Here is a 57,671-nt window from a genome sequence, read left to right on the forward strand (position 1 = left end):
CTGGATGCCTACAAACAGTCGGAGCCCGCAAGGGTGACGGCGTACCTTTTGTATAATGGGTCAACGACTTAGTGTAACAAGCAAGCTTAAGCCGGTAGGTGTAGGCGAAGCGAAAGCGAGTCTGAATAGGGCGATATAGTTTGTTGCATTAGACCCGAAACCGAGTGATCTAGCCATGAGCAGGTTGAAGGTTGGGTAACACCAACTGGAGGACCGAACCCGCATCTGTTGCAATAGATTGGGATGACTTGTGGCTAGGGGTGAAAGGCCAATCAAACTCGGAAATAGCTGGTTCTCCGCGAAATCTATTTAGGTAGAGCGTCTGACGAATACCCCCGGGGGTAGAGCACTGGATGGGCTATGGGGACTCACCGTCTTACTGATCCTAACCAAACTCCGAATACCGGGGAGTACTATCAGGCAGACACACGGCGGGTGCTAACGTCCGTCGTGAAAAGGGCAACAACCCTAACCTCCAGCTAAGGTCCCCAAGTCATGGCTAAGTGGGAAAGGATGTGAGGATCCCAAAACAACCAGGATGTTGGCTTAGAAGCAGCCATCATTTAAAGAAAGCGTAACAGCTCACTGGTCTAGTCAAGGGTCTTTGCGCCGAAAATGTAACGGGGCTGAAGCCATGCACCGAAGCTGAGGATTTGCAGCAATGCAAGTGGTAGCGGAGCGTTCCGTAAGCCTGTGAAGGGGTACCTGTGAGGGGCCCTGGAGGTATCGGAAGTGCGAATGTTGACATGAGTAACGATAAAGAGGGTGAGAGACCCTCTCGCCGAAAGACCAAGGGTTCCTGCTTAAAGTTAATCTGAGCAGGGTTAGCCGGCCCCTAAGACGAGGCGGACACGCGTAGTCGATGGGAACCACGTTAATATTCGTGGGCCTGGTGGTAGTGACGGATTGCTTAACTTGTTCACACTTATTGGATTGTGTGGGCGGGGACGCGGTTCCAGGAAATAGCTCCACCGTATAGACCGTACCCGAAACCGACACAGGTGGTCAGGTAGAGTATACCAAGGCGCTTGAGAGAACTATGTTGAAGGAACTCGGCAAATTGCACGCGTAACTTCGGAAGAAGCGTGACCCTTATGTACGCAAGTATGTGAGGGTGGCACAGACCAGGGGGTAGCGACTGTTTACCAAAAACACAGGGCTCTGCGAAGTCGCAAGACGACGTATAGGGTCTGACGCCTGCCCGGTGCTGGAAGGTTAAGAGGAGGGGTGCAAGCTCTGAATCGAAGCCCCAGTAAACGGCGGCCGTAACTATAACGGTCCTAAGGTAGCGAAATTCCTTGTCGGGTAAGTTCCGACCTGCACGAATGGCGTAACGACTTCCCCGCTGTCTCCAACATAGACTCAGTGAAATTGAATTCCCCGTGAAGATGCGGGGTTCCTGCGGTCAGACGGAAAGACCCCGTGCACCTTTACTATAGCTTTACACTGGCATTCGTGTCGGCATGTGTAGGATAGGTGGTAGGCTTTGAAGCAGGGACGCCAGTTCTTGTGGAGCCATCCTTGAAATACCACCCTTATCGTCATGGATGTCTAACCGCGGTCCGTCATCCGGATCCGGGACAGTGTATGGTGGGTAGTTTGACTGGGGCGGTCGCCTCCGAAAGAGTAACGGAGGCGCGCGATGGTGGGCTCAGACCGGTCGGAAATCGGTCGTCGAGTGCAATGGCATAAGCCCGCCTGACTGCGAGACTGACAAGTCGAGCAGAGACGAAAGTCGGTCATAGTGATCCGGTGGTCCCGCGTGGAAGGGCCATCGCTCAACGGATAAAAGGTACGCCGGGGATAACAGGCTGATGACCCCCAAGAGTCCATATCGACGGGGTTGTTTGGCACCTCGATGTCGGCTCATCGCATCCTGGGGCTGGAGCAGGTCCCAAGGGTTTGGCTGTTCGCCAATTAAAGCGGTACGTGAGCTGGGTTCAGAACGTCGTGAGACAGTTCGGTCCCTATCTGCCGTGGGTGTAGGAATATTGACAGGATCTGTCCCTAGTACGAGAGGACCGGGATGGACATATCTCTGGTGGACCTGTTGTCCTGCCAAGGGCATAGCAGGGTAGCTACATATGGAATGGATAACCGCTGAAGGCATCTAAGCGGGAAACCAACCTGAAAACGAGTGTTCCCTATCAGAGCCGTGGAAGACGACCACGTTGATAGGCCGGGTGTGGAAGTGCGGCAACGCATGAAGCTTACCGGTACTAATAGCTCGATTGGCTTGATCGTTCCCATTGCCAGTGCTCATCAGACGAACGTAAACGTTCATCTGCATTGAGTTTTGTCCTCACGCTGTCGCGATCTTCGATCGCTACGCTGCGGACGGCGCGCCGGACGTCCGGCGACGCGCTTTGCGCTTGCGGACTTTGTCCGGAAACGCACCAAAGACGTGTTCAAATAGACAAACGAAGTGAAAACTTCACCAGCTTCTCATCGCGCTAAACCCGCAAGGTTTAGCGTGCAGGGCATAAACCGCTGGCGCGGTTTAGCCCGAAGTTGCGCTTTGCCGACCTGGTGGTTATGGCGGGGTGGCCGCACCCGTTCCCTTTCCGAACACGGCCGTGAAACGCCCCTGCGCCCATGGTACTTCGTCTTAAGACGCGGGAGAGTAGGTCGCTGCCAGGTCTGCCAAACGCAACTTCACGCTAAACCGCATCGGCGGTTTATGCGTCGCTAAATTGCATAAGCAATTTATGCCTCACACAATCTTCTCATCACAAACGCGATAAACCCAAAAGGGTTACGCTGAAACGGCCTAGCCGTGTTACAATAGGCCGCTTCAAGCGGCCTTTGTCGCTTCTGAAAAGCAAGACATTACCCCTTACACACCTGAAATACGGTGCCACGGGCGCGACAAATCCTCCGGATTTGCGCTGAGAATACACGATAAACGGCTGAAGCGGTTTACGTGGATAAAGCATGAACCGCTTTGCGGTTCACGCAAGCGCGATAAACCCTTCGGGTTTACGCTGACGCGACAAACCGCAAAGCGGTTTGCGCTGGTGACGCGGGGTGGAGCAGCCCGGTAGCTCGTCAGGCTCATAACCTGAAGGCCGCAGGTTCAAATCCTGCCCCCGCAACCAAATACACGAGAGCCCGCCATCGCGCGGGCGTTCGTGTATTTGCTAACGGGTCGAGCATTTAACGCCTCATCACAAGCCCGTAAGCAGCCAGAGCCAACGCCGCGGCTTTTGCCGATATCGGATACGGCACGATCCGCCAGCACACCCTCCGAAACTTCAATAGTTTGTGAGCTGGGCAATCTGATATCGCGCTTCAGTTTCGTCTATAGAGGAACGAGGGCAGGAAAAATGGTGCCCGCAGGAGGGCGACGAACTGCTCGCGCAACTACGTCATCTGCGAGATCGAGGATGCGCTCCCGACTTCTATGTCGTGGCTCCGTTCGTCGTGGTGCAGGATCGCATGCGGGACGTATTGCGTTCCAGCGGCTTGCTCGATGGATGGGTCGAGAACCCGTATCAGTGGGGCAGGGACCGGATCGCGACGGTCCATACCGTTCAGGGCCGCGAGGCGGAGGCCGTCTTTTTCATTCTGGGTGCTCCGGACGCCCAGCAGCGGGGCGCGCGCGGTTGGGCTGGCGGTCGTCTCAATTTGCTGAACGTCACGGCGACAAGGGCGAAGGAAGCTCTTTACGTGGTGGGCCAACCGGAGCCTCTGGAAAACAGCAGGCGTTTTCCAGTCGCTTGATGATTTCCTCGGATGACCAGGATCGCATTCGGAAACAGTCGCTGATCGCAGAATTTATGAAACTCGTATCAAGAAGACCATGAGGTTCATCACGCTTCGGCCAGGCGAAATTGTTATCCTCCTACAAGCGGCGTTTCCATTTCGAGAGACTTCGCTCGCTCTATTACTTCCTAAAGCGCCGTTTGATTCTGAATGGATTTCTCAAGACGTCCGGCCGCCGAAATGACCACGGCGGTCAGCCATGCTCAAGGCTGCGGAGGATGGATCATATCGCGCGCGTATGAAAGTCCGATGCCATAGCCACCAGCGTGGGCTTCAACAATCCCTCTGGCTCCGGCATAGGTTTCGTGCCTTGTCCAGTCTCTTTGAAGTTCAAGGAGAACTTGAATCCACGATGTCATCGTCGCCCCTGCCGCCTCCATTCGCCGTAAGGCAAGAAAATGACTGTCAGGGGTCAAACCCCCACAGGCGTCGGCAACGACAGAGACGTCGTAACCCTCCTCAATGGCAGATAGGACCGGAAACGATACGCACGCCTCGGTCAGGAGGCCTGAAACAAGGAGGCGCTTACGGCCGGTTGCGACAACGGCCGCACGCGCCGTCTCGTCCTCCCAAAGATTCATGTTCCGGCGCTCGACCGCCTTTATGTCGCCGATCACAGCCTGGATCGCCGGCATAACGGGTCCGCTATAAACAATCGAGGCGGATGTGGAGGCGATGATCGGCAGTTCGAACAGCTTGGCTGTCTTTGCAAGCGCCACGACGTTTCCGAGGAGTGTTTGACGAGCGATGGATTCGACCCCGAAGGCCAGACCGGCCTGCTGGTCGATCAGAAGAAGTGCGCAATCGTGCGGCGTAATCAAGGGCAACTCAGCCATGTGGGTTCCAATTCTCCATTTTGAGACGGCGAGAGACTAGCTAATGCTTCATCCGGCTTCTTGGACCCCGCTATCGCTATTTGGAATATCTTCCTCCTCCATTCTCGTAAAATCATAATCGCGCCGAGCGTAGCCTGTCAGTAATTCATCCAATGTCGCCTGGCCGGACGCGAAAGCGGATGAATAGCTATCTTTGACGGATTGGAATGATCATGGGTCTTTTGCCCGATAGCAGTATTATCGTCCAATTCAATTGGCGACGTTTTCGGTAAACAGTGCCATTGCGCTGCACTCGCGGCCAAGCTCGTTTCGTTCTAATTCCGGCGCAACGCATAACCAGAGACAAGGTAAGAACCGAACCAAATGTCAGTGGAATCGACATACGAATTTCTCGTCCTTCTGCTGATGGCGACGATCGTGCTCGAGCTTGTTGCGCGGCGTTTGCATCTACCGCCGGCCGCGGCTCTCATCATCGGCGGGATCGTTCTTGCGCTGATGCCCGGCGTTCCGGCGATCAAGATCGATCCGGAAATTGTCATGCTGATCTTTCTGCCGCCGCTCCTGATGAGCGGTGCATATTTCACCGTATGGTACGAATTTAAGAAGCACTTTGCCGAGATAGCCTCTCTCGCGCTTGGCGCCGTGATATTTACGACATTGACCGTTGGAATCGTGTTTCACTTCCTCTTGCCTGGATTGCCATGGGCCGTGGGTTTCGCATTGGGCGCGATTGTCTCGCCACCGGATGCTGTCGCCGCCGGAGCGGTGCTCGAAAGGCTTCATCTTCCGAGCCGAGTTTCGGCTCTTCTGGAAGGCGAGAGCTTGGTCAACGACGCCAGCGGACTTGTGTTGTTACGCTTCGCCGTGGCAGCGACCTTGACCGGCACCTTCAGTATCCCCGAGGCTCTCGTATCTTTCTCATGGGTGACGTCCGGAGGCGTGCTCGTCGGTCTCGTCGTCGGTTGGACCGGTGTTTGGGTGATCCGTCGGTTGCGCGACAGCGAGCTGATCATCACAGCAACGCTCCTGCTCGCCGCGATTTCCTACATCAGCGCCGAACGTCTTAACAGCTCGGGAGTCCTGTCGACGGTCGCAACCGGGCTTATCCTCGGATTCCATCAGCACGAAACCTTTTCAGCTTCGACCCGCGTGCGAGCTCAAGCGTTTTGGAAGGCATTGGTTTTTCTACTGGAGTCCCTTGTTTTCATACTGGTCGGACTCTCGCTTCGAGGCGTTCTCGATCGGATCTCTGGAGCCGGACAGGGCATCGGCGATCTTGCTATCCCGGTCTCAGCCGTTGTTTTCACGGTGATCATGGCACGGTTTGTCTGGTTGTTTGGGACAGGAGCGTTAAAACGCGTCCTGCCGCGTCCCAAGCGCAGAGAGCCTTCGTCACTCGCAACCACAACAATCATAAGCTGGGCGGGTATGCGCGGCGTGGTGACATTGACTGGCGCGTTGTCGCTTCCGGAACAGATACCGGGAAGGGACATAATCCTCATTGCCGCGTTCGTTGTGATCATCGTCACAGTTTTGGTCCAAGGCTCAACTTTAGGCCCGCTTGCCGCTCTCCTCAAATTGGCCAGCCCCGCCGAAGAACAGTGCTTACGCGAAAATGAAGCTTCCGCGTGGAGGCGCGTGGCGGAAGCACAGTATCGCGCGATCCTGAAGTGCTCGCAGAACGAGGATGGCAGTGAAAAGCATCCCCGCCTCCTTGAACAGTACAGGCATCGGGCGGAGGTCGCCGCACAATACGAAGCTGACCGGGACGCGCATGAGAGCATCAAGGTTGATCACTTCAGGGCGGTTCTCGACGCGCTTCAGGCGGGTCGTGCCGAAATCCTGCGGATGCATAGGGCTGGCGAAATCCATGATCGCGTCATGCGGGATCTCGAACATGAGCTTGACCTTCAGGAGATCGCCGCGGAGAACAGACTTTGATCTGCTGGGCCTCCGGATAGAATCGGCGCCCCTTATCCCTACGTCGGCTCATTACGCAAATATCGTACTGAGAATAGAAAATTAGCCATATTCAGTCCAATTTTGCGGATTCGTGGCCTTTTCGGCTGAGGCCGTAAGATTGTACAAGATAGTTGTGGTCGTTATCGTAACGCTTGTTCTTGCTGCGGTTGAAACCTGATTTTCCGCGAGAATGAGCATTGCGCGGGTATTCAGCAGAATTAATATTGTCTGCTGCAACCGAAATGTTCTCACGGATGCCACAGGCGCGGAGGCGTCTTGGAGGAGAGGGATTGAGCCTGGACTATCAACTGAAAACGCTCGGCCCGTATTTCGGCCTTCCCGAGGCTGCCGCGCTGCACACGGTGCCTGTCAGAGCTTCATCGATTTGCGTTACGAGAATAGCCAAGGATGTCTCGGGTGGTGAGAGGCCGATTGTCTCCCTTCCCGTGTGCGACGCCTATTTCCTGATGGTCTACACCAAGGAGGCGCATCATTGCGATATCCTGCCCGATGGGACCAGGACGCTGCCGCGAAAGTTCGGGCGGGGATCGGTCTGCCTTGTCGATCTTTCCGACGGGGCGTCAATCGTCTTATACGCCGGCCTTCATTCAGTTACTTTTTTGCTGCCAAAGACGCTTATAGAGGAGGTCGGGGAGTTATCCAGCGCAAGTCCGAAAATCGAGCTGCGGTGTCGAAGAGGCGAGAGAGATCCGGTTCTAAGCAATCTCACCGACGTCGTCCTTTCCCTCTTTGATCGAGAGACCGGTTCGCGGGAAGCGCTCCTGAAACACCTGGCAATCGCGATCTGTTCTCATCTGATCGAGGACCCCCTCGGTGAGACGACGGCTGGCGCGGACGACGCGATCCTTCCCTACAATCGCGAGGCTGCGGCAAAAGAGTTCATGAGAAAAAACCTTGCCCGTGAATTGTCCGTCGCGGAAATTGCCGCGGCGGCTGGCCTCTCCGCTAATCATTTCTCACAGGGATTTAAGAAAGTAACCGGTATCACGCCCCATCAGTGGCTGATGCATGCGCGCGTGGGCGCTGCAAAGGAGCTACTACGCGGAAGCGAGTCATCGCTGAAAGCGATCGCGAACGCGTGCGGATTCGTGGATCAAAGTCATTTTACGAAGGTTTTCTCCCGTGAAACCGGTATGACACCGGCAGTCTGGCGTGCCGGGTGCCTTAACTAATTTAAGTCGAGCGAAAGGAGCGTTTCGTAAAAAAGTCGTTGGAATTTACCAGTGAAATGCTCTACCGTTATAGTTGATATGGGGTGGCTGGCCGGAGTGGACATTGGAAAGAGAATCGGAGGGTGGTAACCCGCCCAGAACGCCTGTTCCCAGTCAATGGATGATGAAGGCGTCGGCTATCACGGTCACGCGCCTGTGCTACGACAAGGATGATCTTCCGATCGCTCCGTCGAGCAAACGCGACGAGGCGGTCTCTGTCATCACTCAGTTGACCGATTTCAGAATGCACCGACTTTGGAAGAACAACGAGCTCATTTTCGAAGGCGGGCATCCCAAAGGCGCGATCGCTATTACCGATCTCAGAAATGAATGGCAGTGCCATCATCTCTCGCCGTTCGATAATTTGAGGTTCAATATCCCGCTGTCCTTTGTGCGCTCTTTCCTGGAGGATATCGGCCGCCCGCAATTCGACGGATTCGACTGTCGGCCCGGCACCAGGGACGACGTCATTCTTGGCCTTGCTCAGGCCGTCTTGCCTTATCTCGTCAACCGGCACGAGGCCAATCAGTTATTTTTTGAGCAAATCAGTTTGGTTCTTTTGACGCATCTGACGCATACCTACGCCAGCCAGTATTTTCCGACGAGCAGGAATGGCGTCCTGGCGCCATGGCAGGAAAAAAGAGTGCTGGAGTTCTTGACGGCCAACGCCTTCAGGCAGGTCTCGATCACGGAACTCGCCGAACTCTGCAACCTGTCGCGCAGTTATTTTAACAGGGCATTCAAGGAGACATTCGGCCGGACACCATACCGCTGGGTCATGGAGTATCGGATTTCAAAGGCTAAAGATCTTCTGCTTGCCGATTTTTCGATTCAAGAAGTCGCCACAACGTGCGGCTTCGCCGATCAGAGCCATCTCACGCGGGTGTTTTCGGATATTGCTGGAGAGCCCCCTGGCAACTGGCGCCGGCAGAACCGTTTGAAACTCGGCGATAAGACCCCGTAAGATCGCAGCCGGCCAGACGCTTGCGCTTTGGCGAAAATCTTGCTGTCAGATCCCGTCTCGAGCAGGGGCTCGTCTCCTTTCGGCGCCGTTTGGTATCCGACGGCCGAAACAGTCCGAACATACAAACCATCCTTCTAAGCGACAAGAAGATTGCTGCCGTAGCGGGCATGATCCGCTCCGTCAACGCAATTTAGCTGAATGACGACGCAGTTCAGCTCCACGCTTTTGAGGAAAAAACAGTGACCGTAAACGCGACACCGACGCCGGGCTCGAAGCTTCTTACTCCGAAGGACCATACGCTCATCATGATCGACTTTCAGTCGCAGATGTCTTTTGCGACGAAGAGCATCGATGCTGTCAATCTCCGGAACAATGCAGCTCTCGTCGCCAATGGCGCCAAGGGTTTCGGCGTTTCCACCATTCTGACCACGGTTGCGGAAAAGAGCTTCTCCGGTCCGATGTTCTCCGAAATCACCGACGCGTTTCCCGGCCAGAAGCTGTTCGACCGCACCTCGATGAACACCTGGGAAGACGCTCCTGTTATCGAAGAGATCAATCGCATCGGCAAAAAGCGCATCGTGCTCTCCGGCCTGTGGACGGGCGTCTGCATCGTCGGCCCGGCGCTGTCGGCGATCGAGCAGGGCTTTGAAGTCTTCGTACTGGCCGACGCTTGCGGCGACGTCTCCGACGAAGCCCACAACCGGGCAATGGATCGCATGGTTCAAGCCGGCGCTCAGCCGATGACCTCGCTCCAGTATCTGCTCGAGCTTCAGCGCGATTGGGCGCGGACCGAGACCTACGACATGACCACGGGCATCGCCAAGAAGTTCGGTGGCTCTTACGGCCTCGGCATCATCTACGCAAAGACGATGTTCGGCGCGTCCGAAGGTCATTGAGGCGCGAATGGCCGCTCGTATTCATGCGATGCAGCGGCCTGCTCTTCGATCTTTCCCGTGGTGCACTCGCCTATGCGCCACGGCATCCCCCATTTCCTTTCTGTCATGTGCACGGAGCTCATCATGGCCGCTTCACCATCGAATAGCGCGACTGTCGTTCTTGTGCATGGGGCATGGGGAGATGCATCGAGCTGGAGATCCGTTATTTCCCTTTTGCAGAAGCAGGGCGTTGCAGTTGCAGCCGTGCAGAATCCGACCTCATCTTTGTCGGCGGATGTCGAGGCAACCCGCCACGCGCTGAACGAGATCGATGGGCCTGTCGTTCTCGCCGGTCATAGCTGGGGAGGAACCGTGATTACGGAAGCTGGCGACGACCCGAAGGTCAAGGCTTTGGTCTTTGTGGCAGCCTTCGCACCGGATGTCGGCCAATCCACGGGAGATCAGGTCGCCGCCCACGCAGCACCTCCGGGTCTGGCGGAGGTGAGCTCCGACCGCAGCGGCAGCTACATGATGAGCGTGAACGGCTGGATCAACGCTGTCGCGCAGGATCTTCCGGAACAGGATGTACGGGTTCTCGCTGCCACCCAGCCGCCGCTCGGCGCAGGCGCTTTCTCCGACAAGGTGAGCAAGACTGCCTGGGCGAGCCGCAAGAACTGGTACGTGATTTCCACCGAAGACCGAGCGGTCAGCGTAGAGCTCCAGCGGGAATTGGCAAGGAAGCTGAACGCCCGCACGACCGAACTCAAGGCCAGCCACATGTCACTGCTTTCGCAACCGGAGGCCGTTGCCTCCGTCATCCTCGAAGCAGTTGCCGACGCAACCGCCGCCTAGTTGTCGAGAAGAATTGAAAAGGACAACACCCATGAAAATCTATCTGTATTCCCTGGCAGCCGGCTTGCTTGTCGGCATCGTCTACAGCCTGCTGAATGTCCGTTCGCCGGCGCCGCCGGTCATTGCTCTTGTCGGTCTTCTGGGCATCCTCGTTGGCGAGCAGATCGTTCCCTTCGCCAAGACACTCATCAGCAAAGAACCGGCTGCCGTGTCGTGGATCCACCAGATCAAGCCGCATGTGTTCGGTCACCTGCCAAAGGGCGGCAATCCAGCGGATGTTGCCCGACAAGCTCAAGCGAATGTGGAGGAGCGGAGCTGATGACCACACGTCGTACCTTCCTCGGCGGAGCATCGAGCCTGGCATTCTCGAACCTCTTCTCATCAGCCGTTGCCGCCGATTCTCTCAAGACCGGAGTAGACACCGTGCACGCTGACCTCGTCTTTCACCATGGCCTGATCACGACCCTCGACCGTTCCAACCCGACCGCTACCGCCGTTGCGATCAAGGACGGCAAGTTCCTCGCCGTCGGCCACGACGCCGAGATCATGACGCTTGCCGGGCCTGACACGAAGGTCATCGACCTCAAGGGCAAGCGCGCGCTGCCAGGCCTGATCGATAACCACACCCACGTCGTCCGCGGCGGCCTGAACTTCAACATGGAGCTGCGCTGGGACGGCGTGCGCTCGCTCGCCGACGCTATGGACATGCTGAAGCGGCAGGTCGCGATCACCCCGCCGCCGCAATGGGTGCGTGTCGTCGGCGGCTTCACCGAGCACCAGTTCGTTGAAAAGCGCCTGCCGACCATCGACGAAATCAATGCAATCGCCCCGGATACGCCGGTCTTCCTGCTGCATCTCTATGACCGTGCGCTTCTGAACGCTGCGGCACTGCGCGCGATTGGTTATACCAAGGATACGCCGAACCCGCCCGGCGGCGAGATCACCCGCGACGGATCAGGCAATCCGACCGGCCTGCTGCTCGCCAAACCGAATGCCGGTATCCTCTATTCGACGCTCGCCAAAGGCCCGAAGCTGCCCTTCGACTACCAGGTCAATTCCACCCGTCATTTCATGCGGGAATTGAACCGTCTCGGCGTCACCGGTGTCATCGATGCCGGCGGCGGCTTCCAGAACTATCCCGACGACTACGCCGTCATCCAGAAGCTTGCCGATGAAGACCAGCTCACCGTTCGGCTGGCGTACAATCTCTTCACCCAGAAGCCAAAACAGGAGAAAGAGGATTTCCTCAACTGGACGTCCTCGGTCAAGTACAAGCAGGGCAACGACTATTTCCGCCACAATGGCGCCGGCGAGATGCTGGTCTTTTCCGCCGCCGACTTCGAGGATTTCCGCCAGCCGCGCCCGGACATGCCGCCGGAGATGGAGGGGGAGCTGGAAGAGGTCGTGCGCGTTCTCGCCGAGAACTGCTGGCCCTGGCGTCTGCATGCCACCTATGACGAGACGATCAGCCGAGCCCTCGACGTCTTCGAGAAGGTCAACCAGGACATTTCGCTCGAAGGGCTGAACTGGTTCTTCGACCACGCCGAGACCATCTCCGAACGATCGATCGACCGCATCGCAGCCCTTGGCGGCGGCATCGCCACCCAGCACCGCATGGCCTATCAGGGCGAATATTTCGTCGAACGCTACGGCCATGGCGTAGCGGAAGCGACGCCGCCGATCAGGCGCATGCTCGACAAGGGCGTCAACGTTTCCGCCGGCACGGACGCCACCCGCGTCGCCTCCTACAATCCGTGGGTCTCGCTTTCGTGGATGGTGACCGGCAAGACGGTCGGCGGCATGCAGCTTTATCCACGCGCCAACTGCCTCGACCGCGAGACGGCACTGCGCATGTGGACGGAAAAGGTCACGTGGTTTTCCAACGAAGAAGGCAAGAAGGGCCGCATCGAGAAGGGCCAGTTCGCCGATCTCATCGTGCCCGACAAAGACTTCTTCGCCTGCGCCGAGGACGAGATCTCCTTCCTCACCTCCGAACTCACCATGGTCGGCGGCAAGATCGTCTACGGCGCCGGCGCGTTTGCCGAACTCGATGAAGATGAAGTCCCTCCCGCCATGCCCGACTGGTCGCCGGTGCGCAGCTTCAAGGGTTATGCCGCCTGGGGTGAGCCGGAGGGCGCGGGTAAGAATTCGCTACATCGCCGCCTGATCGCCTCCTGCGGCTGCGCCAACAACTGCAATGTCCACGGCCACGCCCATGCCAATGCCTGGACCTCGAAGCTGCCGATCGCCGACCTCAAGGGCTTCTTCGGTGCGCTCGGTTGCGCCTGCTGGGCGGTATGAGGAGAAGCGGAATGCATTCCATTGAAACGAAACTCGCATCGCTTGCGCGCCCTCTCTTCGGGGCGCCCTGGATGCGCTTTCTCGCCTATCTCGGCCTCTGCGCCGCCTATCTCCAGGGCGGTCTCAACAAGCTTACGGATTTTCCGGGCGCGATCGGCGAGATGACGCATTTTGGCTTGTCGCCGGCGCCGCCCTTCGCCGTGCTTGTGATCGTCCTGGAGCTTGCAGCCTCCGTGATGATCCTTGTCGGCTTCTTCCGCTGGCTCGGCGCGCTCGGGCTCGGAGCCTTCACCCTGCTTGCCACCGTCCTGGCATTGCGCTTCTGGGAATTGCCGCTCGGCATGGAACGTTTCATGGCCGCCAATTCCTTCTTCGAGCATCTCGGCCTCGTCGGCGGTTTCTTGCTTGTCGCCTGGCTCGATCTTAAAGAGCGGCAGACCGGTCCAACCTGAGGAGGGCCGGTATTTAACACGACGCCGGCAGAGATCAGAGGCGCATGCCGATCGCTAATTGATTGCACCTTTTCCCATAGAAGCGACATGGCCTGCCTCTGCCTTGCCGCCATAACCACCAAGGAAAGCCCTGATGATCTGCCGTTCCCTCACATTCGCCGCCCTGATTGCGCTTTGCTGCACCCCGGCGCTAGCTACCCCCCAGTTCGCCGTCGCGCCTCAATACGATACCACCCACGTCTATGTCGCGCCCACTGATGTGGACGCTTTCGTCAAGGGCTTCCTTGCTACCTTCGGCGGCACCAGCACCAAGCAGGTCGTGGCAAACGTTACGCCGACGCCGAGTAGCACGACCTCGCAACTCCTGCAGACGCCTGCCGGAACTGTTTCGCTCTTCGGCTTCAAGACCCCAATTCCCTATCCCTTCGGCGCCGAGCGCACCGGCTATCTCGTCACCGATCTCGACAAGGCCGTCAACGCGGCGAGGAAAGCCGGTGCCACCGTTATTGTTGCGCCTTTCCCGGACCCGATCGGCCGCGATGCCGTCATCCAGTGGCCAGGCGGTGTCAACATGCAGCTTTATTGGCACAATACGAAGCCAGCCTACGCGGCGTTCGAGACCATCCCTGAAAATCGTGTCTACGTATCGCCTGACGCGGTGGCTGCCTTCGTGCGGGACTTCACCACATTCGCCCATGGCAAGATCGTATCCAACGATAAAAAGGCTCCCGGAGTCGAAATCGGCCGCGCCGATAGCAGCTTCCATCGGATCCGCATCGAATCTGATTTCGGCAAAATGACGGTCCTTGCCACCGACGGACATTTGCCCTTCCCCTACGGCTACGAAATGGCCGGCTATCAAGTCGTCGACCTCGATGCCACTTTGCAAAAAGCCAAGGACGCAGGCGTCAAGATCCTCGTCGAACCCTCTCAGTCAGGCGATCGTCGGGCTGCCATGGTGGAATTTCCGGGCGGCTACGTCGCGGAAATCCACTCCGTTGCCAAGCCCTGACGACAGCGCTGCGGCCGCGTTCAGCGCGGCCGCTCGATCTTGGAGAGCGTAGATGACGATCGAACGATACCTGGTTTCAACCGCCGTATTGCTGGCCCTCTCGGCGACGGCGGTATACGCTGCCGATCCATCCGCACCAGCCAAACGGCCAGCAATCAAGAGCAATCGTTGGCAGGAAGATTGGTCCGTGCTGGCGGTCCCTGCGCTTCGGACGGAGCCGCTCGACAGCCTGAAATATCTGCCGCTTTCGTCTGGTGATCCGGGAACCTACGTATCGTTCGGTGTGAATTTAAGAGACCGATTCGAGACAAACAACGCCCCAAGCTTCGGAATCGGCGGGATCGCGCGCGACAACTATGTGATCCAGCGGGCGCAATTTCATATCGATCTGCATCTGTTTGATGATTGGCAAATATTCACCCAGTTCGAAGACGACCGCGCATTTGGGAAAGAGTCTGTTGGTCCTGCCGACGCCGACAAAATGGACCTAAGGCTGGCGTTTGTTTCCTACTCGCACGATTTCGATGCCGGCACCTTCAAGGCTCGAGTTGGCCGGCAGGATTTCGCATTCGACCTCCAGCGCTTTGTCTCCTCGCGCGACGGGCCGAATGTGCGTCAATCTTTCGATGCCGTCTGGGCGGATTGGGAAACAGGGCCTTGGCGATTCATCGGTTTCGTCAGCCAGCCAGTCCAATATCGAAACGACGAGGCATTCGACGATACGTCAAATGGTGACTTTCGCTTCAGCACGTTGCGCGTGGAACGGCAGGTCCTGGGAACCAACGAACTCTCCGCTTACTACTCGCTCTATCAGAAGCGCAACGCACATTACCTGGACGGATCCGGAGATGAAGACCGGCATATATTCGACACCCGGTTCGCCGGCAGTTCGAACGGTCTCGATTGGGATCTCGAGGGAATGGGGCAGGTGGGTTCCGTCGGCGACAAGGATATTCGAGCCTGGGCGATCGGCGCGCGGGGTGGGTACACCTTCGAGGATGCATCCTGGACTCCGAGGCTGGGCCTCCAGTTCGATATGGCCTCGGGAGACCACAATCCCGGCGACGGCACTGTCGGGACCTTCAATCCTCTCTTTCCCAACGGCTACTATTTTACGCTCGCCGGCTACACCGGCTACGCGAATCTCATACATCTCAAACCTTCGATCACGGTGAAGCCAACCGACAAGATGACGCTGATGGCGGCGGTCGGCCTCCAGTGGCGGCAAACCACCGCGGACGCGATCTACGTCCAGCCCAATCAGCCACTCGCAGGAACGGCAGGTCGCGGCGGCGCGTGGTCGGGAGCTTACGGGCAGATCAGGCTCGACTATGCCTTCAATGCCAATCTGACTGGCGCCATCGAAGCGGTACACTACGAAATCGGCGATGCTATACGTCGTGCCGGAGGCCATGGCGGCAACTACCTTGGTGCTCAGTTGAGCTTCGCATGGTGACAGGTTTTTCGGGCGATCCCCACCGTCAATCTGCTGCAACCCGCGGCGACCTTAGCTTTATCCAAATAAGACGAATATCGGACAAGCGGCGCTGGCGCATCACAGGCTAAGAAACCAAAGTTCACGCCAAAGGTTACCACGATGTCTGACAACCCGATCGAGATGATGTTTTCCCGCAGGCAAACATTAATGGCCGGCGCAACCCTTTCCGCTGCGATAGCCATGCCGTCTCTTGCCTTTTCCGCTGCCGCCTCCACAAAGATTAAAGGAATACCGCTCATGACCACCGGCTTCGTCGAAACCAAAGACGGCGTACAGATCTTCTATAAGGATTGGGGTCCGAAGGACGCCCAGCCGATCGTGTTCCATCACGGTTGGCCGCTGTCTTCCGACGATTGGGATACGCAGATGCTGTTCTTCGTCCAGCACGGCTATCGCGTCGTCGCTCATGATCGTCGTGGTCACGGCCGTTCCTCGCAGGTCAGCGAAGGTCACGACATGGATCACTACGCAGCCGACGCATCCGCAGTCGCCGAACATCTGAACCTGAAGAACGCCGTCCATATCGGTCACTCTACCGGCGGCGGCGAAGTCGCCCGCTATGTCGCCAAGTTCGGCCAGCCGCAGGGCCGTGTCGCAAAGGCTGTTCTCGTCAGCGCTGTCCCCCCGCTGATGCTGAAGACAGAGTCCAATCCGGGCGGCCTGCCCATGGAAGTCTTCGACGGCATCCGCAAGGCAGTTGCCGACAATCGTGCGCAGCTCTTCCTCGACTTCCCCGCCGGCCCGTTCTACGGCTTCAACCGTGCAGGCGCGACTGTTTATCAGGGCGTGATCCAAAATTGGTGGCGCCAGGGCATGATGGGCAGCGCCAAGGCCCATTGCGACGGCATCAAGGCCTTCTCCGAAACCGACCAGACGGAAGATCTCAAGAAGATCACCGTTCCGACCCTCGTCATCCATGGCGATGACGATCAGGTCGTCCCGATCGCCGACTCCGCCGAACTCTCCGTCAAGCTCCTCAAGAACGGCACGCTGAAGGTTTACAAGGGCTACCCGCACGGCATGCTGACGGTCCACGCCGATGTCATCAATCCGGACCTGCTCGCCTTCATCAAGGCCTGACAAAAAACGATCCTGCCTGCCGCTAAGCTTAAGGCTGGCGGCAGGCTGCCACGAAAGCAGTGCCCGAAGCGCCGGAGCACTTTACCAAGGTCTCCAGGAGGCTCCACCAATGAAAGCCGTTCCTCTTCCTCTTCTGCTCAGTTTCAACGGGGGATACGTCGATACTGTCGGCTTCCTGGCGCTCGGCGGGCTGTTCACCGCGCACGTAACCGGCAACTTCGTGACGTTGGGCGCATCGATAGCATTGGGTACGGGAGGCACTCTGTCCAAGCTCCTGGCACTCCCGGTTTTCTGCGCCGTTGTCTTCGCCTCACGAATGGTCGGGCTGGCGCTGCAGCGCAGCGGTCGACCGGTCCTGCGTCCTCTTCTCGTCGTCAAGCTGGCGTTGCTTGTCATCGCCGCGGCGATCGCGTTGGCATACGCTCCCTTCAGCAATCCGAACAGTTCGACAGCCTTCGCAATCGGCATGGTCCTTGTCGCCGCCATGGCGGTGCAGAATGGCATTCATCGCGTTCATCTGGCGAAGTCTCCGCCATCGACCCTGATGACCGGAACGACAACCCAGATCATGCTCGACCTTGCCGATATCGCCATGGGCGGGCAATCGGAGACCACGGCTGCAGCCTACTCGCGTCTGAAGCGGATGGTGCTCGCCGTTGTCATCTTCGCCTTGGGCTGCGCCATCGCGGCGCTGGCGTTCATTCTCTCGCCCGTCTGGAGTTTTGTCGTCCCTGCCGTCCTAGCTGCCCTGGCACTCGTGGCGCATGTCGAAACGCCCGAGGGCGATTGATTGGCATAGACCACCAAAACGCAGCATCTGTCGAACCCAGGAGAATGAAATGTCCGGCCGGCAGATGTCTGATTCCAGTTACAGCCATGTCATCGATGTCGGCGCCAGTCGGCGATCACGTCCATCATTGCTTTCTTAGCCTGCCGTGCGCGCATATCGAGCCGGCGGCATTCCGGCATATCGTGCAAACGCAACGCTAAAGGTGCTGGCCGACCCGTAGCCTACGCGTTCTGCCACCCGATCGATTCCGAGATTCCGATCCCGCAATAGCTGCTTTGCGAGCGCCATGCGCCAGGCCAGCAGATACTCCATCGGGCGGAGGCCGACGATACGGTTGAACCGCACAAAGAAAGCCGAACGGGACAGCGCCGCCTCGTTCGCAAGATCGGCGACGGTCCAAGGATGTTCGGGGCGAGCATGCATCGCATGAAGCGCGGCCGCCAAGCGGTCGTCGCCCAAGCCGCGGCTCAGGCCAGGCGCGGATGTGGTTTCCGTTCCGGATCGCAATGCCTCGATCAACAACACCTCGAGAAGCCGTTCCAGCACAAACTCGCGTGCCGCTCGCTGCTCGCGCGTTTCCTCGTCGACCAATTGCATCAGCGTGGCAAGCCGGGGCCGATCGCGAACGAGAACCACATCCGGCAACAGGGAGACAAGCAGGGCTGAATCTGGTGCGCCGAAGCTGCAATGGCCGATCCGCATGCGCAGATCGGCAGGACCGTCATGGCGTCCGACTCGGAAATGCCCTTCGCTGACCTGTGTCGGGAACATGGCGGACAGATTGGCCGGCGCATCGATGCTCTCGTTGACCAGGTTCCGCATCGCTGGCGCGAGTACAAAGTCGCCGGCCTGAAGGATGAATGATTGATGGCTGCCGAACGTGACGCGGCAACTCCCCTCCAGGATCGCGCAATAGAATGGTTCACCTGTCGCCTCACGATGAATTCGCCACGAACCCGCACATTCCACCAGCTTCGAAAAGCGGGCGGCAGGCTGTAGCAGAGTGACGATTTCAGCAAGAGGATCGATGGCCATCATCAGGACTAACGCTAAAGAAATGCAGACTGCAGCCTATATTAAGTCTTAGGCCTGGTCACTACCATAGTGTCATTCACCTTGTATGGAGATGTCTATGCCTACGATATTGATCACCGGTTGCTCGTCCGGCTTTGGTCTGGAAACCGCAAAACTGTTTCTCGAAAGGGGCTGGGAGGTGATCGCGACGATGCGAACACCCAACAAAGATTTGCTACCAGCCTCCGAGCGCCTGCGCGTGCTTGCGCTCGACGTCACCGATCCGACAAGCATCGCGCAGGCAGTGGAGGCGGCAGGCCGCATCGACGTTCTGGTCAACAATGCCGGTTTCGGCGCGCCATCTCCGGTCGAACTGACAGCACCAGAAACAGTCCAGGCGCTGTTTCAAACGAATACGATCGGGACACTGGCGATGGTCCAGGCTGTCGTGCCGCAAATGCGGCGGCGCCGAGCCGGGGTCGTTATCAACGTCACTTCCACGGTGACGGTCAAGACATTGTCAGTGGTCGGGGTCTACCGCGCGAGCAAGGCGGCGGTAAACGCCTTCACCGAGTCGCTGGCGGTGGAAATGGAGCCATTTGGTGTGCGCGTCCACATCGTTTTGCCGGGCCGTTCGCCGGAAACAAGCTTTGGCGCCAATGCCCGTCCGCATCTGCGTGGCATGGACGACCCGGACTATGCACCGCTGCTCCAACAATTCGTGAAGAGTGTGCAGGAAGACACAGGTCCCGTGACCTATGCACCCGACGTGGCAGAGGCGGTTTGGCGAGCTGCCACCGACCCATCTGTCCCACTGCGTATTCCCGGTGGTGCGGACGCAGAGCTTTGGATGGCCGAGGCAGGTTTGTAACCGGAACTGTGGTAGCCAAAGCGATGACACCGTTTCCGCTTCGGCCAATAAATCAAGGGGAATATGGTGCAGTCTGGCGAAGGGCTCGTTCCCCTTGTTTTTGGACTATCGAAGGGTTGGCGCTTTTTCGGTTACGATGTTTGCAATTGGCGTGAAGCAGACGAGCCTCGGCGTCCGAATACAGTTCAAGTGACTGATCCAAATCTGAATGTGAATATTCAAGAAATTCGCGTCCAACGGGGCAATGATCGTCGACAGATGACCGTTGCTAAGGATGTATCACATGGTCGAGCCAAACAGAATCGATGCCTATGTTCGCGACGGCAAAGAGAGCCTGCCGGAAATGGAAGACCTCCGCCTCTAGCTTCCGGTCGCGGCCAAGCCGACTTCGGAAGAATGCCTCAACGAGGCCCTGCTGGAGACATTTCCCGCGAGGGATACGCCGGCCACCGGCCGCTTTGAGTGACATCAAGATTTACTGCTGAAACTTTTCCAGAAGGATAGGAAAAATGGACGAATCTGTGAAATCGCGCCGTTTGGCACCATTGAAAACCCCGACAGGCCTCAGCCGCGAGGCGGTAACCGACATATCCGCCAGCGCCACCACCCTGCTTGCCGATGTCTTCGCCCTTTACCTCAAGACCAAGAACTTTCACTGGCACATGTCGGGGCCGAGCTTCCGCGATTATCATCTGATGCTCGACGAGCACGGGGAACAGCTTTTCGCCATGACGGACCCTCTCGCCGAGCGTGTCCGCAAGCTCGGCGGCGGAACGCTTCGTTCGATCGGCGATATCGCCCACCGCCAGCGGATCTTGGACAACGATGCCGATTTCGTCCATCCGCACGAGATGCTCGCCGAACTTCGTGACGACAACGGAGCGCTCATCGCCAGCTTGCGCTCCCTGCACACTGTATGCGATGAGCACAATGACGTCGCCACCGCCAGCCTTTTGGAAAACTGGATCGATGAGGGCGAGCGCCGGGTGTGGTTCCTCTTTGAAATCCTTCGCACCACCAACGCTTGAGCAGCAAGTCTGCAGGCGCATCCATGACATGCGCCCTCGGCCAAACGATCAGCACCGGTGATCGCTGGAGCGAGGGCCTCACTTGGGCACCCTTCGATCAGACCGCCGCGTACGGTAACTGGAACAGATGACGGATGCGATTGGCGAGTGTCTGCACATGCTGCGACGGCGTGCCGCCTATACCTTGCAGGTGTTTTTCCTGCTCGAGGCGGCCAGCGAGCGTTGTGCCGATGTCCTCAGCAAGAGCCGGGCGCTCCCGCAAGATCTCGCAAAGCTGATCGCGTCCGATCTCGCAGACAACGGCCGGCGTCAGCGCGATGATGCTGCCGGGTTCTTCCGCGCCGATCAAAAGACCGCGCTCGCCGAAGAAATCACCAGGCGATAGTCGATTGAGTTCCGTATCTCGACCATTCTCCTGACGGACCACATTCACGACGCCGCTTTCGACAAGCGCCAAGGCCTGTGAGCGTTCTCCCTGCGCAATGATCTCTGTCCCTTTGGCGTAGGTTCGGCGCGTAGCGGATTTGGAAAGTGTTTCACGCTCCTTTTCAGTAAGAGCGGAAAAGAGTGGCATCATCGCCATGAGGCGCAAGGGATTCTCGGACCCTTCCTCTATGCCGGTCACCGTCTCTTGTGTGAGCGCTGTACTGAACACGGCACTGCTTGCGAGTGGAATTCCAGCCGCCAGCGCGTGCCGGTACACCAGATCGTAGATCTCGTTCTTTGCGGCTGTCGTCTCGGATATGTCACGGATGCGGAAAGCAAGCTCGAATTCGATGACCTCCTTGGTGAGGCTGACGATCGAGACCAGGGGATCCGGAATACGCATCATATGATTGCTTCCCAGCGTGACCGTCTCGAGCAGTCTCGCCATGGTCGCCGGCGTCCGCGTCGGGGCGAGCTTGATCGTCATGGCAATGCCATGCGTTTCGTCGGGGCTGTTGAGATTGACCAATTGTGCTTTTGCGAGCGCGCTGTTCGGAATGACGACGAGATCGTTCGTGGCGTTGGAGAGATGGGTCGCGCGCCAGTTGGTCTCGATGACGCGACCCTGGATACCGCTTTCCAGAATGATCCAGTTTCCGACGCTGTATGAACGACCGAGATTGAGAGCGATACCGGAAAAAACATCGGAAAGCGTGCTTTGCAGCGCCAGGCCAAGGACGATCGCAAAGACACCGGATGTCGCGATCAGCGTGCCGACCGGCACACTGAATACATAAGCCACCACCGAAAGCGCGGCCCCGACATAGATAATCCCGGCGATCAGGTCCTGGACGAACCGGGCTTCGCGAGGGCGGCGCTCGAAGATCAGGAACAACCTGATGCTGCTGACGAGCATCATCGCTCCGCCGAGCCACCAGATCGTCTTTGCAAGTCCATAGAACAGGCGATGCCAGAAATCCGACGATATCAATGTTTCTGAATAGGGCGCAACGCCGTTCGCCAGCAGAATGGCGGTCAACGTAACAAAAAAAGCGACATCGATAGCAAAGCGCACGGCCCTGTGCTTCGGCAATAGCCAATGCGCACCGGCGACAATGGCGACGAGAAGCAAAAATTGCGTAATAGGATCAAATAGATATTGCATCGCGTAGCCCAGGAAGCAGACCAATACCGCTAGCCCATTTTCCGGACTACGTCTTGGCGATTTCGACGAATTTTGGCGTTCTGTCGTTCAGCAATGGTGAACAATGCATAGTCCGCGTAGACAATTTCAACCTCGTTGGAATTCATTGTTGGGTAAGATCGCGACCAGGGCAAGCCTCGCGGGGCCGACCTTAAGATCAGCCCGCGTCCTCCCGAGCCGCCGAAGATTTTGAAGGACAATCGATTTGTCCAAAATGCAGCCGTGGCGACAAGACGAGCTTCATGACCATGCGCGAAATAATTGCAACGTTTGCAACAGCGAAGCACCCCACATGAACCTTTCGAAGCGACATCTGGCAATCGGAGCCGCGTTCGTATCGGCTTTGATCGTTACCGGGCTCGGGATTGCCGCCTGGATCGTCTATGAGCCGGCACTTTCCGAAATCGCGCGTCCATCCCCCTCGAGCTTCGATCGCGGTCTCGTCGCAAAGGGCGAGCAGCTCGCCACCGTCGGCGATTGCATCGTCTGTCACACCGCGCCGAACGGCGCGCCTTTCGCCGGCGCGCGCGCTTTGCCGACGCCTTTTGGCACACTCTTCTCGGACAATATCACCCCTGACGAGAAGACGGGCATCGGCGCCTGGTCGCTTCCCGCATTCAGCCGTGCCATGAGGCAGGGCGTCGCCCGCGATGGAAGCCATCTCTACCCGGCATTGCCCTACGAGCACTTTACCCATGTCAGCGACGACGACCTCGAGGCCATCTACGCGTTTCTGATGACCCGCCAGCCAGTTTCGCAGCCGGCTCCCGAAAACCAGCTGCTTCCGGGCCTTGGATTCCGACCGCTGCTTGCCGGCTGGAAGCTGCTCTTCCTCCAGCAGACGGCGTTCGAGCCCCAGGCGAACGAAAGCGCCGAGTGGAACCGTGGCAAATATCTAGCGGACGGACTTGCCCATTGCGGTGGCTGTCATACGCCGCGCAATCTCGCCGGTGGTGAGGAAAGGGGGCGCGAATTTGCCGGCGGCGTCGCGGAGGGCTGGAATGCGCCCGCGCTCGACGAGACGAACCCTTCCGCCGCGAGCTGGAATGCGGATTCACTCTTTGCCTATCTCAAGACGGGATCCGATCGCGGGCACAGCGCGGCCGGCGGCCCGATGGGACCTGTTGCCGAAGGCCTCTCCCGCCTCAACGATGCCGACGTCAGGGCGATCGCCGTCTACATAGCTTCCCAGATGCATCCAGCTCGGGAGGCGTCTCCCTCGGTCGCCGCCGTCGAGACCGCCAGCGATAACAGATCCACGGCTGCCGCCACGCATCCCGAGGCCGACCTTCTTTTTGAAGGCGCCTGCTCCGGCTGCCACGCGCCGCGGGCGCCGATGAACATTATTGGCCGGCCGCTTCTTTCGACGGCCTCCGACCTCAGGGCCGACGATCCGAGGAACGCCGTGCAGACGCTGCTGCAGGGGATCGTGCCGCCAGGGGAAAAAGGCGCCTACATGCCGTCCTTTTCCAGCAGCATGACCGACCGCCAGCTAACCGATCTGCTCGCCTATGCCCGCGCTCGCTTCACCGACAAGCCGGCATGGCCGAACCTGGAGGCCACGGTCGGCGACATACGCAAGGAGAATGCGCAATGACGATCTCGATCAACGTCAATGGCGAAGGCCACGAGGTGGAAGCGGATCCGGATACACCGCTTCTCTACGTGCTCCGTGACGATCTCGAGCTGAATGGCGCCAAGTATGGATGCGGCCTCGGGCAATGCGGCGCCTGCACCGTGCATGTCGACGGGAAGCCGGTCTTTTCCTGCCTGACGCCGGTCGGCCTGCTCGCGGGCAGGAAGGTGCGCACCATCGAGGGGCTGGGTACGGCCGAAAAGCCGAATGTCGTCCAGAAGGCCTTCCAGGACGAGCAGGCCGCACAATGCGGCTATTGCATCGCCGGCATGATCATGCGCGCCCAAGCGCTGCTCGATCGTAATCCGTCGCCGACCGAGGAGGAGATCCGCGTGCATATGCAACCCAATCTCTGCCGTTGCGGAACCCATGCCCGAATATTGAGGGCGGTGCATCGCGCGAGCCGTGAGCTTTCCTCCGCTTCCCTGACGGGAGGCGCGCAATGAACGCCATTCCGAATACCGGTCTCACCCGGCGCTCCTTCCTCAGCGCAAGCGGCATAGCCGTCGCATTTGCACTTACGCGTCCTGCCTTCGCCCAGCTTGCCGGCGGCGGCGAGGGAGGGGCAGGGCCTGCGATCGTTGCTCCCGACCTTCCGGGCAGTCTGAAAAGCTGGCCCTATCTCGACTCGTGGATCCAGCTCGATGAAAAGGGTCATGCCACCGTCTTCACCGGCAAGGCCGAGCTCGGGCAGGGCATCAGGACCGCATTGCTGCAGGTCGCGGCGGAAGAACTCGATCTTCCGCCGGCGTCGGTCACGCTCGTGACGGTCGATACCGCGCGCACGCCCGACGAAGGGCTGACGGCGGGAAGCCATTCGATGCAGGACAGCGGCACTGCGATCCGCAACGCGGCGGCCAATGTTCGGATGGTGCTCCTGCAGGAGGCGGCCGAGCGGTTGCGGGTCGAGCCCGAGCAACTCTCTACGACCGGAAATGGAAAAATTGCCGTGCCGGATGGCCGCTCGGTGTCCTATGGTGAGGTAGCCGCCGCGCTCTCGCTGCATGTCGAGGCGATCGCCAACGCACCACTGCGCAAAAAGCCCGAGTTTCGAACAATGGGCACGAACTTGCCGCGGCTCGATATCCCCGCCAAGACGACCGGCGGTCAGGCTTTCCTTCACGATATGCGCCTGCCGGGCATGCTGCATGCCCGTTTGCTGCGCGGCCCGAGCGAGAGGACACGTCTGAAGCTGCCGCCCGCCTCCGAGATCGAGGCGCTGCCGAAGGTGGTCAAGTTCGTGCAGAACGGTGATTTCGCGGCCATCGTCGCCGAGAGGGAATGGGACGCGGTCAAACTGATGCGCAAGCTCCAGGCATCCGACTACGAGCCCGCCGGAGCACCGTTTCCGACCGGAAGCGTCACGGATACGCTGAAGGCGCTGCCGGCTCGAGACATCGTTATTCTCGATGTCGCCCATCCGGCCGCAGCGCCTGTCAAAACGCTGTCGGCGCGCTATACGCGCCGATGGCTCAGTCACGGCTCAATCGGTCCCTCCTGTGCGATCGCATTGCTCGAGAACGATCTCCTGACTATCTGGACCCATAGCCAGGGGACCTATGACGTGCGCCGCGTCGCCGCCGAACTGCTCGGCCGACCCGTCGAAAAAATCCGTGCGATCCATGTCGAGGGTTCCGGCTGCTACGGTCAGAATGGCGCGGATGACGTCGCCGCCGAGGCTGCCTATATCGCCGTGACGGTTCCCGGCCGGCCGGTTCGGTTGCAATGGATGCGAGAACAGGAGTTCGGCTGGGAGCCGCTCGGTCCTGGCATGGTCACCGAGGTCGAAGCTGGTCTTGATGCCTCCAACCGTATCGTGGCGTGGAAATACGATGTCTGGAGCAACCCACACAACAACCGTCCGGTCGGCGCTGGCGGCGTTCTTATCGGCAACCAGATCCTTCCTGGCTTTCCACAGCCGGAAGGCAAGGAAATCCCGATGCCGGAAGGAGACGGAAGCCGCAATTCCAATCCGCTCTACGATCTGCCGAACATGAATGTCCTTTATCACTTCATCAAGGACATGCCGATCAGGGTCTCGGCGCTGCGTTCGCTCGGCGCCCATCTCAACGTCTTCTCGATCGAAAGCATGTTCGACGAGCTGGCGCTTGCCGGCAATGTCGATCCACTCGATCTTCGGCTGAACCACATGGCCGATGCCCGCGCGCGCCAGGTCATGCAAACAGCGACCGATGCGTTTGGCTGGCGCAAGCGTCAAAAGAGAGGTCCCTTCCACGGCTTCGGCATGGCCTTCGCCCGATACAAGAACCTCGGCGCCTATTGTGCTGTCTGCCTGGAGATCAGCGTCGACCAGAATACCGGACGGATCACCGTCCACCGCGTCCAGGCCGCCGCCGATTGCGGCGAGGTCGTCAGTCCCAATGGCGTTCAGAACCAGATCGAGGGTGCGATCATTCAGTCGCTCAGTTGGTGCACGCGCGAGGAAGTCACCAACGACGAAACGCTCCGCACCAGCTTCGATTGGAGCGCGTACCCGATCCTGCGCTTCCTCGATATCCCTGAGAAGATTGACGTCATTGTCGAGGAGCAACCCGGCCAACCGTTTCTTGGTGTCGCCGAATGCGGGCAGGGGCCGACTTCGGCAGCCCTTGCCAATGCGTTGGCGGATGCGACCGGCATACGCTTTCGCGACATGCCGATGACCTCGGAACGGGTGAGGGCGGCGATCGTCACTCTGTAGTTCCCTCGATGCCAGCCTCCGCTAGCGCGGCGCGAAACGCGGTGATGAAGACACGGACTTTGGGAAGAACGAGACGCGTCGTCGGATAGACGGCCCAGATGTTGATCGCTTCGGGTTCTGCGCCCTGAAAATCGATCGGCACCAAGCGGCCAGCTTTGATGTCGTCTGCCGCGTACCAGGTCGACAGCATGGCGATGCCGGCCCCACCGAGGCATGCCGTATAGCAGCCTGCGATGCTGCTGCAGGAGAAGCGTCCATTCAGTCTGGCGTGCCGCTCAGCGCCATGCTCGCGAAATGTCCAGTGGGTGGCGCCGGCGAGCGACAGGCAGTCGTGATCGGCGAGTTCGTCGAGAGACGATGGCGTGCCGCGACGGGCGAGATAGCGCGGACTAGCGACGACGACCCGCGGATTGTCCGCGAGCTTGCGGGCTATAAGGCTGCTGTCCCTGAGCCGGGCAATCCGGATTGCGAGATCCGTTCCGGTCGCCACAAGGTCAGGCAGGCTGTCGGTCATGTCGACCGAGATTCTCAGATCGGGGTTGTCTTCCAGCAGCTTCGGCACCATCGGCATGATGAATTTCAGGCCGAACGAGATCGGCACGGATAGGCGCAGCAGGCCGGCGGCGCTCTCGGTGCCGGAATGCAAGAGCGCCATGGCAGCCGCCTCGTTATCGACGAGCGCCTGCGCGAAAGGCAGGAAGCTCTCGCCTTCCGGCGTGAGCGAAAGCGATCGTGTGGTGCGATGGAGCAGCCTTACGCCGACTGCGGCCTCAAGCGCTGCGAGCCTGCGTGTTGCGACCATGGGGGTGACGCCAAGACGCCGCGCCGCGGCGGAAAGGCTTCCGGCCGAAACCGCGGCGGTGAAGACCAACACATCATCCGTGTTCATTATATCGATATCCGTTATACAGGCCGATCGTCCAAGATGGCTAAAACGCTTTGAGATAAAAAGCTAGATAACAGCTCATCTCTTCAGCCAGAAAGGCAAGGATTATGGACACGTTAAATCATCACCGGCCGGTGGTGTCGAAAGAGCTTTCGAGGCCGGCCCTATTTGCCATGGCGGCGGCCAGTGGCATCGCCGTGGCGAATATCTATTACAATCAGCCGATGCTCGGGATCATCGAGAATGAATTCCAGCACCAGCCGATCACTGGCTTTATCCCGACGGCCACGCAACTCGGCTATGCACTCGGCCTTTTCTTTCTGCTTCCGCTCGGGGACCTCGTCCATCGGCGCAAGCTGATCATCGGCCAGTTCATCGTTCTGTCGGTCGCGCTTGCGCTGGCGGCCATCGCTCCGTCGGCCTGGTCGCTCGTGCTGGCCTCGCTCGTCGTCGGTGCCAGTTCCACGGTTGCGCAACAGATCGTTCCCTTTGCCGCTTCGCTCGCCTCTCCCGAGAGGCGCGGCTCGACGATCGGTACCGTGATGGCGGGTGTGCTATCCGGGATCCTGTTCAGCAGGACGCTGTCCGGCTTCGTCGGCGAGCATGCGGGATGGCGCGAGATGTTCTGGATCGGCGTGCCCCTGGCGCTTGCCGCGGCAGTCCTGATGTATTTCGCTCTGCCTCATCATCGCCCGACCTCGCGCATGGCCTATCACAATGCCATCAAGTCGCTTGCCCATCTGTGGAAGCGGGAACGCGCGCTTCGGACGGCCGCACTGATGCAGGCCTCGCTCTTCGGCTCGTTCACGGCTTTCTGGACGATCCTGGCGCTCTACCTGCAGACGCCGCGCTTCAACCTTGGCGCGGATGTCGCCGGCCTCTTCGGGATCGTCGGCGCGGCTGGCATCTTTGCCGCGCCGCTTGCCGGCAAGATCGCAGATCGCCGTGGACCGCACTTCGTCGTCTGGATGGGTGCTTTGCTGACGCTGGTCGCCTGGGTCATCTTCGGTCTGTGGGCCTCGCTCGCCGCTCTGGTGATCGGCGTCGTCATCCTCGACTTCGGCATCCAAAGTGCGCTCGTGTCTAACCAGCATATCGTCTATGCGCTCGATGCCGATGCCCGCAGCCGACTGAATACCATCTTCATGACCTCGATGTTCCTCGGTGGTGCGATCGGCGCGGCACTGGCGACTGCGGCCTGGGAGTATGGCGGCTGGATCGGCGTCAGTGCCCTCGGCGCCCTGCTTGCGGTAGCCGCCTTGGCCATTCGTGCGGTCGAACATCGTGCCCGTTCGACCGTGGCTGCCAGAACTTGATAGGAGATCGTTATGAAACGGCTGCGTATTCGGATCGTCGGGGGATCGCTTGCAGGCCTCTTTGCCGGCATTCTCCTCCAGCGCGACGGCCATGATGTGAAAATCTACGAACGCTCTTCGTCCGGCCTGGCCGGACGGGGAGCAGGCCTTGTCGGACAGCATGATCTTTTCAGGATCCTGCGCGCCATCGGTTGCGAGCATGTCGCCCGCGTCGGCGTGGTCGCCAAGGAGCGGATCTACTTCAACCGGGATGGAAGCGTCGCCGAGACAGTCCGGACGCCGCAGATGCAGATTTCCTGGGACTTCCTCTATTCGACCGTCGCGTCCCATATGGCAGCCGAAAGCTATGTGATCGGGCAACCCGTTGTCGGAGTGGTCGAAGGCTCCGAAGGCGCTCAGCTCCTGTTCGCCGATGGCCGGCGAGAAGACGCCGATCTTGTCATCGGCGCGGACGGCCTCGGCTCGGTCGTTCGCCCTCTGCTTGACGCGGATGCGTCGAACCGCTTCGCCGGCTATGTGGCCTGGCGCGGTCTTATTCCGGAGACGGCATTGCCGCAGGAAGCAGCGATCCTGCGGGATCGCTTCGCTTTTTACGTGACGAGCGGGATTCATGTCCTCGGTTATCTGGTTCCCGGCCCGAACGGTGAAACGGGGCTCGGCGAGCGCCGGTATAATTGGGTCTGGTATCGTCCCGTTGCCGCGGGCGAACTGCAGACGCTGTTCACCGCCGCCGATGGCCGGTCATTCGACTATTCATTGCCGCGAGGCGCATTGTCGGAGGAGCGGCTACAGAGGCTTCGTGCTGATGCCGTCGCGATGCTGCCGCCCCCATTCGTCAAGGCGATCGAAGCCGAGCCCCAGCCTTCCATCCAGGGGATCTTCGATTTTGAAGCGGCAAAAATCGTATCTGCGCATACGGCCTTGATCGGTGACGCTGCCTTTGTCGTCCGGCCGCACACGGCGATGGGGGTGTCGAAGGCGGCGGGGGACGCGCTTGCGCTGAGAGAAGCGCTGCTGGCCTCTGAAGACCTCTCCGAAGCGCTCGCCCGTTATGAGCAGGAGCGGCTGCCTGTCGGAAAGTCTGTCGCTGATTATGGGCGCCGGCTGGGTGCGTCAGCCCTTTAGGATGTGCTGATGGCATTGCGATTGGCCCCATCGGCATCGCTCCTTCGGCCTATCCTCGCATCGCGGACGGCGTCCGGTCGGCCTGGCGGATGCTTGTCCGCAGGCTTCGGGCAGGGGGACGCCACCACCACGGTCAAGGTGACGATTGACAGTAGCAACTCGGTTAATAGCCGCAGTCGTTTGTTCATAGTGACGCCTTCGCATACCGCCACTCCATTTGGCGCGATCGGCAGGTGAAACGTCCACGGAACGGAGAAACCGACAATACGGATAGACCGGCTTTCCCCTACAATGGCTTCAGAACACCGGAGGCATGCGGGTCGTTCGACAAGAGCTTGTCGCGACTGCCCCTGCTTCCGGGCAGACTGATACTCTGGAAAAGAGATGACCATGAAAAAGGAAGCGCATCGATGCACCTGACATATCACATTGGCCAGCATGACGGTGGCTGGGCTTATCGACTGAACGATGTCTGGTCGGAGCCCTATCCGAGCCACGCGGCAGCACGCGCCGCGGCCCATCGCGCAGCTCGCCGGCAGCAGCTTGAAGGCCATGATGCCGAGATCCTTTTCCAAACCGAGGACGGCTCGTGGCATCGGGAGCATGTCGAAGCAGGCGACCGCCCCGAGGTCGATGTCGCTAACGAATAGCACCGGAAATAGGGTCGGCTCCAACGCCCGCGGACGCCCGGCGGGGGAGCCATGATCCATTCGTTTCGCGCCGGTAATACCTTGGTATGATCCGATAGTACGCACGTGTGCCGGAACCGGATCAGTGTACGATTTCGTGATCAGCGCACCCGCTCCAAGATGACCTTATCGAAAGTTTAAAAGGTCACATTGGAGATAAACGATGTCCGCCACCGCTGCCGTTTTCGCCCACAACGCCTCTCCCATCACTTTCAAGAACATCGCGATGGAAACCGCGGAGGAGGTGTCCTCCCTTCTTCTTTGCGCGATCCGCTGTGTCGAAAAGGACGAGACGATCGCCATCGATCTCATAAAGCAGGCTTCCAGCTTGCTAAAGCCGTTCTCGATCTCAGTCGAAGCCGCCGAGCGCCCGCGCAATTCGGCTGGCGGCCTTGCTCCCTGGCAGATCAATCGCGTGAAGAACTACATTGAAGATCGGATTTCCCTTCCGATTGCGCTCGACGAGCTCGCCCAGGTCGCAAAGCTCAGCACCAGCTACTTTTCCGCCGCGTTCAAGGTGACCTTCGGCATTTCTCCCCATAACTATGTCGTCGAACGCAGGGTGGAATTTGCGAAGTATCGCATGCTGAACAGTGACGCCCCGCTCTGCGAGATCGCGCTCGATTGCGGGCTGGCGGACCAAGCTCATCTTTCGCGGATTTTCCGGCGTGTGACCGGGACGACCCCGAGCGCCTGGCGTCGATACATGGCAAGCCCCGAAAGCCGGGCCGTCGCCGCCTGACGGAATGACGCCGCCAAGGCGCAGCTCTGATACAGGTCTTGCGCGAGGACGAATGGCCAATTTAGGGGACCTTCGCTTTGCGTCCGGACGACTTCAGAAGCGAAAGACGTTAGCAAAGCGCTGCGCAACGATTGAAGGATATGGATATACAGTTATGCTCAGTCGGAAAGCATCTTAGATCGGTGCGTATGAAAGAAGCTGAGATGCCGCCAATCGCCCTTATAGGGATTGTCGATGATGACGCCGAGTTCTTGGCGGCGCTGGGCAGCCTCGTTCGCTCACTCGGGTGCGAGGTGGAATGTTTCAGTTCCGCCGAATTGTTGGTCAACCGGGCGAACCTCCCGGACTTCGCCTGCGTCATCAGCGACATCAATATGCCGAAGGTGGATGGCCTGGAACTTATCGACATTCTCCGACACAAGGCGGAGGAGCTGCCGATCATCCTGATGACCGGGCGCGGCGCGTCAGATCTGGAGGAAAAGGCCTATGGCTGCGGTGCGCGGGGCTTCGTCACCAAGCCGTTCGGTTTCGAAGAGCTTGCATCAAGCCTGATGGAAATCGGCGTGATAACGGAATGAGGCAGATTAGGCTTCGTTCAGCCTAAGTGTTTCGGCCATCTTGATGAGGTTGGCCAGCGTGCGAGCATCCATCTTGCGCATCGCCGAACCGCGATGGATCTTGACCGTAACCTCGCTCAGCGACAGTCGCCCGGCGATCTGCTTGTTCATCAGCCCTGTCGCAACCAGCGCCATCACTTCCTTCTCGCGCGAACTGAGCTCCTCGTAGCGAGCCTTCAGTGATGAGACCTCGGAAACCTTTGACCGTCGCTGCCGGTCAATTTCCAGTGCTCGTGACACAGCGTCCAGCATATCCTGATCTCGAAAGGGCTTCGGAAGGAAGTCGATGGCACCCGCCTTCATGGCGCGGACCGTCATCGGGATATCTCCAAAACCGGTCATGAAGATCAAGGGGATGTACTTCTCACTTTTCAAGAGCTGGTCCTGGAAATCGAGACCGCTGAAGCCGGGAAGACGGACGTCCACGAGGGCGCAGCACGGACCGTTCAAGTCCGTGAAGACCGAGAAATTCGGAACCGTTTCATGCAGCACGGTTTTCAAGCCGACCGATCGAAGCAAGCTGTCGAGCGAAAGAAGCAAGTCGTGGTCATCATCGATGACGTGCACAATTGGTGTCCTATTCATATCCAAACCAAGTTGAGACGCAGGCTGGTCTCGGCAATGCCGCCTGCGCGTTCTATCCATTGGCGTGCGTCTGCTCCACGGGAAGGCCAAAGCTGAAACGTGCCCCCAGGTGGGGCGTCGACTGGAGCTCGATCCGGCTCTCATGCGCTTCTATGATCGAACGGCAAATGGCAAGACCCATGCCGATGCCGGTTTCCTTGGTCGAGAAAAAGCTCTCGAAAAGTCGCTCGCGAACATGAGGATCGATCCCCGGTCCGCTGTCTTCGACGTCAACCATGACGTCGGTGTCGCGCTGCCGGGTGCGGATGGACAAGGTTCTGTCCCAGGCTTGTCCATCCGACATAGCTTGCGCGGCGTTGAGGGCGAGATTGACAATCACCTGCAGGATCTGCGTCTTGTCAGCCCTCACCAGTGGAAGTGTGGGCGAGAGATCGAGGCGCAGGGTGATCTGACGTTTGGCGAAATCGGTTCGCAGGAGAAGGATCGTTTCCTCGATGACCGAATTGATGTCGGTCGGGAGGCGCTCCGACTTCTTGTTGCTGGCCATGGCCCGCATCGTTGTGATGACGTCGGCTGCGCGCTTGCCGTTCTTGGCGATGCGTTCGAGCAGGAGTTTGGCCTCGCTGATATCAGGCTCTTCCTTGGACAGCCAGCGCAAGCCGGCCTCGGCGCTCGCGACGATGGTTCCGAGCGGCTGATTGACCTCATGCGCGATCGAGGCGGTCATCTCTCCCAGCAGCGAGATACGGGCCGAGCGCGCCAGGTCGCTTTGCAGGCCATCCTTCGTCTGCTCGAGCGATATCCTCTCACGAAGGCTCGAGAAGCTGAGAAAAATGTCGTTTGGTGTAATGTCGCGCTTGGCCTGCCAAAGATTGAAAGCGACCTGATGCTCACCCCCACCGGCGATCGTCACGCTGCCGTCATAGGCAATCGCGTCTTGACCTCGAAACAGTTGATAGAGGCCCTCTGTAAAGTGTTTAAGCGCATCTTTCGGGAGAACCGATGCAATCGGCTGCATCACTATCGCCGCCGGATCGTTGACCTGAAGCAGAGCGCAGGCACTAGGATTGGCTTCCGCTATGAGACAAGCATTGCCGAGCGCGCAGCTGACATCCTGACTGAGTTCGAATGCGCCACTGCCTTTCGCGGCCGAGCGGAGGTTCGCGATGACCTTCCATGCATCTTTGGCCGAAAGGCGAACGATGCCCATCGGCATGAAGTGGAAGAGGCTGCCATCGCCAGTCAAGCCGCGTGACGCTTCGATACTCATTGCTGCAAGAAACCAAGCAGGTCTCGGTTCAGCCTGTCCTTGTGCGTGAACAACAGACCGTGCGGAGCGAAAAAAACCACCGGACCGCTGCCCCAGTCCTTGTAATATAGACGCGTGTCGTCGCGGACCGTCAAGATTGGCATCCGTCTAACTCCGTTGCAAGAACTGAGGTTTTTTGAATTATTCGGACGCTATCACAGCGATTTCAGCCGCACCATAGGTGGAATTTACAAGACGGAGCTATGCATCAAAGGACGAGCCTTTCGTTCAAAAGTGGCGCTCTTTTTGACGCGCAGTTTGAAGGTTGGCTTATCGACCGCACTCTCCCGGACCTTTTCCGAAGTCTCTTTTCAGTTCTCGAATCTCGGCTTTGCGGTTGCGTCGTGCGAGCACGTGAACCTAAGGTTTGGAGCTTCAGGTCAGTGGAAAAAGGGTCTGATGCCAACATTCGCTCGAAACCGTCGCGGAAAAAGAAGCCACGTCGAAAGGGCAATCCCGGTGACCGGGCGCGGCGGATGTTGTTGTTATTGGCGGTTGTCGAATACATCCGTTCCAGTATCTTCTAGCCTAGAGGAGGGCATCTTGGCTGATTTACCAAAGACTTGGACGGGAGAGACGGTTGAGCTCTGAACATTTCAGTGGAGCGAGCATAAGGAGTTGTTTCGGCGTCCCGGAGGCCGCGGCTCTGGAGGTGGTGCCGGTGGAATCGGCTGTCTTTTATGCGACGAAGCTAACAAAAGCACTGGGTGATGGGCAGCTTCAGGAGGTAAGGATACCGGCCTCGGATGCTTATCTGCTTCTGATATACCTCGAAGATGCGCTCCACGCCGACGTCGGTACATACGGCACCCGCACCGCTGTCAATTCCTATCGACGGGGATTAATATGTCTCATCGATCTTTTCGACGGCGCGGCCCTTGAATTGCATAGCGATCTCCACGCTCTCGCATTCGTCCTGCCCAAGGAGCTTCTTCTGGAAGTTGCGAAGATTTCGACTTTCACGAGAATCAGCAAGCTCATCTGCAAGAGACGACATCCCGACGAGGTTCTATCAAATTTGGCAACGGCTCTCGTGCCGTTATTCGATGCAAGCAGGCTCGTCCCCCCAGCGCTCCTGAAATCCATGGCGCTCGCAATCTGTGCTCACTTGCTTCACGACTACTGCGACAGGTTAATGCGCAACGGCGTTTCGCCCAGCTCTTTATCGATGGGGCAGGAGAAGGCAGCGAAAGAATATATGATTGAAAATCTCGGGCGCGAACTGAGCGTAGTCGAGATTTCATCGGCTGCAGGGCTATCGCCCAATCATTTTATCCGGGAATTCCGTAGGGCAACTGGGATAACGCCCTATCAATGGCTTATGAAGATCCGGATCGATCGCGCCAAAGATCTTCTACCTATGTCTGCGCTCTCGCTCAAGGATATTGCGAAAGAATGCGGATTCACCGATCAAAGCCATTTTACAAAGGTCTTTGCACGCGAGACGGGCTCCACGCCTGCAGTTTGGCGGAACATGAAGACTCACTGAGCGAATCTTTGCAAAAATCGGGGCAGCTACCAAAATCGATCCATGGTCTCGGGTGCTGGCGTCGTGTGCGATGATGTCGACTTCGCAGTTAAACATCGGGGAAGTCCCGGATCAGTGGTATATGACGAGACCTGTAGATTTGACGCGGGCGTCAAGCTATAGCTGGCCGGACAATATGGGGCGAGCTCTTCCGAGTTTCGTTGAAACCGAGAGGCACTACCGATGGCGATGGACGGTCTTGGCGTCGAGGTCCAGCACAAGAAGGATTCCTTCGGATGTACGGTGGAAGGGCTCGACGAGGACTGGCAGCTTTTCGCCGGCAACATGACCTTTTTCAGAAAGGCATCGAAAACGGCGCCGGGACGAGTCACCACTCCCGCAGGCGCTGATGGATATCTAGTTGGTCTTTCGGTTCAGCGTGGGCATCGCAGGCAGATTTTTGACGGGCAGCGCTCGACCGTTCACGATTTTGGCGAGGGCCACATCTATGTTCGCGATCTGCGCGAGTCCTACAAAGCCGATTTGAGCGGCTCGTTTGATTTTATTCTGGCGGAAATTTCGGGCTCTGACCTTGAGGAGATCGCCGCGGAGTCAGACTTGGGAGACGTTTCTGCCCTCGCAATTACGACCGCGCGCCCGGATGCGCTGTTAGCCGGATTGTTGCGCACGCTGCTTGGATGTGGGGCAAGGCAACAAAGCAATCGCCTCTTTGTGGACCAGATTTCCACGGCAATTGGCGTTCACCTAGCTCATGCCTACGGGAACGGACGGCTTCGGACGACAGATCGCCGATCGGCTCTTTCGAAGAAGCAGGAGCATCTTGCAAAGGAGCTTTTGAGAAGCCGGATTGCGACGGAGGTTTCAATTAGCGAGATCGCTCTCCTCTGCAATCTGCCAAGATTTTCTTTCATCTGCGCCTTCCGTGAGACGACAGGGATGACACCCAACGAATGGCTTCGACAAGCACGCCTGGAGCACGCTTGTCTACTGCTTCGGAATGGAGAGCTCTCGCTTGCGGACATCGCTGCAGCCTGCGGATATTCGGAAGTCCCCAATTTCGTTGGCGCCTTCACAAGATCGATGACCGTCACACCTGAAACTTGGCGGCTCTCCGCCGGCGTCACATCACCCTCGCTTTAAGCGGGTAAATAGGTGATGTCACGTTGTCGTGGGTTTAACGGTTGCAAGATAAGTCGTCGGCATGACCACACCTGCCGTTCGGTCTTCCCGGCACTTCGAAACCTATTCGTCGCACCGCATCAGAAGCACTCCGCTCTCGCCACCCGCATTCACCGTAGAAGACCCTCGGCGATCATGTTGTTGACAGCATTTCCGCCGCCGCCGACACCGATCACGGCGATCCTGGGCTTCAGCTCAACGATGTTTCGGGTCGCAGTCATCGCCAATCTCCAATAAATTGCTATTTGAGCCTATCCGTCGTGGGCGCCGCCGGCTCAAGCGCCAGCCAGTTTGTCCGTCCAGCGCCGGAATATCGCACTGGCATTGACGCCTCCGAAGCCGAAGCCATTGGAAATTGCGTAGTCGATCTCCATTGGCCGCGCCTCGTTTGCCACGAAGTCTATTCCGTCAGCGGCCGGATCGGGGGCATTCAGGTTCAAGGTTGGCGGTGCCACCTGATCCTTGAGCGCCAGGATCGTGAAGATTGCTTCGAGACCGCCGGCGGCGCCAAGCAGGTGGCCGGTCGCCGACTTCGTGCCGCTGACCGCTATCGAGGAATTGGCGCCGAAGACGCTCTTGATGGCATTGATCTCGCCGAGGTCGCCAACCGGCGTGGATGTCGCATGCGCATTGAGGTGGCGAATTTCACCGGGCGAAATGCCGGCTTGAGCAATCGCGATCTCCATGGCTCGGCGCGCGCCGCCCCCGTCCTCGGGACCGGAGGTGACGTGATGAGCGTCCGCCGTCGTTCCGTAACCGACAAGTTCGGCAAGCGGCTTCGCGCCGCGGGCAAGCGCATGGCTCAGCGATTCGATGACAAGAATTCCGGCACCTTCTCCCATGACGAAGCCGTCACGCAACATGTCGAAGGGGCGTGACGCCTTGTCAGGCTTATCGTTGAAGCCGGTGGACAGAGAGCGTGCCGCCGCGAAACCACCGAGACTGACGATGTTCATGCATGCTTCCGTTCCGCCGCACACGGCGATATCGGCTTCATTCGCGCGGATAAGGCGGGCCGCATCACCGATCGCCTGGATACCTGCCGCGCAGGCGGTGACCGGTGCGCCGAGCGGACCTTTGAAACCATGGCGGATCGAAATCTGGCCGGCCGCCAGGTTCACCAGAAACGATGGAATCGTGAATGGCGACAGGCGACGGGGACCACGCTGATCGACTGTCCGTACCGCTTCGGTTATCGCCGGAAACCCGCCGATCCCGGAGGCGATGATTGTCGCGGTGCGCAGACGGTCCACCTCCGACACCGGTCTCCAGCCAGCTTGCGTGAGGGCCTCTTCCGCCGCCGCCAGTGCAAAAAGTATAAAGCGGTCGACCTTGCGCTGATCCTTTGGAGCAAAAACGATATTCGGGTCGAAGCCTCCCTCGGGGTCTTCTTCCAGGGACGGAACGGTGCCGCCGATCTTCGCGGGCAGGTCTCCCACCACCTCATCTGCAAGGCGTCGAATGCCCGAACGACCGGCCAGGAGCCGAGCCCAGGATGTCGATACATCGGCTCCGAGCGGGCTGACGGCGCCCATGCCTGTGATAACGATACGACGCATGCGTTCTCCAGCGATCAATCTTTCATGGAGCCGGGAGACCGGCCGACATGAGGTTAATGGTAGCTCTGGAAGGCAGCGTCCGGCAAAAGACAGGATACTCCCAGAACCGGCATCTCATTCTTCTTCGGTGCAGTTCGTGATGCGCCTGACCGCATCAGCGGCGGTTTCGAGGACACGCTGCGACATGCCTTCATCCGTCATGATGCGCGAGATCGTTACGGCGCCCACCATGAGTGACAGGACAGCCATGGCTTTGTCATAGGGTTTCGAGCCGTCCGCGGCCGGGATCAATTCGTCGAGAATCTGAAGATGCGCTTCAATGCCATCCTGGAAGGGCGCTCGTACTTCTTCGCTCTGGCGAGCCGCATCGGAGCCAAGCGCCACAAGCGGGCATCCATCGCTTGTTTCTCCCCGGTGATCGGACGAGAGATAGAGGCCGACAACCGCCCCAAGGGGATCGGGACTTCCGGCGGCAACCGTCGACCACCTGCGCGTTGCGCTCTCCATGGCTCGCCTGGACGCCAGCGCAGCAAGATCATCCTTCGACTGGAACTGCTTGTAGAACCCGCCTTGAGTGAGGCCGGCACCCTTCATCAACTCCTTTAGCCCGACGCCGTCGAAGCCATGCACCCGGAAGAGCCGGCTTGCAGCGTTGATCACCGCTTCACGATTTGCCTCGGCCTGAGCGCGACTGACTCTCATATCGATCTCCAATTAGATTTCACTTGACATCTATAGCACAATTAGAGTTAGATCGCAATCTAAATTAGTTGCTGTGCCCGTCAACAAGGGTTAATGACATGAACCGCAAAATTCTTCTCGCCTCCTTCGGCCTCCTGGCGGCTGCCGGCGCCACGGCCTTCGTTTTGGTCGCGGAATCTTCGGAAGGAAACGCGCAGGCCGCCGATCCGCGCATTGCGCCACCGCTCGTCAGCTTGGTGGAAGCAAAGAGGCCGCAGACGGCCGAGCGCACCTTCACGGGCACGATTGCGGCCCGAGTACAAAGTAATCTTGGCTTTCGCGTGCCAGGCAAGATCATGCAGCGTTATGTGGATGTTGGCGAGCAGGTCAAAGCCGGTCAGCCCCTGATGCGTATCGATGAGACCGATCTGGCCCTCGCACTTGCAGCGAAACGCAATGCAGTCGCCTCGGCTCAGGCTGTGCTGACCCAGGCGCAAGCCGACGAGAGACGCTACGCCGCCTTGGTGAAAAACGGATTGGCGGCCGCCTCTCCGCAGCGTTACGAACAGGCAAAGGCCGCACTCGACACGGCAACCGCGCAGTTTGCGGCGGCGGAGGCGGATGCAAGGGTCGCGGAAAACGCGGCAACCTACTCCCTGCTGGTTGCTGATGCCGACGGGACCATCGTCGAGACGCTCGGCGAGCCGGGTCAAGTCGTGACCGCGGGGCAAACTGTGGTCCGCCTCGCACAGGCCGGCCCGCGTGAAGCGCTGGTCTGGCTTCCGGAATCCCTGCGGCCGCAGATCGGCGACATCGCCGACGCCAGCATCTACGGAAACGAGAACCGGCGAGACAAGGCGCGGCTCCGGCAGATATCCGACGCCGCTGATCCTCAAACCCGTACCTACGAAGCACGCTGGGTTCTGGATGGCGTGGCAGCGTCAGCCCCGCTGGGCGCGACAGTGACGATCAGGATCTCCAACAATAATGGTCAATCGCATGCCGCGGTGCCTGTTGGCGCCGTTTTGGACGACGGCACTCGGACCGGCGTCTGGGTCTTCGACGGGAAATCTTCGACCGTCCATTTCAGGCAGGTGAAAATAGAACAGATGGGTGAGGAGACCGCGGTGGTTTCCAGCCTGGATGCAGGCGAGCCCATCGTCGCTCTTGGAGCCCATCTGCTGCAGGACGGCGCGAGCGTTCGGACCAAGGCAGAACAGGCAAAGGCGACAAACTGATGAACTTCAATCTATCCGCGCTCGCGGTTCGCGAGAGAGCCGTTACCCTGTTCTTCATCGTCCTTTTGGCCGCGGCCGGCGCCTACGCCTTCGTCAAGCTCGGACGCGCGGAGGACCCATCGTTCACTATCAAGACCTTGACCGTCACGTCCGTGTGGCCGGGCGCAACAGCGCGGGAAATGCAGGATCTTGTCGCCGAGCCGCTCGAGAAACGCCTCCAGGAACTCACCTGGTACGATCGTGTCGAGACGACAACGCGGCCGGGATACGCCTTTTTGACCGTCACGTTGAAGGACAGTACGCCCGCCACCGCCGTCGAAGAGGAATTCTATCAGGCCCGAAAGAAGCTTGGAGACGAGGCCCGCAACCTTCCCCCGGGCGTCCTCGGTCCTTTCGTCAACGACGAGTATTCCGATGTCAGCTTCGGTCTTTATGCGTTGAAGGCCAAGGGCATGCCGATGCGTGAGCTTGTGCGGCAGGCCGAGGTGATCCGCCAGGATCTTCTGCATGTGCCGGGCGTCAAGAAGATCAATATCCTCGGAGAGCGGCCCGAACAGATCTTTGTCGAATTCTCCTATGCCAAGCTCGCCACGCTCGGCATTTCGGCGCAAGACATCGCGGCCGCCTTGCAGCGGCAAAACACCGTGACGCCGGCAGGGTCGATCGATACGCGCGGCCCGCAGGTCTTCATTCGGTTCGATGGCGCCTATAACAGCATACAGGCGATCGCCGACACACCGATCGTCGCGGCCGGACGCACGCTGAAGCTCTCGGATTTCGCTGAGGTCAAGCGCGGTTATGAAGATCCGGCCACCTACCTCATTCGCCATGACGGCGAGCCCGCCATCATGCTTGGCGTGGTGATGCAACAAGGCTGGAACGGTCTGGAACTCGGCAAGGCGCTGGAAGAAAGATCTGCTGCGATCGCCCAGACCTTGCCGCTCGGCATGACGCTCGCCAAGGTCAGCGACCAAGCCGTCAACATCCAGGAAGCTGTCGGCGAATTCATGCTGAAATTCGCCATGGCGCTCGGCGTGGTGTTGTTCGTAAGCCTCATCAGCCTCGGTTGGCGTGTCGGCATCGTCGTGGCTCTGGCCGTTCCGCTCACGCTTGCCGTCGTCTTCCTCATCATGCTGGAGACCGGGCGATTCTTCGATCGCATCACGCTCGGTGCCCTCATTCTGGCGCTCGGCCTCCTGGTCGACGATGCCATCATTGCCATCGAGGTGATGGTTGTGAAGATGGAAGAGGGGATGGATCGCATCAAGGCGGCCGCCTATGCCTGGAGCCACACGGCCGCGCCGATGCTGTCCGGCACGCTCGTGACGATCATCGGGCTGATGCCGGTCGGCTTTGCCAGATCGACCGCCGGCGAGTACGCAGGCAACATCTTCTGGGTCGTGGGCTTTGCCCTGATCGTATCCTGGATTGTCGCGGTGGTCTTCACGCCGTATCTCGGCGTCAAGATGCTGCCGGCGATCAAGCCGGTCGAGGGTGGCCATCATGCCATCTACGACACGCCGAATTACCGGCGCCTGCGCGGACTGATCGAGTTCACCGTTCGCCACAAGTTCGTCACCTGCGCGGTGGTGGGCATCGTTATGGTCATCTCCGTCGTCGGAATGGGAGCGGTGAAACAGCAGTTCTTCCCGACATCGGATCGTCCCGAGGTCCTGGTCGAAGTCCGCATGCCTGAAGGCACCAGCATCGAGACGACGACGGCTACGGTCGAGAAACTCGAAGGCTGGCTGCAGCAACAGCCGGAGGCGAAGACCGTCACCAGCTATGTCGGTCAGGGCGCTCCGCGCTTCTTCTTTGCCATGGCGCCGGAGTTGCCGGACCCGTCTTTCGCCAAGATCGTCGTGCTGACCCCTGATGCTCACGCACGCGAGACGTTGAAGCTTCGGCTCCGCGCGGCCATCTCGGATGGGCTGGCCCCCGAGGCTTACGTTCGCGTTACGCAGCTCGTATTCGGTCCTTACACGCCGTTTCCGGTCGAGTTCCGGATAACAGGCCCTGATCCGGAGCAATTGTACCAGATTTCCGAGAAGGCCCTGGACATCATGAAGAGCGTGCCGGATGTGCGCCAGGCAAACCGCGATTGGGGCAACCGCACGCCCGTGCTGCGCTTCGTTCCTGACCAGGATAGGCTTAACCTGATCGGCCTGTCGCCGGCGGAGGCAGCCCAGCAGATGCAATTGCTGCTAAGTGGAATCCCGATCACGCAGGTGCGCGAGAATATCCGCAATGTGCCTGTCATCGCGCGCAGTGCTGGCGAAAACCGGCTCGATCCCTCAAGATTGGCGGATTTCTCGCTGATGAGCCGCGATGGGCGACAGGTCCCGCTCGATCAGATCGGTCACTCCGAAATCCGATTTGAAGAGCCGATACTGAAGCGTCGGGATCGAACGCCCGTTGTCACGATCCGTTCTGATATCAACGAGGCAACACAGCCTCCGGAAGTCTCGCAGCAGGTCATGAAGGCGCTCCAGCCGCTGATTGCCTCACTTCCTGTGGGATATCGTATCGAGATGGGCGGCAACATCGAGGAATCGCTCAAGGCCAATGTCGCTCTCGTCAAAATCTTCCCGGCGATGATTGCCGCCATGCTGATTGTCATCATCCTCCAGGTCCGGAGCCTGTCGACGATGACCATGGTCATGCTGACGGGGCCGCTCGGCCTTGCCGGTGCGGTTCCGGTCTTGCTCCTGTTCCATCAGCCCTTCGGCTTCAATGCCATTCTCGGATTGATCGGACTGGCCGGCATCCTGATGCGCAATACCTTGATCCTGACGGAGCAGATCAAGGAGAATAAGGCGGCTGGCCTCGACGACTATCACGCCGTCATCGAGGCGACGGTGCAGCGGACACGTCCCGTCATCCTGACAGCGCTCGCGGCCGTCCTTGCCTTCATTCCTCTTACTCATTCGGTGTTCTGGGGCTCGATGGCTTACACGCTGATCGGTGGAACGGCGGTCGGAACCGTGATGATCCTGCTCTTCCTTCCAGCTCTCTATGCCACCTGGTTCCGCATCAAGCCGACGAAAAATGAAAGTCATCAGGGTTCACCGGAGGAGGTGGAGCAACAAACGGCAATGGCTGCCGAGTGATGGTCTCTTGCCGAAAGCGATCTGCCCGATTTTCCCGTGGCTCTGCTCGATGCACCATATCAGGCGGTTTTCAGCGGGGACGGGTGATCGTCCGGACGGGCGCGCCAGATTCATTTCGCCGACTTGGGAGACGATGATGAATCTGGCGGACTCGACAGAAATTGATCTCGACCAGTCGCGGACGCGGATTCTCGAGGTGGCGGAAAAATATTTTCGGCGCATTGGCTATCATAAGACGTCAGTGGCCGACATCGCCGCGGAACTCGGCATGAGCCGCGCGAATGTCTATCGCTTCTTTCCCTGCAGGACGGCGATCAACAATTCGGTTTGCGGACTTATCGTCAAAGAGGTTGCCGAAGTTGCTCATGCGATCGCACGGATGGACGCGCCAGCAGGCAAAAGGCTTGTTGAACTCTTATACGCCATTCACCGGCACAGCATGAGGACATTGGTGGAGGAGAGACCCATCCACGCGCTGCTCGTCGCTGCCATGAATGAAAGTTGGACAATCATCGACGCCCATAACGAGCAGATCCTGGCAATCCTCGAAGCACTTATCCGCGAGGGTCTGCAAGCAGGCGAGTTCAAGGTCGAAGACGCCGAGGAAGCTGCACGAGGAACGATCACAGCGTTCTTGCCGTTCTTCCATCCGGTCCTGGTTGAGCAGCGTGTTCAGGAGGGAGAGGACACCGCTGTGGCCGCACGCGCCCAAATCCGCTTTATCATGCGCGCCCTTGGCAAATCCGAGTCATGCGTCGTTGAGGTTCACGCCAGGGAGAAATGAGTAAATTTCGTCCCGATCACCTTGTGTTGACAGATTACGGCATTATCTAGCGCACTAGATAAATGTACACTAGATGAAATCCATGTCTAACAACGAGACCGCATCCCGCCGCGCGGTGGGCACCGAACTTTCGTTCGCGCTGTATGGGGCCGCCAATCGAATGGCTCGCCTTCACAAGCCATTCTTGCAGCCGCTTGGCCTGACGTTTCCACAATATCTGGTGATGCTTGAGCTCTATGGCGGTACGCCGCGCGCGGTTGGAGAATTGGGTGCAAAGCTCGATATGGACACGGGAACGATCACGCCGCTTCTCAAGCGCTTGGAATCCGCCGGGATGGTGACGCGGACGCGGGATCGAGACGATGAGCGCCGGGTCCTCATCAATCTAACGAAAGCGGGTGAATCCCTTCGCGACGAGCTTTGGGCCGTAACGGACAAGATCAAAACCGCCTGCCAGCTTACGGACGACGGGCTAGTCGACTTGCGTGACACTCTGCATGCATTCGCTCGCCCCGTCCACGATTGAGACGAATATTCTCTCATTTCAAAGGAAGGACATCCCATGAAGATCGGAATCATCGGCGCCGGAAATGTCGGTGCGACCCTGGCAAGAAGGCTTGCCGCCGGCGGCCATGAGATCAAGCTCGCCAATTCAAAGGGACCGGACACAATCCGTGAGCTTGCACGTGATGTAGGGGCTGCCGCTGTTTCGAAGGAAGAAGCGGTTCAAGATGTGGAGGTGGTCGTTCTTTCGATCCCGTTCGGAAACTATCCTGAACTCGGCAAACTTTTCAGTGATGTGGGTACCGACGTCATCGTGATTGACACCTCGAATTATTATCCATTTCGCGACGGCGCGATCGCCAAGGTCGATGCCGGCATGCCTGAGAGCGTTTGGGTGAGCGAGCAAATCGGGCGAGCCGTTGTCAAGGCATGGAACGCTGCATTGGCGGCGACGCTGGCGGATAAGGGGCTGCCCGAAGGGACGGATGGACGCATCGCAATTCCGGTTGCAGGCGACGATCCGAAAGCAAAGGCAATCGCCGTAAAGCTGATAGAGGCCACTGGTTTCGATGCGGTGGATTCGGGAGGATTGGCGGAGTCCTGGCGTCAGCAGCCTGGCACACCCGCCTATTGCACGGAACTCGCGACAACCGAGCTGACGGCGGCGCTGCGATCCGCGGATCGATCCAGCGCAGCCAATAATCGCGATACACTGATCGAGCAGTTCATGACCGCGGGCGCAAGCCTGACCCACGACGAAACGGTCGCGCTAAATCGAGCGGGCACTGTCGTCACCAAATCGTAGGCCCTCCGAGGTTCATGCCGATGGGGCTATGTTCCAGGTCCTATCGGCATGCTCCGGGGGTGACACCAGTCGCACTTCAACACAGAATTTAGCCGGGCTCTTTCGCCATCCGCATGGACACAGCTACCTCGTTTCCTCTTGCGCCACGTTCGGTACCGCCACGTGGAAGCTCATGTTTCAAATCGAAGATCAGGCAGGTCGAAGTGCCGTGGGCGTGGAGCTTGCCTTGCGGGGTCTCTATCCTGTCTTCCAAAGTGATAACTGTCCGACCTCGAGAGCACCTTTCCGGTGATCCTCAATTCGCCGCAGTCGACAGAAATTGTACGTAGTCGGCCTCGAATACAATCCGACATGGTGACGCTAAGCGCGTTGGCATGCTGCGGTGGTCACCAATCGACTGAGCAGCGCCCTCCACACTCATCTCCAACCATTACAGCCGGACCCGACACGCTCAAAAACAGCTGGCGCTTCATTTTATATGTTGATCGACATCCAAAATAAAGTTAGATTGCGATCGAAATCTAATTGAATGTTGTGCGAAGCGAAATGCGGAATCCACCTGACAAACAAATAATCTGATCCCGCTGAAGCTTCCTAACACTCGTTCGCACAAACCTCAGGAGCATGCATGTCCAATCAGAAAGTCGTCGTTATCACCGGCGCATCATCCGGAATAGGCGAGGCCGCGGCGCGCCTTCTCGCACAAAACGGCTTCCAGGTCTTTGGGGGCGCACGCAATCCGCGTGCAAGTTCAATTCCTGGCGTCCGCTTTGGGATTGTCGATGTGACAGATGACACATCGGTTTCGAACTTCGTCGAATGGGTTTTGTCCGAAGCAGGTAAAATCGATATTCTGATCAATAATGCGGGCGTTTCGCTGGTCGGCCCTGTCGAGAATACGTCGACGTCCGAAGCTCAAACGGTGTTCGATACCAACGTGTTCGGCCCTTTGCGCATGATCCGTGCTGCGCTACCCTCGATGCGCGCCGCCCGCAGCGGGCTCATCATCAATATCAGCTCGGTACTGGGCTTCCTGCCTGCACCATTCATGGGACTATATGCCAGCAGCAAGCATGCGCTTGAAGGGCTGTCGGAGTCCCTGGATCATGAGGTTCGTGAGTTCAACGTGCGTGTAGTCCTGCTCCAACCTACCTTCACGAACACGAAGCTTGATGTAAACGCGGCGCACACCGCAGCGCCTTTGGGTGTCTATGAAACGCAGGCCCATGCGACCGTCGAAGCAGTCGTGGACCAGATCAAGTCCGCGCCGTCGGCGCAGGCAGTCGCGGAGAGAATCCTCGCTGCAATCAATGGTCCGTACCGCATGCGGCAGCCCGCCGGCGGCAACGCGGCGCTTCTAAGCCGGCTGCGCAGGTTCATGCCCGCTAACGCAGTCGACAGCAGTCTGCGCAAGACATTCGGGTTTGGGAAGCGCCGACCATCCTAGTTCGACGCCGCTGCCCGTCGAGGACAACGAGGCGGAGGAGGACTCGCCCCCGCAGTCTACCTTTCGCCTCGGCCGCCCGTCTCTCTAGGATGGGCGGCAGCTTCAGTATGTTCCCTAAATCGCATTCCGCCTCAAGCGCGTCCATTGGGGTGGGGCCAATGCAAGTCTCGGTGCAATCAAGCTCCCCGCAACCAAATACACCAAAGCCCGCCATCGCGCCGGCGTTCGTGTACTTGCTAACGGGTCGAGCATTTAACGCCTGCTCACAGGCCCGCAAGCAGGCAGAGCCGACGCCGCGGCACAAAAACCACAAACCCTGCACACAAAACCAAAATCACCCTCCCAAAAGAAATCCAAAGCCAGACAGGCCCACAAGCCTAAACACTTCAGCACAAGCCTGCGCGAGGGCGATATCTCCAAAACCTAGCCAAACATCGTCGCAAGACGCGCAGTTTGCCCGAATTTCGCAATGCTCACGCAATTCAGCCTGCCGAGATTGCCGCCGTCTTATTAATCGAAGGCGGATGTTATGCGATTATCGTTTGTGTTGGCTTATATCGTCCTGACCGGCGGGCACGGCCCTTCGGGGGCACATCCCAGTCCACTGCGGCAAGAGCCGGCCGTGCTCTCAATCCAATACAGATACGATCCCTGCACGGATGGCCGCGTAAGCGACGGCCGGCCGCGAAGTTGCGCCGAGATCAGGCGCGCGCTTCGGCATGAGCGATGGCGCCGCCGGCCGGACGACGAATATAGCCGGCGAGAGGAGCGCCGCGTAAATCCGTGCACGGATGGGCGCTTCAACGACGGGCGAGCCCGAACCTGCCGTGAATTGCTGGACCGGTTGGACGCGCGATGAAGAGGATACTGTCCTTCCTGTCATGGCCCCTGGTATTTTTCTCCGGCCTGTTGTGCACTTATTTCGCCTTTTCGAGCGAGAGGCCGATGTTGGCCTTTGCGCTCGTCTATGCCGGCGAGGTCCTGCTGCTTTTCCTGCTCGAACGGTACGTCCCCTATGAGCGGCGCTGGCTGTTTCCCGACGGAGAAACGGCAAACGATATCGCCCACACGGTTCTTACCAAGGGGCTGGTGCAGATCCTGGCGCTGCTGGGCGCCATCTTTCCGATGTTCGCGGCCACTGTCCTGCTGCCGCTCGCCGGTGCCCGGTTTGACATCTGGCCGACGGCGCGCCCCATGTTGCTGCAGGTTGCCATGGCTGTCCTCATTGCGGAATTCGGCCTGTACTGGTCGCATCGGATCGCCCATGAGCGGCTTTTCTTCTGGCGATTTCATGCTCTGCATCACAGCGTGACCCGCCTTTGGGTCATCAATACCGGCCGCTTTCATATTGTGGACTCGCTGTTCAAGGTCGCGCTCAGCCAGGTTCCTCTTTTTCTTCTGGGCGCCCCCCCTGCAGATATTCTGGTGGCTCGGCGCCGTCACGGCGTTCATGGGCATTCTCACCCATTGCAACGTCGACATGAGGACCGGCTTTTTCGATTACATCTTCAGCACGCCGCGCCTGCATCGATGGCATCATTCCAAGGAGATTCGCGAAGGCAACACGAATTACGGCGAGAACGTCGTATTCTTCGATCTTCTGTTTGGCAGCTATTTCAACCCGGACCGCCCGTCCTCGATCGATATCGGCATTCGAGGCCAGATCGCGAAGAGTTTCCTGGGTCAGCTGGCGCAGCCTTTCAGAAAGGACGGCACCCGCCAGATTCTCGGCCGCTCGACAAAAAGCGGCTGAGGCCGCAATGCGCAATGCTGCCGTAATCCCCGCGACGTACCCCCGCCTGCAATCTCCCTCCAGTCGCAAAGGACTTCCTGATGTCTGTCACTCGCATGAAGCGGCTGCCGGCCGGTATTGCCGCGCTCGCGGTTTTGCTGGTCCTGCCGGCCTGCGCCTCGCAAATCATGAAGAGCTATATCGGCGCGCCGATCAGCAGCGTCATGCTCGATTACGGCCCGCCTGATAACGTTTATGGTTTGCGCCAGGGTGAGCGCGCCTATCAATGGCGCAAGCAGAAGACGCAGGTGGTAGCAGGCCAATCCAGCGGCGAAGTCAAGGAAACGCGCCGCGGCAGGCGTTACGAAGTCACCGAAACGCCCGGCTATGTCGAGCAGACGGAATGCTTCTATACGTTCTATACCCGAAGCTCCGGATCCGATTGGTATGTGACGAGCTTCCGCCAGCCCTCGCTCGAGTGCGAATAGATCCCTCCAGCCGCCAGATTCCTGGATCTGAAGGGCAGTTTCGTGATCTTCGCCACCCTGATTTCGCGTTGTCCGCCAGAGGGTATTGTGTCGGGGAGTGAAGTGGCCCAAGCTGTCTCGGCACCTGCCGAGGCGGCCCGCAAGCCTATCGATTTGCTGCTTTTCCAAGGGCGCTGATAGGGGACTTGCAGATCGCCGATTTTCGGACTTACGGGCTTTGATTATCCGGCGAAGCCCGATGATATGCCGTCATCTGCCGTCGGCATCAGCTACGATGCCAGGACTACGCTGACGATGGTTCCGATTGCGCGGATGAAGCGGCGGACCTCGGAATCTTGACCGCGACGGCCGCTTACGCGTTTTGCGGGCGCGCTCCGTTGCTTGTCGATGTTACCACGACGCCTCAATCTCCAGCACTGCAAGCGCCGGGATGATCGTAATTTCCGCGAAACGGCTCGTCGTACCCAAAATCATGCTTTCATTTCATGATTGAGAGCGGCGAAGGGACTGATCCGGGGTTTGATCAATCATCCTTCGCCGCTCCCCGCCGGCATGCCCTGGCTTGAAAAGACATGCCGGCGTCTGCAAATTTCGCCGCTCAGAAGCGATAGTTCAGGCCGGCTTTGATGACATGGTCATGGACATCGGTCTTCGACTTGCCGGCCGATGTCGTCGTGGATACGTCGTTAGTCATGACGTAGTTGTATTCGATCTTGGCTGACAGTCCGCCACCGAAGCCCTGTTCGATGCCGCCGCCGAAGAGATATCCCTGTTTCCAGCCGCCGGGGGCGGAAACACCCCTGCCGCCCTCGAATTTGGTCATCGTCAGGCCTGCCGTCCCGTAGACGAGCGTGCGATCGAAGGTCAGACCCGCCTTCGCCTTGACGGCGCCGCGAAAGCGTTCTTCCACCTTGCCGTTCGGCACGCGTATCTCGTTGTTTCCGAGGTAGGAGCCCTCCAGCTCGGCGCCGAGGATGCCCGGGCCGACCTGGAAATTGTAGCCGGCTTGCACGCCCCCGGTCAGACCCTTGCCGCTGGCAAAAGGGTTCAGTTTCGGCGAGGCGATGCCGCCATGCGCACCGAAATAGGCGCCGCTCCATTGGAATGCCGACGGGCGGTCATAGGCGGAGGCATCCGGAGCCTGGTAGGTCGTGAGATCGGCGGCGGAGGCATTGGTCGCGGCCGCCATAGCCAAAGCGGCGAAGAGGGTCGTTCTTGCGCTGAGAGACATTGATAACTCCATACGAAACCCATGCGCCATCCCTTGGCGCTCGCAAGGTCTCTGTTTGCGTTGGAGAACCGGAAACGGTTCCTGCTTCTCTCCGGTGCCGCCCGTCTTGGGAACGGATTGGCCTTGGGAGATGCAGGTCATTTTGCGGGTGAGAATTGCGGATACATTGCATTGCCTTGAAAATATCGAGAAATTATCAAGTATTTTTAGAGAGTTGAGTAGATTTCTTTAATTATATTCTAAGATTGAAAGGGGTGGCCGCCAAGTTCGGTCGTCGATCGAAATGGTGTTGTGCAGGACATGACGATCGACATCGGCGCATCATCTCGCAATCGGGCGCCGGCCTCATCTTCAATATTTATCCCGCCGATTTTGACGGGTCGTTCTGGATGCATTCCAGCCAGGCCGCGGCGACGGCTGCCGCCAGCGACAGCAGGAAGACCAGGAGGATGCAGGTCGTGCGGAATGAGGTCAGGCCGATCGCGGCGCCCGTCAGCATGTATTCCAGCGGCAGAAACAGCAAAACGACCGAGTAGGAAAGACCCATCATGTAGGGCCGGCAGTCGCGCGGCGCCTTCATTTGCAGGATCGCGATGAAGGCGGGCGAGAGCCAGCCATTGGCCAGTCCGGCCACGAGACCGGCAAGCATCATCGTCAGCGGCGAAATCTCCATCCACAGAATGCCCATCGAGAGCGCCAGACCGAGAAGAGCCCTGCAAATGACGGAGGCGGGCGTCGGCATGGCATGACGCGATGCCAGATGCAGGTTCATCATGATCGTGCCGGTCGCCGACGCCGCGATGAAGAGACCGAGCCATGCCACCGATTCACCTTGCAGCCGCAAGGCGGCCGGTACGACGAAGATCTGCAGCGTCATGAAGAAGCCGAGCGCCGCGCTTCCCCAAAGCGCGAATGGCAGCGACACGGCCGAAGCGCGGAGCCGTTTCCCGGCATTGGCGATCTCGCCGAGTCTTGGCGCCGGACGCAGACGAAACCTTGGCAGGCTGAAGGACAGGAGCATCATCGCGATGAAATTGCCGATGACGATCCACCACGCCGCATCCTTCGGGCCGATGACGGCAATGACGAAAGCGCTTGCCGCGGACGCCGTCAGCAGCATGAGGCCATCGATCGTATCGTCGACGGAACTGGCGGCGGCCGAAGACAGCCTCGAAAGGCGGGCAATTTCCGGAGCCTTCGCTTCGGTGGCGACGGTCGCCGGCCCATCGAGGATCGAGCCTGTAAAGCTCAGAATGAGGAAGGTGCCCGGATGCAGGAAATCCGCCATGTAGAGGACCGCGATCAGCAGCGAAGTCAGCATTCCGATCTTGGCGGAGATGAGCGCGGTATAGCGGATTCCGAGCATTTCCGCGACATAGCCGCCAAAGACCATTCCGATCAACAGGACGAGGCCGTTCACGAAGGCCACCAGCGCCATGCACACCACGCTGCGGGTGAGGTCATACATGATCCAGGGGTACAGGATGGTCGCGAAGGCATGGCTGGCGTTCAGGGCGACATTGCTCAATTGCAGCCCGACGAAAGGCCATCGCATGCTGCGTTGAAGTTGGTGAAACACGGTTTTTTCCCGACGACGGTTGGCATCGCCAGATTCGGCGCTCTGCCTTGCAGCAACATTACGGGAAGCGAGAATTCCCGCGGGCTGCCGGAGAACCGTCCAAGAGAGTTGGGGAGAAGGCCGCTAGACCGCTTTCGCGGCCAAATCCGGCAAGGCCCCTGAAGAAAGGTCCATGGTCAGGCGCGCGCCTCCCGCGCGGCTGGCGCCGGCCGTGACGCGGCCCCCATGCAAATCGACGATCTGCCGGACGAGATGGAGGCCGAGACCCGTTCCGCGCGGGCGTGGCCGCAGCCGGTAGAAGGGCTCGAAGATCCGCTCGCGCTCGCCGGGCGGTATGCCCGGCCCCTCGTCGCTCACCTCCACGAGCCCGGAGGATATGTGAATGCTGATCGTTCCCCGGCCGCCGCCATGGTCTATGGCATTCTGGATAAGGCTCGTCATGGCGCGCTCCAGCGCGGCTTCGTCGCCCTGGAGGGCAATGTCTGGACCTGCGTGGATCAGATCGAGTTCGTAGCCGGCAGGGAAGGCGAGCGGCGCCATGTCGCTCACCACACGCCGACCAAGCGCCAGCAGCGAGACAGGGCGGAACTCGACATTGTCCCGCCGCAGCCGCTCGATATCGAGCAGCTGCTCGGTCAGCGTGGTCAGCCGCGCAACGTCGGCCACCAGCTGCACGCGTTCGGGCATATGCGGCAGGGCGGCGACGCGCGTGCCCAGGATGGCGATCGGGGTTCTGAGTTCATGGGCGGCATCCGCCAGGAAGCGCTGATGCCGTTCATAGCCGTCATCAAGCCGGCGAAGGGCCTCGTTGACGGCACGAATGAGTGAAGCGATTTCGGGCGGCGTGCCGATGGTTTCCAGCCGAACGCCTCGTCGGCCGATATCGATCAGGGCTGCCTGTTTTTCCGCCTTCGCGATGCCCGCCACCGCCCCGCGCACCACCAGCGGGGTTGCGAGCAGGATGCCGAGCGCGATGACGATGATGATCGGCAACCCGATCTTGACCAAGACCAGCAGTAGCCCGAGCGCGACGATGGAAGGCGGGGCGCTGCTTTCGGTGCCGGTCATGACCAGCATCTCGCCCACGGGCGTGTAGACCGTCCTCATGCGCGCTTCCGGCCGGTCCATCGCGGCGCCATCGACCGTCGAGCCGAAGCGGGCCTGGCCGATGCCGGACAGCGTTTCGCTGATGCGGGCGAAGATCGCGGGCACCGGACCTTCGGAAATCTGCAATCCCTTGATATCGCGTATGATGAACCACAGGCCTGGCTCGGCCGCTCTAAGCGATGTCAGCTCCGGCGTATCGCGCAGCTGCAATTGACCGGCCGCGTCGCGCCGGATGGCATGCTGCAGCGCCTCGATGGTTCGATCCGTCGAGCGGAAGGCGAAGAGATCGCCCTTGACGAACATGATGCCGAGGACAAGAAGCAGCATCAGGCTCTGGAGGATCAGCAGCCGGCGGATCAATTGCCATTTGAGCGAGCGCCCCGTCGCTTCTTTCATGTCTGCTCCATCAGCATGTAGCCGACGCCGCGCACGCCGTGGATGGTGACGCCGGCATCCGCCTCGGCGAGCTTGCGGCGCAGGCGCGATATGTGGCTATCGAGCGTGTTGGACTGAACCTCGTCGCTCAATCCGAAGACCGATTCCATCAGGATTTCGCGCGGCACCATCCGGCCCGCGCGGCGCATCAGCGCCTCCAGCACCAGCAGCTCGCGCCTCGGCAGATCGAAGCGCATGCCCTCCACCCTCGCTTCGCGGTGATCGAGATCGAGCGTCATCCGGCCGAGCCGGACGGTCATCGGGCTGAGACGATCGGGCCGCCTCATCACCGCGCGCAGCCGCGCCAGAAGCTCCTCGAAGGCGAAAGGCTTTGCCAGGTAATCATCCGCGCCGCCATCCAGGCCGGCGACACGCTCGGCAAGTCGCCCGCGCGCCGTCAGCACGATCACCGGTATATTCGATTTGTGCTGGCGTATCCGCGGAATGAGGGACAGGCCGTCGCCATCGGGAAGTCCGCGATCGAGGATGATCGCATCGTAGGAGCCCACCACGATCATTTCCATGGCCATCGCCATGCCCTCGGCATGATCGGCGATCATGTCATGCCGCCGCAAAGCCGATTGCAGGGCCAGGGCCATTTCGGGCTCGTCCTCCACCACCAGGAGCCGCATTGCTCGCTTGTCCCTTCGTTAGCCGTTGCCGAATATTTCGTGCGCGCGCCACATTGCGACAACATGACGTTTTCTAGCAATGCTGACGTCAAGCCGTCCGGCCAAACCCCTTCGGGAAACAAGCAACCGAAAGGATAGACCGACATCATGAAAGACAGCCTGTTTTTTCTGCGCCAGTGGGCAACCGCGCCGCTTCGCACCGCAGCCGTCGCACCTTCAGGCCGCGCGCTGGCGAAGATCATGACCCGGGACATTACGCCGGCGACCGGGGCGGTGATCGAGCTCGGTCCCGGCACCGGTGTATTTACCCGCGCCCTGTGCGGCCGCGGCGTTGCGGAGTGCGATATCACGCTTGTCGAGCTTAATCCGGACTTTGCAACCTTGCTCAAGCGCCGGTTTCCGCAGGCGCGCATATTGCAGATGAGCGCCGCCGATATTCCCGAGGCGCCGGGTCTGCGCGAGGGCGGTGCCGGAGCCGTGCTCAGCGGACTTGGCCTATTGTCGATGCCGACGCGCCAGGTGGTGAAAATCATGCAAGGCGCGTTTCGCTGCCTTGCTCTGAAAGGTGGCTTCTACCAATTTACCTACGGTTCTCGCTGTCCCGTGTCGGACGATGTCCTGAATTTCCTCGGCTTGCAGGCGGAGAGAATAGGCGGCACTTTCTTCAACCTGCCGCCGGCCTCCGTCTACCGGATCACGCGCGCGCCGATCTGGCCGAACGAGATACTGGATCGCGGGGCGGCGGGCGCATCGCGGCGCCCGCTCGATGTCGTCGGTGACTGATCCGGCGATGCCGGCCATGCGCGAGAAGCCTGGAAAGGTTCAGCTTTTCACGGAATCTCGGAACCGCTCCATCTGTTTGTTTCCTGGCAATTCCGGACGGAAAACCGCTGCGCACTTTTCCGGGAATTGCTCTATTCGCAGCGCCGTGCGGTGGCGCGGTCGAAGAGATGCAGCGCGCTGGCGTCAAAGCCGAGCTTGAACGCCTGTCCTTCCGCGATCGCGGTGCGTGGCGGCAGGCAGGCCATCAGCCGCTGCGAACCCGCTTTTGCGGTCACGATCAGTTCCGGGCCGGTCAGTTCCGCCACTTCGCAGACCGCCTCAAGCAGGCCTTGCTCATCGAGACGCAGCATTTCCGGCCGGATGCCGACCACCAGCTCCTGTCCCTGGCTGATCTCCGCTTTCGTCGATGGTATGGGCAGCGTGATCGATGTACCGTCGATGCGGAGCGAACCCTGGTCGGCGGTGGCGTTCAGCAGGTTCATCGGCGGCGCGCCGACGAAGGTCGCGACATAGAGGGTTGCCGGATGGTTGTAGATCTCGTCCGGCGTGCCGAGCTGCTCGATCCTGCCGTCGCGCATGACGGCGATGCGGGTTGCGAGCGTCATCGCCTCGATCTGGTCATGGGTCACATAGACGACGGTGGTCTTCAGCATCTGGTGAAGGCGTTTCAACTCCGTGCGCATCTCCATGCGCAGCTTGGCGTCGAGGTTGGACAGCGGCTCGTCGAAGAGAAAGACTTCCGGCTTGCGCACCAGCGCCCGGCCGATCGCCACGCGCTGGCGCTGACCGCCGGAAAGCTGGCTCGGCTTGCGCTCCAAAAGCGGCTCGATCTGCAGCAGTTTCGCCGCTTCGCGCACCGCCTTGTCGCGCTCGGCGGCAGGTACCTTGCGCATTTCCAGGCCGAAGCCGATGTTGCGATGGACCGAGAGGTTCGGATAGAGCGCGTAGGATTGGAACACCATGGCGATGTCGCGGTCCTTCGGGTGCACGCCGAGCACGGAGCGATCGCCGATGCGGATATCGCCGCTGGTTGCCTCGGCAAGCCCGGCGATGATGTTCAAAAGCGTGGACTTGCCGCAGCCCGATGAGCCGAGCAGTACCAGGAATTCGCCGCTTTCGAGCGAGATATCGATGCCCTTCAGCGTCTCGACTTCGCCGTAGCTCTTGCGGATGTTCTGGATTTCGAGCGCGCTCATCGAACGGCCTCCTCGGATGCTTTTGCCGGGCCGTAGCTGCGCGGCAGAGTGGAAATGGCGCGGGAAGCGACCGCGGTCCCTGCCGAAAGGCAGGCCGCGAGCGGCTCGCCGCGGGCAAGAGCGGCCAGGAAGCCGGCATTGAAGACGTCGCCGGCGCCGATCGTGTCGACGACGGTCACACGCGGCGCGCCTGCTGAAATGACGCTACCGTTGGCGTCGATGGCGATCGCGCCTTCGGGACCGCGCTTGACGACGAAGATGGCACCATTAGGCATGTGCGAGCGAAGAGCAGCCGCAGCCTCGGCCGGATCGTCCATGCCCGCAAGCGTCGTCGTTTCGACTTCGTTCATCAGCGCAACGCCGCAGCGGGAAAGCCAATGCCGCGTCGCATCGCAATTCCTCTCCGTCCAGCCATCGAGCGGCCAGCCGGTGTCGAGCGCAACCGTGATCCGGTATCTGCCCGCCCAGTCGAACAGCGCATCGTAGTCTTGCGTTAGGTCGTCGGTGAGGAAGGCGCCGCACAGCAGCGCATAGCCGCCGGAGAGCTTTGTTTCGTCGAGAACCGCGAGCACGTCGGCAAGATTGAAGCGGGGTAGGTGACCGCGCGTCGTGAAGAAGGTGCGCTCGCCATCGGGATGCGTGATGCCGACCGAGAGCGTCGTACCCTCCGGTCTGACGGGCCATTTGCTGCTGCGGGCGCCGAACGCTTCGCTCAGCCAGCGTCCGAACTGGTCGTTGCCGACATTGGCGGCAATCTCATAATCGACGCCGAGGCCCTCCCAGGCGAGCGCGCTGTTGCCCGCCTGGCCGCCGACGCGCAACTCGTCGTGATCGACGATGATCTCGGTGCCGGCCTTCGGCCATGGCGCCGCCGGCCCGAGGATCAGGTCGATATTGACGTTGCCGATGACTGCAAGCGGCTTCATTCATTCGCTCCGGGTGATCTTGGTGGAGCGTACCGGCGTGCCGGCGTTTTCCACCCGCTCGTCGGCAAAGGCGATCATCAGCGATTGCGCGACGGGCAGCATCTGGAAGATGGCGGCAAGGCCAGTTTCCGGCTTGAAGCGCAGCGTGACGCAGCCCTGCACCGGCTCTTCCTCGGAGCCATCGAAGATGATGACGGGCGCACCCGTTTCGACGGCGGAGACGGCCATGGCCGTCACGAGGTTCGCCGTCGCATCATTGCCGCGGAAGAGCACCACGCCGATCGAGGACCCGAGCATTTCCATCGGACCATGGCGGAGCTGGCCGCCTTCGAGCGAGAAGCAGGGACGGCGGGACAGTTCGGTGAGGCCGAGCGCCAGCGCTTCGGCAACGCCCTGCAGGCGGCGGCCTGATGTGACGACTGTCGCGACATTGGCAAGGGCTGCGAGAGCCGGCTTAATATCGAGCGTCTCCGGGGCACGAAGCACGGCCAAGGCGCGCGCCGGATCTTGGCCCAGAGCGGTGAAGATCGCCAGGTGCAGCGCGAAGGTGACCGTGAGGCTGCGGGTTGCCGCGAAGGCCAGCTCAGTGCCGCCGGCGCCGACGAGAGACGGAGCGGTCCGGGCAAGGAAGGAGCTGCCTTCCAGCGTCAGGCCGAAGGTATCGGCAGTGCCGCCCGTCTCGTTGAACCAGCGCAGCACCTCGGCGCTTTCGCCGGATTGCGAGGTCATGAAAATCGTGCGCCCATCCAGCGACAGCGGCTGGCCGAGCTGTTCGGAGAGCGGCAGGGCGATTGCATCGATACCGGCGGCGCGATAAAGCGGCTCGACGGCGCGGTTGACGGCATGCGAGCCGCCCATGCCGAGCAACAGCAGCTTGCCGGTGCGCGTGAGCGAGGCGGCGGCCTTGGCGGCCATATCGGCGGCGGCTTCGAAGGAGGCAAGCGCATCGGCATGCTGGCGGGCCATCTCGCGATCGATGGCGGCAAGGCCGTCGGGGC

49 protein-coding genes, 1 tRNA gene, 2 rRNA genes and 3 pseudogenes (2 of these 55 only partly in view) are annotated in these 57,671 nt (G+C 59.6%); 38 read left to right on the forward strand and 17 right to left on the reverse strand.

From position 1 onward, the window contains the following. The 4 genes from CCGE531_RS00335 to CCGE531_RS00350 all read left to right on the forward strand — a co-directional run. Nucleotides 1–2,244, forward strand: a 23S ribosomal RNA gene (locus tag CCGE531_RS00335) (it extends 690 nt beyond the left edge of the window). 281 nt (nt 2,245–2,525) lie between these two features. After that, nucleotides 2,526–2,640: ribosomal RNA gene (rrf, locus tag CCGE531_RS00340) — 5S ribosomal RNA — on the forward strand. A gap of 381 nt (nt 2,641–3,021) precedes the next feature. Further along, nucleotides 3,022–3,098, forward strand: a tRNA-Met gene (locus CCGE531_RS00345). A 205-nt stretch (nt 3,099–3,303) separates the two neighbouring features. After that, nucleotides 3,304–3,723: an AAA domain-containing protein gene (locus CCGE531_RS00350; protein ID WP_120662409.1), complete on the forward strand. Its 420-nt coding sequence runs from the start codon at nt 3,304–3,306 to the stop codon at nt 3,721–3,723. 245 nt (nt 3,724–3,968) lie between these two features. Here the strand turns inward: CCGE531_RS00350 and CCGE531_RS00355 are convergent, their stop codons facing one another. Continuing rightward, nucleotides 3,969–4,601 (reverse strand): hydrolase, encoded by a 633-nt coding sequence (locus tag CCGE531_RS00355; RefSeq protein WP_120662410.1) that lies wholly within the window; start codon nt 4,599–4,601, stop codon nt 3,969–3,971. A gap of 405 nt (nt 4,602–5,006) precedes the next feature. On the opposite strand from CCGE531_RS00355, the gene CCGE531_RS00360 reads away from it, so the two are divergent. The 10 genes from CCGE531_RS00360 to CCGE531_RS00405 all read left to right on the forward strand — a co-directional run bounded on the left by CCGE531_RS00360 (nt 5,007) and on the right by CCGE531_RS00405 (nt 15,707). Further along, complete coding sequence (locus CCGE531_RS00360) at nt 5,007–6,542, forward strand: Na+/H+ antiporter (protein WP_245458935.1); 1,536 nt, start codon at nt 5,007–5,009, stop codon at nt 6,540–6,542. Between the two features lie 311 nt (nt 6,543–6,853). Then, nucleotides 6,854–7,756 carry an AraC family transcriptional regulator gene (locus CCGE531_RS00365; RefSeq protein ID WP_162943829.1) on the forward strand — a complete coding sequence of 301 codons (903 nt, stop codon included), beginning with the start codon at nt 6,854–6,856 and terminating at the stop codon, nt 7,754–7,756. Between the two features lie 103 nt (nt 7,757–7,859). Then, nucleotides 7,860–8,759, forward strand: coding sequence for an AraC family transcriptional regulator (locus CCGE531_RS00370; RefSeq protein ID WP_120662413.1), 900 nt, complete (start codon nt 7,860–7,862; stop codon nt 8,757–8,759). A gap of 305 nt (nt 8,760–9,064) precedes the next feature. Beyond that, on the forward strand, nt 9,065–9,655 hold the full coding sequence (locus tag CCGE531_RS00375; protein WP_281024450.1) for a hydrolase: 591 nt from the start codon (nt 9,065–9,067) through the stop codon (nt 9,653–9,655). Between the two features lie 123 nt (nt 9,656–9,778). Further along, nucleotides 9,779–10,486, forward strand: a complete 708-nt coding sequence (locus tag CCGE531_RS00380) for an alpha/beta hydrolase (protein WP_245458938.1) — start codon at nt 9,779–9,781, stop codon at nt 10,484–10,486. Between the two features lie 31 nt (nt 10,487–10,517). Then, on the forward strand, nt 10,518–10,805 hold the full coding sequence (locus CCGE531_RS00385; protein ID WP_120662416.1) for a XapX domain-containing protein: 288 nt from the start codon (nt 10,518–10,520) through the stop codon (nt 10,803–10,805). Continuing rightward, a complete protein-coding gene (locus CCGE531_RS00390; protein ID WP_120662417.1) occupies nt 10,805–12,787 on the forward strand; it encodes an amidohydrolase in 1,983 nt (660 codons plus the stop codon). Before CCGE531_RS00385 ends, CCGE531_RS00390 begins: the two co-directional genes overlap by 1 nt. Before the next feature lie 11 nt (nt 12,788–12,798). After that, nucleotides 12,799–13,239 carry a DoxX family protein gene (locus CCGE531_RS00395; RefSeq protein WP_120662418.1) on the forward strand — a complete coding sequence of 147 codons (441 nt, stop codon included), beginning with the start codon at nt 12,799–12,801 and terminating at the stop codon, nt 13,237–13,239. Nucleotides 13,240–13,372: 133 nt separating this feature from the next. Beyond that, nucleotides 13,373–14,251 carry a glyoxalase gene (locus CCGE531_RS00400; RefSeq protein WP_120662419.1) on the forward strand — a complete coding sequence of 293 codons (879 nt, stop codon included), beginning with the start codon at nt 13,373–13,375 and terminating at the stop codon, nt 14,249–14,251. A gap of 52 nt (nt 14,252–14,303) precedes the next feature. After that, a complete protein-coding gene (locus CCGE531_RS00405; RefSeq protein ID WP_120662420.1) occupies nt 14,304–15,707 on the forward strand; it encodes an alginate export family protein in 1,404 nt (467 codons plus the stop codon). On the opposite strand, the gene CCGE531_RS34700 is transcribed toward CCGE531_RS00405, so the two are convergent. Further along, nucleotides 15,686–15,988: a hypothetical protein gene (locus CCGE531_RS34700; protein WP_245459199.1), complete on the reverse strand. Its 303-nt coding sequence runs from the start codon at nt 15,986–15,988 to the stop codon at nt 15,686–15,688. The two genes, CCGE531_RS00405 and CCGE531_RS34700, sit on opposite strands and share 22 nt — an antisense overlap. On the opposite strand from CCGE531_RS34700, the gene CCGE531_RS00410 reads away from it, so the two are divergent. Both CCGE531_RS00410 and CCGE531_RS00415 read left to right on the forward strand, forming a co-directional pair. Next, entirely contained in the window at nt 15,870–16,829 is a 960-nt protein-coding gene (locus CCGE531_RS00410; RefSeq protein WP_245459039.1) for an alpha/beta hydrolase, read from the forward strand. The genes CCGE531_RS34700 and CCGE531_RS00410 overlap by 119 nt on opposite strands. Before the next feature lie 109 nt (nt 16,830–16,938). Further along, nucleotides 16,939–17,619, forward strand: a complete 681-nt coding sequence (locus CCGE531_RS00415; protein ID WP_120662422.1) for a YoaK family protein — start codon at nt 16,939–16,941, stop codon at nt 17,617–17,619. A 135-nt stretch (nt 17,620–17,754) separates the two neighbouring features. Here the strand turns inward: CCGE531_RS00415 and CCGE531_RS00420 are convergent, their stop codons facing one another. After that, on the reverse strand, nt 17,755–18,654 hold the full coding sequence (locus CCGE531_RS00420) for an AraC family transcriptional regulator (protein WP_120666328.1): 900 nt from the start codon (nt 18,652–18,654) through the stop codon (nt 17,755–17,757). 97 nt (nt 18,655–18,751) lie between these two features. Between CCGE531_RS00420 and CCGE531_RS00425 the strand changes: the two genes are divergently transcribed. Both CCGE531_RS00425 and CCGE531_RS00435 read left to right on the forward strand, forming a co-directional pair. After that, nucleotides 18,752–19,504 carry an SDR family oxidoreductase gene (locus CCGE531_RS00425; protein WP_120662423.1) on the forward strand — a complete coding sequence of 251 codons (753 nt, stop codon included), beginning with the start codon at nt 18,752–18,754 and terminating at the stop codon, nt 19,502–19,504. Between the two features lie 509 nt (nt 19,505–20,013). After that, entirely contained in the window at nt 20,014–20,532 is a 519-nt protein-coding gene (locus CCGE531_RS00435) for a DNA starvation/stationary phase protection protein (protein ID WP_120662425.1), read from the forward strand. Nucleotides 20,533–20,629: 97 nt separating this feature from the next. Here CCGE531_RS00435 and CCGE531_RS00440 read toward each other — a convergent pair whose 3' ends face one another. Then, entirely contained in the window at nt 20,630–22,123 is a 1,494-nt protein-coding gene (locus CCGE531_RS00440) for a mechanosensitive ion channel family protein (protein ID WP_120666330.1), read from the reverse strand. Between the two features lie 331 nt (nt 22,124–22,454). Here CCGE531_RS00440 and CCGE531_RS00445 point away from each other — a divergent pair, with 331 nt between their 5' ends. From CCGE531_RS00445 to CCGE531_RS00455, 3 genes are read left to right on the forward strand one after another with little or no spacing between them, the layout of a single operon-like run. Further along, nucleotides 22,455–23,759, forward strand: a complete 1,305-nt coding sequence (locus CCGE531_RS00445) for a c-type cytochrome (protein WP_120662426.1) — start codon at nt 22,455–22,457, stop codon at nt 23,757–23,759. Continuing rightward, nucleotides 23,756–24,244, forward strand: a complete 489-nt coding sequence (locus CCGE531_RS00450; RefSeq protein WP_120662427.1) for a (2Fe-2S)-binding protein — start codon at nt 23,756–23,758, stop codon at nt 24,242–24,244. Before CCGE531_RS00445 ends, CCGE531_RS00450 begins: the two co-directional genes overlap by 4 nt. Next, a complete protein-coding gene (locus tag CCGE531_RS00455) occupies nt 24,241–26,499 on the forward strand; it encodes a molybdopterin cofactor-binding domain-containing protein (protein ID WP_120662428.1) in 2,259 nt (752 codons plus the stop codon). The genes CCGE531_RS00450 and CCGE531_RS00455 overlap by 4 nt, the downstream gene beginning before the upstream one ends. Here the strand turns inward: CCGE531_RS00455 and CCGE531_RS00460 are convergent. Continuing rightward, on the reverse strand, nt 26,489–27,388 hold the full coding sequence (locus CCGE531_RS00460) for a LysR family transcriptional regulator (protein WP_120662429.1): 900 nt from the start codon (nt 27,386–27,388) through the stop codon (nt 26,489–26,491). The genes CCGE531_RS00455 and CCGE531_RS00460 overlap by 11 nt on opposite strands. Before the next feature lie 104 nt (nt 27,389–27,492). On the opposite strand from CCGE531_RS00460, the gene CCGE531_RS00465 reads away from it, so the two are divergent. From CCGE531_RS00465 to CCGE531_RS00485, 5 genes are all read left to right on the forward strand, one after another. Then, nucleotides 27,493–28,701 (forward strand): MFS transporter, encoded by a 1,209-nt coding sequence (locus tag CCGE531_RS00465; RefSeq protein ID WP_120662430.1) that lies wholly within the window; start codon nt 27,493–27,495, stop codon nt 28,699–28,701. Between the two features lie 12 nt (nt 28,702–28,713). Further along, the gene (locus CCGE531_RS00470) at nt 28,714–29,826 is read left to right on the forward strand and encodes an FAD-dependent monooxygenase (protein ID WP_120662431.1); all 1,113 of its coding nucleotides are present in this window, start codon (nt 28,714–28,716) and stop codon (nt 29,824–29,826) included. Between the two features lie 410 nt (nt 29,827–30,236). Continuing rightward, complete coding sequence (locus CCGE531_RS00475; protein WP_120662432.1) at nt 30,237–30,476, forward strand: DUF2188 domain-containing protein; 240 nt, start codon at nt 30,237–30,239, stop codon at nt 30,474–30,476. A gap of 202 nt (nt 30,477–30,678) precedes the next feature. Further along, entirely contained in the window at nt 30,679–31,257 is a 579-nt protein-coding gene (locus tag CCGE531_RS00480) for an AraC family transcriptional regulator (protein WP_120662433.1), read from the forward strand. A gap of 140 nt (nt 31,258–31,397) precedes the next feature. Next, entirely contained in the window at nt 31,398–31,835 is a 438-nt protein-coding gene (locus CCGE531_RS00485; protein WP_120662434.1) for a response regulator, read from the forward strand. Between the two features lie 6 nt (nt 31,836–31,841). On the opposite strand, the gene CCGE531_RS00490 is transcribed toward CCGE531_RS00485, so the two are convergent. Together CCGE531_RS00490 and CCGE531_RS00495 are read right to left on the reverse strand one after the other, a co-directional pair. Further along, nucleotides 31,842–32,459 (reverse strand): response regulator, encoded by a 618-nt coding sequence (locus tag CCGE531_RS00490; protein WP_120662435.1) that lies wholly within the window; start codon nt 32,457–32,459, stop codon nt 31,842–31,844. Between the two features lie 52 nt (nt 32,460–32,511). Next, entirely contained in the window at nt 32,512–33,729 is a 1,218-nt protein-coding gene (locus CCGE531_RS00495) for an ATP-binding protein (RefSeq protein ID WP_120662436.1), read from the reverse strand. Nucleotides 33,730–34,348: 619 nt separating this feature from the next. Between CCGE531_RS00495 and CCGE531_RS00505 the strand changes: the two genes are divergently transcribed. From CCGE531_RS00505 to CCGE531_RS00515, 3 genes and pseudogenes are all read left to right on the forward strand, one after another. Further along, nucleotides 34,349–35,257: an AraC family transcriptional regulator gene (locus tag CCGE531_RS00505; protein WP_120662437.1), complete on the forward strand. Its 909-nt coding sequence runs from the start codon at nt 34,349–34,351 to the stop codon at nt 35,255–35,257. A 222-nt stretch (nt 35,258–35,479) separates the two neighbouring features. Next, nucleotides 35,480–36,397 (forward strand): AraC family transcriptional regulator, encoded by a 918-nt coding sequence (locus CCGE531_RS00510; RefSeq protein ID WP_120662438.1) that lies wholly within the window; start codon nt 35,480–35,482, stop codon nt 36,395–36,397. Between the two features lie 78 nt (nt 36,398–36,475). After that, a pseudogene (locus CCGE531_RS00515) lies at nt 36,476–36,559 on the forward strand (IS6 family transposase); the annotation flags it as partial. Here CCGE531_RS00515 and CCGE531_RS00520 read toward each other — a convergent pair. The 3 genes and pseudogenes from CCGE531_RS00520 to CCGE531_RS00530 all read right to left on the reverse strand — a co-directional run. Then, a pseudogene (locus CCGE531_RS00520) lies at nt 36,556–36,657 on the reverse strand (cell division protein FtsZ); the annotation flags it as partial. The pseudogenes CCGE531_RS00515 and CCGE531_RS00520 overlap by 4 nt on opposite strands. A 54-nt stretch (nt 36,658–36,711) precedes the next feature. Further along, nucleotides 36,712–37,995, reverse strand: coding sequence for a beta-ketoacyl-ACP synthase II (gene fabF, locus CCGE531_RS00525; RefSeq protein ID WP_120662439.1), 1,284 nt, complete (start codon nt 37,993–37,995; stop codon nt 36,712–36,714). A gap of 114 nt (nt 37,996–38,109) precedes the next feature. Further along, nucleotides 38,110–38,697, reverse strand: a complete 588-nt coding sequence (locus CCGE531_RS00530; protein ID WP_120666332.1) for a TetR/AcrR family transcriptional regulator — start codon at nt 38,695–38,697, stop codon at nt 38,110–38,112. A gap of 98 nt (nt 38,698–38,795) precedes the next feature. On the opposite strand from CCGE531_RS00530, the gene CCGE531_RS00535 reads away from it, so the two are divergent. The 8 genes and pseudogenes from CCGE531_RS00535 to CCGE531_RS00575 all read left to right on the forward strand — a co-directional run bounded on the left by CCGE531_RS00535 (nt 38,796) and on the right by CCGE531_RS00575 (nt 48,784). Further along, the gene (locus tag CCGE531_RS00535; protein ID WP_120662440.1) at nt 38,796–39,914 is read left to right on the forward strand and encodes an efflux RND transporter periplasmic adaptor subunit; all 1,119 of its coding nucleotides are present in this window, start codon (nt 38,796–38,798) and stop codon (nt 39,912–39,914) included. After that, complete coding sequence (locus CCGE531_RS00540; RefSeq protein WP_120662441.1) at nt 39,914–43,024, forward strand: efflux RND transporter permease subunit; 3,111 nt, start codon at nt 39,914–39,916, stop codon at nt 43,022–43,024. Before CCGE531_RS00535 ends, CCGE531_RS00540 begins: the two co-directional genes overlap by 1 nt. A gap of 136 nt (nt 43,025–43,160) precedes the next feature. Then, nucleotides 43,161–43,808 carry a TetR/AcrR family transcriptional regulator gene (locus tag CCGE531_RS00545; protein ID WP_120662442.1) on the forward strand — a complete coding sequence of 216 codons (648 nt, stop codon included), beginning with the start codon at nt 43,161–43,163 and terminating at the stop codon, nt 43,806–43,808. An 82-nt stretch (nt 43,809–43,890) separates the two neighbouring features. Next, the gene (locus tag CCGE531_RS00550; protein WP_120662443.1) at nt 43,891–44,334 is read left to right on the forward strand and encodes a MarR family transcriptional regulator; all 444 of its coding nucleotides are present in this window, start codon (nt 43,891–43,893) and stop codon (nt 44,332–44,334) included. A 36-nt stretch (nt 44,335–44,370) separates the two neighbouring features. Beyond that, nucleotides 44,371–45,117 (forward strand): NAD(P)-binding domain-containing protein, encoded by a 747-nt coding sequence (locus CCGE531_RS00555; protein WP_120662444.1) that lies wholly within the window; start codon nt 44,371–44,373, stop codon nt 45,115–45,117. Between the two features lie 628 nt (nt 45,118–45,745). Continuing rightward, entirely contained in the window at nt 45,746–46,564 is an 819-nt protein-coding gene (locus tag CCGE531_RS00565; protein WP_120662445.1) for an oxidoreductase, read from the forward strand. A gap of 855 nt (nt 46,565–47,419) precedes the next feature. Then, nucleotides 47,420–48,317, forward strand: a pseudogene (locus tag CCGE531_RS35160) (sterol desaturase family protein). 80 nt (nt 48,318–48,397) lie between these two features. Next, a complete protein-coding gene (locus CCGE531_RS00575; RefSeq protein ID WP_120662446.1) occupies nt 48,398–48,784 on the forward strand; it encodes a hypothetical protein in 387 nt (128 codons plus the stop codon). Between the two features lie 598 nt (nt 48,785–49,382). Here CCGE531_RS00575 and CCGE531_RS00580 read toward each other — a convergent pair. From CCGE531_RS00580 to CCGE531_RS00595, 4 genes are all read right to left on the reverse strand, one after another. Next, entirely contained in the window at nt 49,383–50,015 is a 633-nt protein-coding gene (locus tag CCGE531_RS00580) for an outer membrane beta-barrel protein (RefSeq protein WP_120662447.1), read from the reverse strand. 358 nt (nt 50,016–50,373) lie between these two features. Then, nucleotides 50,374–51,594 carry an MFS transporter gene (locus tag CCGE531_RS00585; protein WP_162943831.1) on the reverse strand — a complete coding sequence of 407 codons (1,221 nt, stop codon included), beginning with the start codon at nt 51,592–51,594 and terminating at the stop codon, nt 50,374–50,376. A 123-nt stretch (nt 51,595–51,717) separates the two neighbouring features. Beyond that, nucleotides 51,718–53,097 (reverse strand): HAMP domain-containing sensor histidine kinase, encoded by a 1,380-nt coding sequence (locus tag CCGE531_RS00590; protein WP_120662449.1) that lies wholly within the window; start codon nt 53,095–53,097, stop codon nt 51,718–51,720. Beyond that, nucleotides 53,094–53,768: a response regulator transcription factor gene (locus CCGE531_RS00595; protein WP_120662450.1), complete on the reverse strand. Its 675-nt coding sequence runs from the start codon at nt 53,766–53,768 to the stop codon at nt 53,094–53,096. Before CCGE531_RS00595 ends, CCGE531_RS00590 begins: the two co-directional genes overlap by 4 nt. 147 nt (nt 53,769–53,915) lie before the next feature. Here CCGE531_RS00595 and CCGE531_RS00600 point away from each other — a divergent pair, with 147 nt between their 5' ends. Next, entirely contained in the window at nt 53,916–54,551 is a 636-nt protein-coding gene (locus CCGE531_RS00600) for a methyltransferase domain-containing protein (RefSeq protein ID WP_120662451.1), read from the forward strand. Nucleotides 54,552–54,682: 131 nt separating this feature from the next. Here the strand turns inward: CCGE531_RS00600 and CCGE531_RS00610 are convergent, their stop codons facing one another. The 3 genes in view from CCGE531_RS00610 to CCGE531_RS00620 are tightly spaced (each overlapping or abutting the next) and all read right to left on the reverse strand, a layout consistent with a single transcriptional unit that may run on beyond the window. Then, nucleotides 54,683–55,747 (reverse strand): ABC transporter ATP-binding protein, encoded by a 1,065-nt coding sequence (locus CCGE531_RS00610; protein ID WP_120662453.1) that lies wholly within the window; start codon nt 55,745–55,747, stop codon nt 54,683–54,685. Further along, nucleotides 55,744–56,673 (reverse strand): PfkB family carbohydrate kinase, encoded by a 930-nt coding sequence (locus tag CCGE531_RS00615; protein WP_120662454.1) that lies wholly within the window; start codon nt 56,671–56,673, stop codon nt 55,744–55,746. The genes CCGE531_RS00610 and CCGE531_RS00615 overlap by 4 nt, the downstream gene beginning before the upstream one ends. Continuing rightward, nucleotides 56,674–57,671 carry the 3' portion of an SIS domain-containing protein gene (locus tag CCGE531_RS00620; RefSeq protein ID WP_120662455.1) on the reverse strand. The gene runs 25 nt beyond the window's last position, so 998 of the gene's 1,023 nt are visible here — the last part of the coding sequence; its start codon lies off the right edge, out of view; the stop codon is at nt 56,674–56,676.

The sequence above is a fragment of the Rhizobium sp. CCGE531 genome (assembly GCF_003627795.1).
In the GTDB taxonomy this organism is placed as follows: domain Bacteria; phylum Pseudomonadota; class Alphaproteobacteria; order Rhizobiales; family Rhizobiaceae; genus Rhizobium.

Coding starts and splice junctions, on each gene's coding strand:
- CCGE531_RS00410 (WP_245459039.1), top strand. CDS start 15,870: ATGATGTTTTCCCGCAGGCAAACATTAATGGCCGGCGCAACCCTTTCC.
- CCGE531_RS34700 (WP_245459199.1), bottom strand. CDS start 15,988: ATGAGCGGTATTCCTTTAATCTTTGTGGAGGCGGCAGCGGAAAAGGCA.
- CCGE531_RS00490 (WP_120662435.1), bottom strand. CDS start 32,459: ATGAATAGGACACCAATTGTGCACGTCATCGATGATGACCACGACTTG.
- CCGE531_RS00445 (WP_120662426.1), top strand. CDS start 22,455: ATGAACCTTTCGAAGCGACATCTGGCAATCGGAGCCGCGTTCGTATCG.
- CCGE531_RS00565 (WP_120662445.1), top strand. CDS start 45,746: ATGTCCAATCAGAAAGTCGTCGTTATCACCGGCGCATCATCCGGAATA.
- CCGE531_RS00425 (WP_120662423.1), top strand. CDS start 18,752: ATGCCTACGATATTGATCACCGGTTGCTCGTCCGGCTTTGGTCTGGAA.
- CCGE531_RS00485 (WP_120662434.1), top strand. CDS start 31,398: ATGGATATACAGTTATGCTCAGTCGGAAAGCATCTTAGATCGGTGCGT.
- CCGE531_RS00415 (WP_120662422.1), top strand. CDS start 16,939: ATGAAAGCCGTTCCTCTTCCTCTTCTGCTCAGTTTCAACGGGGGATAC.
- CCGE531_RS00550 (WP_120662443.1), top strand. CDS start 43,891: ATGTCTAACAACGAGACCGCATCCCGCCGCGCGGTGGGCACCGAACTT.
- CCGE531_RS00455 (WP_120662428.1), top strand. CDS start 24,241: ATGAACGCCATTCCGAATACCGGTCTCACCCGGCGCTCCTTCCTCAGC.
- CCGE531_RS00480 (WP_120662433.1), top strand. CDS start 30,679: ATGTCCGCCACCGCTGCCGTTTTCGCCCACAACGCCTCTCCCATCACT.
- CCGE531_RS00395 (WP_120662418.1), top strand. CDS start 12,799: ATGCATTCCATTGAAACGAAACTCGCATCGCTTGCGCGCCCTCTCTTC.
- CCGE531_RS00555 (WP_120662444.1), top strand. CDS start 44,371: ATGAAGATCGGAATCATCGGCGCCGGAAATGTCGGTGCGACCCTGGCA.
- CCGE531_RS00615 (WP_120662454.1), bottom strand. CDS start 56,673: ATGAAGCCGCTTGCAGTCATCGGCAACGTCAATATCGACCTGATCCTC.
- CCGE531_RS00420 (WP_120666328.1), bottom strand. CDS start 18,654: ATGGCCATCGATCCTCTTGCTGAAATCGTCACTCTGCTACAGCCTGCC.
- CCGE531_RS00400 (WP_120662419.1), top strand. CDS start 13,373: ATGATCTGCCGTTCCCTCACATTCGCCGCCCTGATTGCGCTTTGCTGC.
- CCGE531_RS00545 (WP_120662442.1), top strand. CDS start 43,161: ATGAATCTGGCGGACTCGACAGAAATTGATCTCGACCAGTCGCGGACG.
- CCGE531_RS00580 (WP_120662447.1), bottom strand. CDS start 50,015: ATGTCTCTCAGCGCAAGAACGACCCTCTTCGCCGCTTTGGCTATGGCG.
- CCGE531_RS00440 (WP_120666330.1), bottom strand. CDS start 22,123: ATGCAATATCTATTTGATCCTATTACGCAATTTTTGCTTCTCGTCGCC.
- CCGE531_RS00460 (WP_120662429.1), bottom strand. CDS start 27,388: ATGAACACGGATGATGTGTTGGTCTTCACCGCCGCGGTTTCGGCCGGA.
- CCGE531_RS00355 (WP_120662410.1), bottom strand. CDS start 4,601: ATGGCTGAGTTGCCCTTGATTACGCCGCACGATTGCGCACTTCTTCTG.
- CCGE531_RS00470 (WP_120662431.1), top strand. CDS start 28,714: ATGAAACGGCTGCGTATTCGGATCGTCGGGGGATCGCTTGCAGGCCTC.
- CCGE531_RS00450 (WP_120662427.1), top strand. CDS start 23,756: ATGACGATCTCGATCAACGTCAATGGCGAAGGCCACGAGGTGGAAGCG.
- CCGE531_RS00590 (WP_120662449.1), bottom strand. CDS start 53,097: ATGAAAGAAGCGACGGGGCGCTCGCTCAAATGGCAATTGATCCGCCGG.
- CCGE531_RS00390 (WP_120662417.1), top strand. CDS start 10,805: ATGACCACACGTCGTACCTTCCTCGGCGGAGCATCGAGCCTGGCATTC.
- CCGE531_RS00610 (WP_120662453.1), bottom strand. CDS start 55,747: ATGAGCGCGCTCGAAATCCAGAACATCCGCAAGAGCTACGGCGAAGTC.
- CCGE531_RS00385 (WP_120662416.1), top strand. CDS start 10,518: ATGAAAATCTATCTGTATTCCCTGGCAGCCGGCTTGCTTGTCGGCATC.
- CCGE531_RS00475 (WP_120662432.1), top strand. CDS start 30,237: ATGCACCTGACATATCACATTGGCCAGCATGACGGTGGCTGGGCTTAT.
- CCGE531_RS00575 (WP_120662446.1), top strand. CDS start 48,398: ATGTCTGTCACTCGCATGAAGCGGCTGCCGGCCGGTATTGCCGCGCTC.
- CCGE531_RS00380 (WP_245458938.1), top strand. CDS start 9,779: ATGGCCGCTTCACCATCGAATAGCGCGACTGTCGTTCTTGTGCATGGG.
- CCGE531_RS00360 (WP_245458935.1), top strand. CDS start 5,007: ATGGCGACGATCGTGCTCGAGCTTGTTGCGCGGCGTTTGCATCTACCG.
- CCGE531_RS00530 (WP_120666332.1), bottom strand. CDS start 38,697: ATGAGAGTCAGTCGCGCTCAGGCCGAGGCAAATCGTGAAGCGGTGATC.
- fabF (WP_120662439.1), bottom strand. CDS start 37,995: ATGCGTCGTATCGTTATCACAGGCATGGGCGCCGTCAGCCCGCTCGGA.
- CCGE531_RS00600 (WP_120662451.1), top strand. CDS start 53,916: ATGAAAGACAGCCTGTTTTTTCTGCGCCAGTGGGCAACCGCGCCGCTT.
- CCGE531_RS00465 (WP_120662430.1), top strand. CDS start 27,493: ATGGACACGTTAAATCATCACCGGCCGGTGGTGTCGAAAGAGCTTTCG.
- CCGE531_RS00540 (WP_120662441.1), top strand. CDS start 39,914: ATGAACTTCAATCTATCCGCGCTCGCGGTTCGCGAGAGAGCCGTTACC.
- CCGE531_RS00375 (WP_281024450.1), top strand. CDS start 9,065: ATGATCGACTTTCAGTCGCAGATGTCTTTTGCGACGAAGAGCATCGAT.
- CCGE531_RS00535 (WP_120662440.1), top strand. CDS start 38,796: ATGAACCGCAAAATTCTTCTCGCCTCCTTCGGCCTCCTGGCGGCTGCC.
- CCGE531_RS00435 (WP_120662425.1), top strand. CDS start 20,014: ATGGACGAATCTGTGAAATCGCGCCGTTTGGCACCATTGAAAACCCCG.
- CCGE531_RS00595 (WP_120662450.1), bottom strand. CDS start 53,768: ATGCGGCTCCTGGTGGTGGAGGACGAGCCCGAAATGGCCCTGGCCCTG.
- CCGE531_RS00510 (WP_120662438.1), top strand. CDS start 35,480: ATGGCGATGGACGGTCTTGGCGTCGAGGTCCAGCACAAGAAGGATTCC.
- CCGE531_RS00495 (WP_120662436.1), bottom strand. CDS start 33,729: ATGAGTATCGAAGCGTCACGCGGCTTGACTGGCGATGGCAGCCTCTTC.
- CCGE531_RS00405 (WP_120662420.1), top strand. CDS start 14,304: ATGACGATCGAACGATACCTGGTTTCAACCGCCGTATTGCTGGCCCTC.